The sequence below is a fragment of the Pseudomonas sp. Irchel s3b6 genome (assembly GCF_900187415.1).
GTDB lineage: Bacteria > Pseudomonadota > Gammaproteobacteria > Pseudomonadales > Pseudomonadaceae > Aquipseudomonas.
In genome coordinates, this window is the sequence record NZ_FYDM01000007.1 from 169,022 (window position 1) to 224,464 (window position 55,443).

Sequence of the window (55,443 nt, forward strand, 5' to 3'; positions counted from 1 at the left end):
GAGCGGCTCATGTGGTCGAAGACCGACACGGCCAGGTGATGCACCTGCGTTCGGTGGAGCATGCGCGGGAGGTGCTGCACGCCTTTCCCGACCTGCCGTTCAACCTGGTCCATACCTCGGTGCATGACGAGATGTGCGGCCTGGGTTCCAGTGGGGAAGAGAGCCTGAAGGTGCCGCTCTAGGCGTCGAGTCGGGTATGTAGGGGGTGGCCTGACAGGGCTTCCCCCTGATCACGGCCACGGCATCTGTGCTAGTCTGCTCGCCCTTTTGGTTCCGGGCGTCCCGGGATGCGCTGTGCTCGCACGGCGATGTCTCGGGCCGTCCGCACAGCGGAGCAGTGTCATGTCCGAAGTAAATCTGTCCACCGACGAAACCCGCGTCAGCTACGGCATTGGCCGTCAGTTGGGCGACCAACTGCGCGACAACCCGCCACCGGGTGTTAACCTGGACGCGATCCTGGCCGGTCTGACCGACGCATTCGCCGGTAAGGAAAGCCGTGTTGGCCAGGAAGCCATGTCGGCCAGCTTCAAGGTTATCCGTGAAATCATGCAAGCCGAAGCGGCTGCCAAGGCTGAAGCCGCAGCCGGTGCTGGCCTGGCATTCCTGGCTGAAAACGCCACGCGTGATGGCATCACCACTCTGGCTTCCGGTCTGCAATTCGAAGTGCTGACCGCAGGTGAGGGCGCCAAGCCATCCCGTGAAGACACCGTGCGTACTCACTACCATGGCACCCTGATCGACGGCACTGTGTTCGACAGCTCCTACGAGCGTGGCCAGCCTGCAGAGTTCCCGGTTGGCGGCGTGATCGCTGGCTGGACCGAAGCCCTGCAACTGATGAACGCCGGTAGCAAATGGCGCCTGTACGTGCCGAGCGAGCTGGCTTACGGCGCTCAAGGCGTTGGCAGCATTCCGCCGCACAGCGTTCTGGTATTCGACGTCGAGCTGCTGGACGTTCTGTAAGACCTGAGTGTGGAGCGGGCTCGATAATGTGGGAGCGGGCTTGCTCGCGAAGACGGAAGGTCAGACAACATCAATGTTGGATGTCAGATCGCTTTCGCGAGCAAGCCCGCTCCCACAGGGTTCGCTCCGACATTTTGCATACAACCTTCATATCTCGAGCTTGTTGTTCAGCTCATTGGTCGGGCGCAATGCTCGGGCATAGCAGAACAGAAACAGGTTGCGTACCAGTTCCTTGAGCACCACTGGCTCGCTGGAACTCAGGCCGTTGACGTCCAGATCACCCTGGTCCTGTAGCTCGTTCAAGGCTTCTTCTTCAAGTACCGCGCATACTTCCCCGGTCTCCCGATGCAGGATCCTGAGGTAAGGGTGCGGGCGGTCCAGCCAGGCATCGATCAAGTAAGTCATGATGCTCATCTCCTTTTTAATGGTTTGATGAGAATAATTCTTATTCAATTAATAGCAAGTGCCTATTGGCGGTTTGTGCTGTTTTTTGTGTGGGAATTGCTGAAGGTCAAAACGGATGGCGTTTTGCTACTGGGCGGGAAGGGGGGGCTAAACGGGGGATGCACCATCCCACGCCGGGCGCGGGATGGCATGCAACAGGCTCAGACCTTTCTGACGAACTCGGACTTGAGCTTCATCGGGCCAATGCCGTCGATCTTGCAGTCGATGTCGTGGTCGCCATCGCACAGGCGGATGTTCTTGACCTTGGTGCCAACCTTGACCACCAGCGAAGTGCCTTTGACCTTGAGGTCCTTGATCACGGTGATGGTGTCGCCATCTTGCAGGACATTGCCGACCGAATCCTTTTTTATGGTTTCATCGGACGCGGCTTCGGCTTCGCCATTGGCGGACCACTCGTGGGCGCACTCAGGGCAGATCAGCTGGGCGCCGTCTTCGTAGGTGTATTCGGAATTGCATTTTGGGCAGGGTGGCAACGTGCTCACTAAGGCTCCTTGGATTCAGGATCGCTAAAAGCGCACATTGTATAGGGTTTTACACGGGAGAGGGCACGACGGTGATGACCTGTGGGGGCGGGGTTGCTCGCGAAGAGGTCATAACATCCAACATCATCGTTGAATGGCACACCGCCTTCGTCGGAACGCCGCCCCCACAAGGGACCGCTTTTAGTGCGTACGGGCGACCGCAAACTCGCTCAATTCGACCAACGCATCGCGGTATTCACTGGCGGGCAGTGTTTCGAGGCAGGTGATCGCTCGGGCCACATAGTCGCGGGCCAGTTGCGCGGTGTAGTCCAGCGAGCCCGAAGCCTCCACGGCAGCACGGATGCTTTCCAGGTCTTCGATGCCGCCCTTCTGGATCGCCTGGCGCACCAGTGCCGCCTGTTCCGGCGTGCCTTCGCGCATGGTGTAGATCAGTGGCAGGGTCGGCTTGCCTTCGGCCAGGTCGTCGCCGACATTCTTGCCCAGAGTTTCTGCATCGCCACGGTAGTCGAGCAGGTCGTCGACCAGTTGGAAGGCTACGCCCAGGTGGTCGCCAAAGGTACGCAAGGCTTCGCTCTGTTCCACTGTCGCGCCCGCCAGGGCAGCGGCACTGTGGGTCGAGGCCTCGAAGAGCATCGCGGTTTTGCCGCGGATGACTTCCATGTAGGTTTCTTCGGTGGTGCTGGCATCGCGCACCTTGGACAGCTGCAACACTTCGCCTTCGGCGATGATTCGCGTGGCTTGCGAGAGGATCTTCATCACCGGCATCGAGCCCAGTTCGACCATCATCTCGAACGAGCGCGAATACAGGAAGTCACCAACCAGCACGCTTGGCGCATTGCCCCACATGGCGTTGGCGGTCGAGCGTCCACGGCGCATGCCGGACATATCGACCACGTCGTCATGCAACAGGGTGGCGGTGTGCAGGAACTCGATAGTGGCCGCCAGCAGGCGCATGTCGTCGCCTTCGCGACCCAGGGCCTTGCCGCACAGCAGCACTAATAAAGGACGCAGGCGTTTACCGCCAGCCGAGGTGATGTAGTCGCCGATTTTCGATACCAGCGGCACTCGGGAAGTCAGCTGCTTCTTGATGATGCCGTCGACGGCGTTAAAATCGTCCGCCACCGCGCGGTAGAAAGCTTGGGGTTGCATCAGCGACAGTTGCTCCAGAAGGGTTGCGCGGCATGCTAGGACCCACGCCAGCAGGTGTCAAGGCGCGATGGAAGGCCCCTTGCAAGGTGCTCGCGCCTTGCGTACAATCGCGCACCCTGAACTTCCTGGGCAGCACCTGCCTTACGCAATTGCAATCGGGCCTTCCAGCCCCATGCAGCCATGCCAGCCAATACCTCTTCTTATAAAGAGCTGGGTGAGCAGGATTATCGGAGAAATACCATGTCTTATGCAGTAATCGTTACTGGCGGCAAGCAGTACAAAGTCGCCCCAGGTGAATACCTGAAGATCGAAAAACTGGAAATCGCTACCGGCGAATCCGTTACTTTTGATCGCGTTCTGTTGGTTGCCAATGGCGACGACGTGAATATCGGCGCTCCAGTTGTTGCTGGCGCTACCGTTGTGGCTGAAGTGATCTCCCAAGGTCGTCACGATAAAGTCCGCATCATCAAGTTCCGTCGCCGTAAGCACCACATGAAGCGTATGGGCCACCGCCAGTGGTACACCGAGATCAAAATCACCGGTATTCAGGCTTAATTTCAGCCTAATTCCTCACTAGGAGAATTGAACTCATGGCACACAAAAAAGCTGGTGGTAGTACCCGTAACGGTCGCGACTCAGAAGCCAAACGCCTTGGCGTGAAGATGTATGGCGGCCAGGTTATCATCCCGGGCAACATCATCGTGCGTCAGCGCGGCACCCAATTCCACGCTGGCTACGGCGTTGGCATGGGTAAAGATCACACTCTGTTCGCGAAAATCGACGGCGTGATCAAGTTCGAAGTAAAAGGCGCTTTCAACCGCCGTTACGTGAGCATTGTCCCGAAGACTCCAGTCGTCGCGGCATAATTACGTAGTTGCTGGAAAAGCCCTGTCTTGCGACGGGGCTTTTTCGTTTGTGGGGTGAGTCTCTTGCAAAACTGTTTGTATGGGCTGCCGGCGCTGGATGACACGGTCGTTGATTGGGGTCGCTGCGCTCATTTTTGCAAGAGTCTTATGTCTTAGTGTTTTTCGGCTCGTCCGTATGGCGAGAGGCGTTTTGTTATGAAGTTCGTTGATGAAGTATCGATTCGAGTAAAAGCTGGTGACGGCGGCAACGGTTGCATGAGTTTCCGTCGCGAAAAATTCATCGAAAACGGTGGTCCTAACGGTGGTGATGGGGGTGACGGCGGTTCGGTCTACATGATCGCCGACGAAAACCTCAACACCCTGGTCGACTACCGTTACACCCGGCACTTTGATGCCGAGCGTGGCTCGAACGGCGGCAGTACCGACTGCACCGGCAAGAAGGGTGAAGAGTTGGTGTTGCGGGTTCCGGTCGGTACCACGGTGATCGACTCGGCGACCCAGGAAGTCATTGGCGACCTGACCAAGGCGGGTCAGCGTCTGTTGGTGGCGCATGGTGGCTGGCACGGTCTGGGTAACACCCGATTCAAGTCCAGTACCAACCGCGCGCCGCGCCAGACTACGCCAGGCAAGCCGGGCGAGCAGCGTGACCTCAAGCTGGAAATGAAGGTGTTGGCCGACGTCGGCCTGCTGGGCTTGCCGAATGCCGGTAAAAGTACCTTTATCCGTTCGGTCTCCGCCGCCAAGCCGAAAGTGGCCGATTACCCGTTCACCACCCTGGTGCCAAACCTGGGTGTGGTCAGTGTCGACCGCTGGAAGAGCTTTGTGGTCGCCGATATTCCGGGGCTGATCGAGGGCGCATCCGATGGCGCGGGCCTGGGGATTCGCTTCCTCAAGCACTTGTCGCGTACCCGTCTGCTGTTGCACCTCGTCGACATGGCGCCACTGGATGAAACCAGTGCTGCGGATGCTGCCGAAGTGATCGTCAGCGAGCTGACCAAGTTCAGCCCGTCCCTGGCTGAGCGTGATCGTTGGCTGGTGCTGAACAAGTGCGACCAGATCCTTGAGGAAGAGCATGAGGAGCGGGTCAAGGAGATCGTTGATCGCCTGGAGTGGGCCGGTCCGGTCTACGTCATCTCGGCCATCGCCAAAGACGGCACCGATCGCCTGACGCGTGACATCATGCGTTACCTGGAAGATCGTGCTGATCGTCTGGCTAACGACCCGGCTTACCGTGAAGAGCTGGCTGATCTCGATCAGCGCATCGAAGACGAGGCGCGTGCCCAGTTGCAGGCGCTGGATGACCAGCGTGCCCTGCGTCGCAGCGGCGTGAAGTCGGTCCATGACATCGGTGACGATGATTGGGATGAAGAAGATGTGGATGACGAAGATGGTCCGGAAATCATTTACGTCCGTGACTGATTCGTTGCAGTAAACTACAAGCGCCGCTCACTGAGCGGCGTTTTAGTATCTGTAAAAAACAACTACGAATAATCGCATGGGTGGCGCTGGGTCGCGCCGCTCGCCGGCATAGGTTGGAAGATGATGCGGAGCAAGGTGACAGGTGCGCAGCGTTGGGTCGTGAAGATCGGCAGCGCTTTGCTGACGGCTGACGGCAAGGGTCTGGATCGCGCGGCAATGGGCGTCTGGGTTGAGCAAATGGTTGCGCTGCATGAGGCGGGTGTCGAGCTGGTGCTGGTGTCCTCCGGGGCGGTGGCGGCGGGCATGAGTCGCCTTGGTTGGACCGCACGACCCAGTGCGATGCATGAGCTGCAGGCGGCTGCCGCCATCGGACAGATGGGGTTGGTGCAGGCCTGGGAGTCGAGCTTTGCCGAGCATGGCCGGCACACGGCGCAGATTCTCCTGACTCATGACGACTTGTCCGACCGCAAGCGTTACCTCAATGCGCGTAGTACCCTGCGCGCGCTGGTCGAGCTCAAGGTCATTCCGGTGATCAACGAGAACGATACGGTGGTCACTGACGAAATCCGTTTCGGTGACAACGACACGCTGGCGGCGCTGGTGGCCAACCTGGTCGAGGCTGATCTGTTGGTGATTCTCACCGATCGTGACGGCATGTTCGATGCTGATCCGCGCAACAATCCGGATGCCAAGCTGATTTACGAGGCGCGTGCCGATGATCCAGCGCTGGATGCGGTGGCTGGCGGTACGGGTGGCGCATTGGGGCGTGGCGGCATGCAGACCAAGTTGCGTGCGGCGCGTCTGGCGGCGCGTTCGGGGGCTCATACCATTATCGTGGGTGGGCGCCTGGAGCGGGTGCTCGATCGCCTGAAGGTGGGTGAGCGCATTGGCACCTTGCTGTCGCCTGAGCGCGGCATGCTGGCTGCGCGCAAGCAGTGGCTGGCCGGGCATCTGCAGACCCGCGGTACGCTGGTGCTGGACGAGGGGGCAGTGGCGGCATTGTCCCAGGGTAACAAGAGCCTGCTGCCGGTCGGCGTAAAGCTGGTCCAGGGCAGCTTCCGTCGGGGCGAGATGGTGGTCTGCGTGGCGCCGGATGGTCGTGAGATTGCCCGTGGCCTGGCCAACTACAGTGCGCTTGAAGCGCAAAAAATCATCGGTCAATCGTCCGAGTCGATTGTCGGTCTGTTGGGTTACATGGCGGAGCCTGAGCTGGTTCACCGCGATAACCTGATTCTGGTTTAAGGAAAGTGCGTATGCGCATGGTGAAAGGATTGTTGGGGTTGTTGCTGGCGATGCCACTGCTGGCATCGGCGGAGGAAATTGGTCAGGTGTCGACGGTGTTCAAGTTCGTTGGGCCAAACGATCGTATCGTCGTTGAGGCGTTCGATGACCCGAAGGTGGATGGTGTGACTTGCTACCTGTCTCGCGCCAAGACGGGCGGGGTGAAGGGTGGGTTGGGGTTGGCGGAAGACCGGGCCGAGGCGTCCATCGCCTGTCGTCAGGTTGGTCCGATCAGCTTCAAGGGTGAGCTCAAGGATGGTGATGAGGTGTTCAAGGAGCGTACCTCCCTGGTGTTCAAGACCATGCAGGTGGTGCGCTTCCTCGACAAGAAGCGCAATACCCTGGTGTATCTGGTCTACAGCGATCGCTTGATCGAGGGTAGTCCTCAGAATGCGGTGACGGCGATTCCGATTTTGCCTTGGGCGCACGCTCAATAAGTAAACGAAGATCCAAATGTGGGGGCGGGCTTGGTCCGCTCCCATTTTTTTGCGCTGCGATCACTGAATCACAGGCAATAAAAAACCGACCCTGAGGTCGGTTTTTTAATGAGCGTGTCGCTTAGGCAGCAGCGGCAACGTTCAGAGCCTTGACGTGGCCATTCAGGCGGCTCTTATGACGAGCAGCTTTGTTCTTGTGGATGATGCCTTTATCGGCCATACGGTCGATAACAGGCACGGCCAGAACGTAAGCGGCTTGCGCTTTAGCAGCGTCTTTTGCGTCGATGGCTTTAACTACATTCTTGATGTAGGTACGAACCATGGAACGCAGGCTGGCGTTGTGGCTGCGACGCTTCTCAGCCTGTTTTGCACGTTTTTTGGCGGAAGGTGTGTTGGCCACCGTCGAGCTCCTCGAAAGACTTTTTGGGAAATAGCAAACAAAATAGGCCGCGAATCATGCCGATGAGTTGAAGTCTTGTCAAGGGCGGTTGAGACGTTCCGCTAAGTGGTAGGTATAAATCACCGGGATATTTCATTCCGGCGTACGACCTGTAAACTCGCGAGCTTTGGCTCTGTGCTGTTGCGGCGCGGAGTATCGCATAAGTAGGCGCATTGTTCGCCTGCTGTTTATCGACAGGCACAAAACTCTTCAATGAACCTGCTCAAATCCTTGGCTGCCGTCAGCTCTATCACGATGATTTCCCGGGTTCTGGGGTTTGTCCGTGACACCCTCATCGCCCGCATTTTCGGCGCCGGCATGGCCACGGACGCCTTTTTCATTGCCTTCAAGCTGCCCAACCTGCTGCGGCGGATCTTTGCCGAGGGGGCTTTTTCCCAGGCGTTCGTGCCGATCCTGGCGGAATACAAAAGCCAGCAAGGCGAGGAGGCGACGCGGACTTTCGTTGCTTACGTTTCCGGTTTGCTGACGCTGGTGCTGGCGCTGGTCACTGTGCTCGGGGTGGTAGCGGCGCCTTGGGTGATCTGGGCTACAGCCCCCGGTTTTGTTGATACTCCGGAAAAATTCGAGCTGACCACCAGCCTGTTGCGAGTGACGTTTCCTTATATATTGCTGATCTCGCTGTCCTCGCTGGCCGGGGCCATCCTCAACACCTGGAACCGTTTTTCGGTACCGGCCTTCGTGCCGACGCTGCTCAACGTCGCCATGATCATCTTTTCGCTGTTCCTGACGCCGTACTTCGATCCGCCGGTCATGGCCCTCGGATGGGCGGTACTGGCTGGTGGCCTGGCGCAGTTGCTCTATCAGCTGCCGCACCTGAAAAAAATCGGCATGTTGGTGCTGCCGCGCCTGAATCTGCGCGACAGCGGCGTCTGGCGGGTCATGAAGCAAATGCTGCCGGCGATCCTCGGGGTTTCGGTCAGTCAGATTTCATTGATCATCAATACTATTTTTGCCTCGTTTCTGGTGGCGGGGTCGGTGTCCTGGATGTACTACGCCGATCGCTTGATGGAGTTGCCATCCGGTGTGCTGGGGGTGGCGCTGGGGACCATTCTGCTGCCGACCCTGGCCAAGACCTACGCCAACAAGGACCGTCACGAGTACTCGCGCATCCTCGACTGGGGCCTGCGCCTGTGTTGTGTGCTGGTATTGCCGTGCGCCCTGGCGCTGGGGATCCTGGCCGAGCCGCTGACCGTTTCGCTGTTCCAGTACGGTCAGTTCAGCGCCTTTGATGCCGCCATGACTCAGCGCGCACTGGTGGCCTATTCGGTGGGGTTGCTCGGGATTATCCTGATCAAGGTGCTGGCGCCGGGCTTTTATGCACAACAGAACATCCGCACCCCGGTAAAAATCGCGATTTTCACCCTGGTGGTCACCCAGTTGTTCAACCTGGCCCTGATCGGTTCTCTGAAACACGCAGGCCTGGCGCTGGCCATCAGTCTCGGCGCCTGCCTCAATGCGGGATTGTTGTTCTATCAGCTGCGCAAGCAGAAGATGTATCAACCGCAACCGGGCTGGGGGAAGTTCAGCCTCAAGCTGGTGCTGGCCGTGGGCGTGATGTCGGCGGTGCTGCTGGGGCTGATGCATTTCATGCCGGCCTGGGGCGAGGGCGGCATGCTGGAGCGTTTCCTGCGCCTGGGGGCGTTGGTGGTTGCCGGCGTGGTCGCGTATTTCGGCATGCTGGCGCTGTTGGGTTTCCGCCTGCGGGACTTCAACCGCAAGGCGTTGAGCTAAGGACATTGGCTCAATAATGGCGGCTCGGATGGCGGTTTTGTCGGTTCGATCACTTTGGGTTACGGTGTTGCCTGTCGTCGGCCGCCGGGTGTGGTTATAATCGACCACTTTATGAGCAAGAAGCGCGTTATGCAGCTGGTTCGAGGCCTCCACAATCTGCGCCCCCAGCATCGGGGCTGCGTCGCCACTATTGGCAACTTTGACGGTGTTCACCGTGGCCACCAGGCTATCCTGGGCCGGCTGCGCGAACGTGCGCTTGAGTTGGGCGTGCCCAGCTGCGTGGTGATTTTCGAGCCGCAGCCGCGTGAATTCTTTGCGCCCGACACCGCGCCTGCCCGCTTGGCACGCTTGCGCGACAAGTTGCAGCTGCTGGCTGACGAAGGTGTTGACCGGGTGCTATGCCTGGCCTTTAACCAGCGGTTGAGCAAGCTCAGCGCCGCCGAGTTCGTCGAGACCATCCTGGTCGACGGCCTGGGCGTACAGCATCTTGAGGTCGGTGACGACTTCCGTTTCGGCTGTGACCGGGCAGGGGATTTCGATTTCCTGCAGCAGGCCGGGAAGGTTCACGGGTTTACGGTTGAAGCCGCACAGACGGTTGAACTCGAGGGTTTGCGTGTCAGCAGTACCCAGGTGCGTAATGCCCTGGCGGCCGCTGATTTCGCCTTGGCCGAGCGCTTGCTCGGTCGTCCGTTCCGGATTGCCGGGCGGGTCTTGCATGGGCAGAAGCTGGCGCGCCAACTGGGTACGCCGACGGCCAATGTGCAACTCAAGCGTCGTCGTGTGCCACTGTCCGGGGTCTACCTGGTCAGCGTCGACATCGACGGCAAGACCTGGCCGGGTGTCGCCAATATCGGCGTTCGGCCAACGGTCGCAGGTGATGGCAAAGCCCACCTGGAAATTCATGTTCTAGATTTTGCCGGCGATCTGTATGACCGGCGTTTGACGGTGGTTTTCCACCAAAAGCTGCGTGAAGAGCAGCGTTTCGCCTCTCTGGAGGCGCTTAAGACGGCGATCAATGCGGATGTCGCCGCCGCCCGTGCCTATGCCGCACCTAGCGCCCATCGCTAATGAAGAGCCTTAAATGACCGACTATAAAGCCACGCTAAACCTTCCGGACACCGCCTTCCCAATGAAGGCCGGCCTGCCTCAGCGCGAACCGCAGATTCTGCAGCGCTGGGACAGCATTGGCCTGTACCAGAAGTTGCGTGAGATTGGTAAGGATCGTCCAAAGTTCGTTCTGCACGACGGTCCTCCGTACGCCAACGGCACCATTCATATCGGTCACGCGCTCAACAAGATTCTCAAGGACATGATCATCCGCTCGAAAACCCTGTCGGGTTTCGATGCGCCTTATGTTCCGGGCTGGGACTGCCACGGCCTGCCGATCGAGCACAAGGTCGAAGTGACCCACGGCAAGAACCTCACCGCGGATAAAACCCGTGAGCTGTGCCGTACCTACGCCACCGAGCAGATCGAAGGCCAGAAGTCCGAGTTCATCCGCCTGGGTGTGCTGGGCGACTTCGCCAACCCGTACAAGACCATGGATTTCAAGAACGAGGCCGGTGAAATCCGTGCCCTGGCTGAAATCGTCAAGGGTGGTTTTGTGTTCAAGGGCCTCAAGCCTGTGAACTGGTGCTTTGACTGCGGTTCGGCCCTGGCGGAAGCGGAAGTCGAGTACGAGAACAAGAAGTCCTCGACCATCGACGTCGCGTTCCCGATCGCCGATGAAGCCAAGCTGGCGGCCGCGTTCGGCCTGCCGTCCCTGGGCAAGCCGGCTTCGATCGTGATCTGGACCACCACCCCGTGGACCATCCCGGCCAACCAGGCGCTGAACGTTCACCCCGAGTTCAACTACGCCCTGGTCGACGTCGGCGACAAGCTGCTGGTGCTGGCTGAAGAGCTGGTCGAGTCCTGCCTGGCGCGCTACAGCCTGGAAGGTTCGGTCATCGCCACCGCCACCGGTGCGGCGCTGGAACTGATCAATTTCCGTCACCCGTTCTACGACCGCCTGTCGCCGGTTTACCTGGCCGAGTACGTTGAGCTGGGCGCCGGCACTGGCGTGGTTCACTCCGCGCCCGCCTATGGCGTCGACGACTTCGTGACCTGCAAGCACTATGGCATGGTCAACGATGACATCCTGAACCCGGTGCAAAGCAACGGCGTTTACGTGCCTACGCTTGCGTTCTTCGGTGGCCAGTTCATCTGGAAAGCCAACCCGGCCATCGTCGACAAGCTGTCGGAAGTCGGCGCGCTGCTGCACACCAGCGTCATCGAACACAGCTATATGCACTGCTGGCGCCACAAGAGCCCGCTGGTCTACCGCGCCACCGCGCAGTGGTTCATCGGCATGGACAAAGAGCCTGTCGCGGGCGACACCCTGCGCAAACGTGCGATCAAAGCCATCGAAGACACCCAGTTCGTGCCGGCTTGGGGCCAGGCGCGTCTGCACTCGATGATCGCCAACCGTCCGGACTGGTGCATCTCCCGTCAACGCAACTGGGGCGTGCCGATCCCGTTCTTCCTGAACAAGGAAAGCGGCGAGCTGCACCCGCGCACTGTCGAGCTGATGGAAGAAGTGGCCAAGCGTGTCGAAGCCGAAGGCATCGAAGCCTGGTTCAAGATGGACGCCGCCGAGCTGCTGGGCGATGAAGCGCCACAGTACGACAAGATCAGCGACACCCTGGACGTCTGGTTCGACTCGGGCACCACGCACTGGCACGTCCTGCGCGGTTCGCACCCGATGGGCCATGAGGCCGGCCCGCGTGCCGACCTGTACCTGGAAGGTTCGGACCAGCACCGTGGCTGGTTCCACTCGTCCTTGCTGACCGGTTGCGCCATCGATAACCACGCGCCGTACCGCGAGCTGCTGACCCACGGTTTCACCGTCGACGAAGCGGGCCGCAAGATGTCCAAGTCCCTGGGCAACGTCATCGCGCCGCAAAAGGTCAACGACACCCTGGGCGCCGACATCATGCGCCTGTGGGTTGCATCCACTGACTACTCGGGCGAAATAGCGGTTTCCGACCAGATCCTGCAACGCAGTGCGGACGCCTACCGGCGTATCCGTAACACCGCGCGCTTCCTGCTGTCCAACCTGACCGGTTTCAACCCGGCCACCGACATCCTGCCGGCAGAAGAAATGCTCGCGCTGGACCGTTGGGCCGTGGACCGTACCTTGCTGCTGCAACGCGAGCTGCAAGAGCATTACGGCGAATACCGCTTCTGGAACGTCTACTCCAAGGTGCACAACTTCTGCGTGCAGGAGCTGGGCGGTTTCTACCTGGACATCATCAAGGACCGCCAGTACACCACCGGCGCCAACAGCAAGGCCCGTCGTTCGGCGCAAACCGCGCTGTTCCACATCTCCGAGGCGCTGGTGCGCTGGATCGCCCCGATCCTGGCCTTCACCGCTGACGAGCTGTGGCAGTACCTGCCAGGCGAGCGCAACGAATCGGTGATGCTCAATACCTGGTACGAAGGTCTGACCGAACTGCCGGAAGGCTTCGAGTTGGGTCGCGCGTACTGGGACCGGATCATGGCGGTCAAGGTCGCGGTCAACAAGGAAATGGAAATCCAGCGTGCGGCCAAGGCCGTCGGTGGCAACCTGCAAGCCGAAGTGACGCTGTTTGCCGAAGACGCCCTGAGCGACGACCTGGCCAAGCTGAGCAACGAACTGCGCTTCGTCCTGATCACCTCCACCGCCAGCGTTGCACCGTTCGCGCAGGCGCCGGCCGACGCAGTGGTTACCGAAGTCAGCGGCCTGAAGCTCAAAGTGGTCAAGTCGAGCCATGCCAAGTGCGCCCGTTGCTGGCACTGCCGTGAAGACGTCGGCGTGAACCCTGAGCATCCGGAAATCTGCGGTCGTTGCGTCGACAACATCAGCGGTGCCGGCGAGGTTCGTCACTATGCCTAATGCGGCGGGTCGTTTCGGACGACTGAGCTGGCTTTGGTTGAGCCTGCTGGTCCTGGTCATCGACCAGGCCAGCAAGTTCTACTTCGAAAGCTCGCTGACCCTGTACCAGCAAATCGTGGTGATCCCCGATTACTTCAGCTGGACCCTGGCCTACAACACGGGCGCGGCCTTCAGCTTCCTGGCTGACAGCTCCGGCTGGCAGCGCTGGTTGTTCGCCCTGATCGCCATCGGGGTCAGTGCGGTGCTGGTGGTCTGGCTCAAGCGCCTGGGGCGCAATGAAACCTGGCTGGCCGTTGCCTTGGCACTGGTACTGGGTGGCGCGCTGGGTAATCTTTACGACCGCATTGCCTTGGGCCATGTGATCGACTTCATTCTGGTGCATTGGCAGAACCGCTGGTATTTCCCGGCGTTCAACTTTGCCGACAGCGCCATCAGTGTCGGGGCGGTGATGCTCGCGCTGGATATGTTCAAAAGCAAGAAAACCGGAGAAACCGTTCATGACTGAACAGGCATTGGCTGAGCAACGCATCGGTCAGAACACGGAAGTCACATTGCACTTTGCATTGCGCCTGGAGAACGGCGACACGGTCGACAGCACCTTCGACAAGGCCCCGGCGACCTTCAAGGTCGGTGATGGCAACCTCTTGCCAGGTTTCGAAGCGGCGCTGTTCGGCTTCAAGGCCGGCGACAAGCGTACACTGACCATCGCGCCGGAAAACGCCTTTGGCCAGCCCAACCCGCAGAACGTACAGATCATTCCGCGTTCGCAGTTCCAGGATATGGAACTGTCCCCGGGCTTGCTGGTGATCTTCAACGATGCGGCCAATACCGAGCTGCCAGGTGTGGTGAAGGAATTCGATGACGCGCAAGTGACCATCGACTTCAACCACCCGTTGTCCGGCAAGACCTTGACCTTTGACGTAGAGATCATCGACGTCAAAGCGCTCTAACCGACTAAGCCGGCCTTTTGTAGGAGCGAGCTTGCTCGCGATGATCGTTAACGATGACGCGTATATCCTGGATAAACGCGGTGTCTTTGAGTTTTTCGCGAGCAAGCTCGCTCCTACAGGGCAAGACACGAGGCACAGCATGCAAATCAAACTCGCCAACCCCCGTGGCTTCTGCGCCGGTGTGGACCGGGCGATCGAAATCGTCAACCGCGCCCTGGAAGTCTTTGGGCCGCCGATCTATGTGCGTCACGAAGTGGTCCACAACAAATTCGTCGTGGAAGACCTGCGCGCCCGTGGGGCGATTTTTGTCGAAGAACTGGATCAGGTGCCGGATGACGTCATCGTGATTTTCAGTGCTCACGGCGTCTCCCAGGCCGTTCGCAGCGAAGCCGCAGGCCGTGGCCTGAAGGTATTCGATGCAACGTGCCCATTGGTCACCAAGGTGCATATCGAAGTGGCGCGCTACAGCCGCGACGGCCGCGAATGCATCCTGATCGGCCATGCCGGACACCCGGAAGTGGAAGGCACCATGGGCCAGTACGACGCCAGCAATGGTGGCGCGATCTACCTGGTCGAAGACGAAGACGACGTGGCCGCCCTGCAGGTGCACAACCCGGACAAGCTCGCCTTTGTCACCCAGACGACCTTGTCGATGGACGACACCAGCCGTGTGATCGATGCCTTGCGCACGCGTTTTCCGGCCATCGGTGGTCCACGCAAAGACGACATCTGCTACGCCACGCAAAACCGTCAGGATGCGGTCAAGCAACTGGCCGACGAATGCGATGTGGTGCTAGTGGTGGGCAGTCCGAACAGTTCCAACTCCAACCGCCTGCGTGAGCTGGCCGAGCGCATGGCCACTCCGGCGTACCTGATCGATGGTGCCGAAGACATGCAGCGCAGCTGGTTTGATGGTGTCGAGCGTATTGGTATCACGGCCGGCGCTTCGGCACCGGAAGTCCTGGTGCGTGGTGTGATCGAACAGTTGCATGCCTGGGGCGCCACCGGTGCCGATGAGCTGGCCGGTCGCGAGGAGAACATCACGTTCTCCATGCCCAAGGAACTACGGGTTCGCTCCCTGCTCTGAGGCTGTACTCCTCGCACACAAGGCCTGCTCGGCTTTGTCGCTGCGCAAACTGACGCGACCGCTTCTGGACAGCACCACCTGATGGTGGCTGACCGGTTTGCCGGTCGCGCAGATGTGCAGCGTCCCGGCTTGAAACCCGCCATTGTGCAATAGCGGCTCGCCCAGGCTGCTGAAGCGCACAAAGTGCTTCACGGCTTGATTGCCGGCGATCGGCAGCGGTGTACCGGTCTGGCGCTGCAGCAACAGCGGGTTGCTGTTGTCCTGATGACCTTGGCCGCTGATGTCCAGAATCACCCGCCAACCTTGCCCCCAGTCATCGTTCAAGCCATGAACGACCACCGCCTGATTACGCACCAGCGCTTCGGTGCGGGCGTTGCGCAGGCCACTGGCAAGTAACTGCGCGGCACTCTCCCGGCGCATTGATTCCGTTAACTCACTGAATACCGGGCTGACGAGTTGCAGAACGATCGTGGCGATTGCCAGTCCCATAAGCAGTTCGATCAGGCCGAAGCCTTTCTGGCACATAAAATCTCCTTCCCTGGAGTTCGTGTGGATGGGCGCGAGCGCACCCGGACAAACGTTCGACGCGTTCGCTAGGTGTAGCCGTTGGCAGCGAAGGGGAGTGATGAATCGTCGTACAAAAGGTTTCACGTTGATCGAGTTGCTGGTGACCTTCGCCGTTCTATTGAGCGTGATCTCCCTGGCCATCCCAGCGTTTACTCGTGTGGTGCAGAACACCCGGGCCGATACCGAGATAGGCGCTTTGCAGCGCGCGCTCAACTACGCCCGGTTGGAGGCGATCAACCGTTCACGCCCTACACGGGTTCAGCCAACTGCGGGCGGGAACGATTGGACCGCGGAGCTGGCGGTGTACGACAGCACAGGCATACCGGCGAATGTATTGCGGGTTGTTCCTGCGATGAGCAGCGCAGCGACTCTGACACTAACCTCGGGAGTGGCCTGTATCGACTTCGACGAAATGGGCGGGCTGTCGGGGATGGATGAGGCAGTGGTTATCCATTACGTATTGGGACGCTCGAGCCGGACGCTGAGCGTGTGTTTGAACGGACGGATTGTCGTGGGTGGAAGCTGCGGATGAAGGGGCTACGTGCACAGGACGGCATGACACTGATCGAAGTGTTGGTAGCGCTGGTGATACTGGCCGTCGGGCTATTGGGGGCGGCAGCGATTCAGCTCAAGGCGCTCAAATACACCGACAGCTCGCTGATGACCAGCCAGGCCAGTTTCATTGCCTACGACATGATGGACCGGATCCGCGCCAACTCAGGGGCCGACTACAGCATCACGCCACCGACGGCGGGCAACCTGGCGCTCGCCCGGGATCAGGACCTGCATGACTTCACCCGCAACATCACCGCCTTTGGCGGTCCGACCGCCACGGGCAGCATCAGCCTGAACCAGCGGGTGTATACCATCACCATCTCCTGGGATGACTCCCGTGCCGCCGGCACTCCGGACGGCCGCCGCAGTTTTGTGTTGAGCAGTCGCGCGACCACTGACCCGGTGGGCGCGCCATGAAGGGCTCGTGTCGTGGATTCAGCCTGATCGAGTTGATGGTCGCTCTGGCGATCAGCCTGACGTTGGTGCTGGGGGTGGCACAGGTCTTCATTTCGGCAAAAAACACCTACCTCAGCCAGAGCGCGTCTGCCGGGATGCAGGAGGATGCGCGATATGTCCTGAGCAAGATGATTCAGGAGATCCGCATGGTTGGTATGTTCGGCTGCCTGGAGACCATCGTTGATGCCAGTACCGCCAGCGACTTCGCGGCCAGTCGCGCCACGCCCATCCGCTGGGATAACGCCATGCGCCAACTGACCCTGGTGACATCGGATGTCGGCGGCCAGGGCAGCGTGCCCACCTGGACCGTGGTGTCAGACTGCCGGACCGGTGCGACGGCCTACACTCAGCGCCACGCCCCAGCTGCCGGGCAATTGGCATTACCGATCCGACGCCTGGATTATCGCTTGCGCGATGGCGAGATTCTGCTGACCACCGGCACCAGAACGGCGGCGCTGGTGAGTAATGTCAGCGCCTTTGATGTCAGCTTTGGCATCGCCGACAGTGCCACTGACATTGCCGTTTCCCGCTACAGCCAAAACCCCGTCGAGCCGGCGCTGATCCGCAGTGTGCGGATCAGTATGACCCTGACGGACCCTCAGCATCGCGTGCGCGATCAAACGTTCAATGTGGTTGCCGCCTTGCGCAACCGGCTGATGTAGAGGGTATGTCGATGCCGTCAGCACCCCTTGCGACAAACGCCCAGCGTGGCATGGCGCTGCTCATGAGCCTGGTGTTTCTGTTGTTGCTGACCATGATCGGCCTGGCGTCGATGCAGAGCGCCACGCTCCAGGAAAAGATGGTCGCTGGCGTGACCTTGCGCAACCAGTCATTCCAGGGGGCGGAAGCGGCATTGCGCATCGGTGAAAGTGCGGTGCAGCGCAGCAACTACCACTTGGCGGAGTGCGCAAATCACACCCGGTGCGCACCGCCCGCCGAGTCCTCGACCGTCACCACCGCCGGGTTCAATTCGACCTCGGGCGTCACCTGGATCGCCGCTGGCAGTGGCTTTTACGGGGTGCAGAACCTCGGTGTCAGTTCGGGCGCGGTGAATGTCCCGCTCAATACCCCGGCCACCCTGTACCGGGTCACCGCCATCGGATTGGCCGGCCACTCGCGTAGCGTGGTAGAGAGTATCTATGCCAAATATTGAGCCCGGTTCTTTCTGGCGTCGCGGATGGCTGGGGCTTGGCCTGGTCGCTTTCGCATGCACTTCATCCGCGTCGGATTTACCTTCACTCTGGCAGTGCAAGGTAGTGCGGGGCATGCCCGCGGACTACCAGGATGCCCAGTTCCAGGTCTGGCGGGTGAAGGGCTGGGTCATGTTCAACCTGGCAGGTGTGGCCTCATCGACACCTTGTTGGCGTTATGACAGCGGCAAACCGGGCGAATCCGATGCGTTCAGCGGTAAGATGCTCGACACCAACGGCGATGGTCAGGTCGACAGCGTCGACACGCCCTCCGAAGGGGTAGTCTTCATTGGTGAAATCCCGGCACTCGACGGCGAGGACGGCGAGAGCGTGAACGATTCCAGCGACGGTACGACCTCCCAGGTTGAACAGGCAGGTGGCAGCCGTCGAATCATGTGGCGACAAATACAGTAAGTGAGAGTTGAGGCAATGCGTAGATTCAACCAAGGTTTTACCCTGATCGAAATCATGATTGTGATCGCGATCATCGGGCTTGTGCTGACCATATCCGCTCCGCTGCTGACCGAGTACGTGAAGAAAACCCACCGCACCGAGATTGCCGGATTGCTGTCCGAGCAGGCGCAGACGCTTGAGCGGTTCTATTCGAAAAACTCGGTGTACACCAACGCTCCGGGGCTGAGCGCGGGCAACGAGTTCTACAGTATTACCGCGACCTTGACTGACCAGGCCTTCCTGCTGACCGCCGTGCGTAAAGCCGACGCCAGCATGGCCACTGACAAATGTGGCGATTTCACGCTGACCAACACGGGCGTGATGGGCATGAGTAACGCGGCTGACGGGTTGACCAGCAAAGATTGCTGGGGGCGCTGAGTACCTTCTTCGGGCGCACGCTGCGCCCTCTGTCTTCTTAATGGTTGGATCAGATGATGGCCAAGCAACAGCAAGTGGTGGTTGTCGGCGGCGGGGTAATTGGCCTGCTGACGGCGTTTAATCTGGCGCCCCATGTAGAGCGCGTTGTCCTGCTGGATCGCTCGGACCTTGGCCGGGAATCGTCCTGGGCCGGCGGCGGTATTGTTTCGCCGCTGTACCCGTGGCGCTACAGCCCGGCCGTCACGGCGTTGGCCCACTGGTCCCAAGACTTTTATCCACAACTGGCCGAGCAACTGTTCGCCAGTACCGGCGTCGATCCTGAAGTTCACACCACGGGCCTGTACTGGCTGGACCTGGAAGACGAAGCCGAAGCGCTGGCCTGGGCAAAACGGGAAAATCGTCCACTGAGCCCTGTGGATATCTCGGCCACCCGCGATGCCGTACCGGTGCTGGGCACAGGTTTTTCCCGGGCGATTTACATGGCGGATGTGGCCAACGTCCGTAATCCGCGCTTGGTGAAGTCCCTCAAGGCGGCATTGCTGGCGTTGCCCAACGTGACCGTTCACGAGCAGTGCGAGGTCAGCGGGTTCATTCGTGAGGGCGCTAAAGTCGTAGGCGTCGAGAGTGCGCTGGGCCCAATCCATGGCGATCAGGTGGTGCTGACCGCGGGCGCCTGGAGCGGGGACCTGCTCAAGACCCTAGGCCTGGTGCTGCCGGTCGAGCCGGTCAAGGGGCAGATGATTCTCTACAAGTGCGCGTCGGACTTCCTGTCGAGCATGGTTCTGGCCAAGGGCCGTTACGCCATTCCCCGTCGCGACGGGCATATTCTGATCGGCAGCACCCTGGAGCACGAGGGGTACGACAAGACCCCGACGCAAGACGCACTGGAAAGTCTTAAGGCCTCGGCGATCGAGCTGATCCCGGCGTTGGCGCAGGCCGAGGTGGTCGGTCATTGGGCCGGGTTGCGGCCAGGCTCTCCAGAAGGGATACCCTATATCGGCGCAGTGCCGGGGTTTTACGGGCTGTGGCTCAACTGCGGGCATTATCGCAATGGTCTGGTGCTCGCGCCGGCGTCCTGCCAGTTGTTCGCCGATGTGCTGTTGGGACGCGAACCGGTTATCGACCCAGCGCCTTATGCGCCGGCCGGTCGCCTCTAGAGGCTGCGTGGCGAGGGTGCCTGCACTTGCGGGCACCTTTCGCGACCCAAGAATCAATCTGCGGTTCTTCCAGATATACCTCGGATGCCTGCTTTGCGGCGGCTGTGCAGCCGAGCGGGAGCACGCTCCCTCGCCACGATGTGCGTGGTTTCAATCCAGGCCCAGCTTTTTGAGCCGGTAACGCAGCGAACGAAACGACAAGCTCAGCCGTTGGGCTGCCGCTGTGCGGTTCCAGCGGGTTTCCTCCAGGGTGTGCAGAATCACCTGGCGCTCGATGCGCTCCAGGTAGTGGGGGAGGTTGTCTATGTTCGTCAGGTCTGGCAAGGCGCTTTCGCGCCTGCCGTTGCCTTCTGCCAGGCGCAGGTCATCCGCCCCGATCTGTCTGTTTTCGCAGAGCGTATGCGCGCGTTCCAGCATGTTTTCCAGTTCGCGGACATTGCCCGGAAAACGGTAGCGCTTGAGTGCCTCCAGTGCTTGCGGCTGCAAGTGAGCGACCGGCAGGCTGCTCTGCGACGCGAGGCGTTCGAGCACGTGAGTGGCCAATAGCTCGATATCATCACGGCGCTCCCGCAGCGGTGGAACGCGCAGCTCAATCACGTTCAATCGATAGTACAAGTCCTGACGGAAGCGCCCGGCGGCCACCTCCGCGTCCAGATCCTTGTGTGTGGCGCAGAGTACCCGCACATCAATCGGCATTTCCTGCTGCCCGCCGATGCTGCGCACGGCCTTTTCCTGAATGGCTCGCAGCAGCTTGACCTGCATGGCCAGAGGCAGGTCGGCGACCTCATCGAGAAACAGAGTGCCTGCGTTCGCCACCTGGAACAGTCCGGGCTTGTCCTCGAGGGCGCCGCTGAAACTGCCTTTGCGATGGCCGAAGAACTCGCTTTCCATCAGCTCCGCGGGAATGGCCCCGCAATTGATGGCTACAAACGGCTGGCCGGCGCGTGAGCCTTGATCGTGAATCAATCGGGCGACCAGCTCCTTGCCGCTGCCGGACTCACCGCTGATGTACACCGGGGCCTGACTGTGGGCCAGTTTGTCGATCTGTTTGCGCAAGCTGCGCATGGGCAGCGAGTCCCCGAGCAAGCGCCGCTCGAGGGGTTGAGCAATGCCGGCCGGCTGGCGCACTGCGCGGACCACAAGCTCTCGCAGCCGTACAAGGTCCACGGGCTTGGTCAGAAAGTCGAAAGCCCCGGCTTTCAGGGCGTTGATGGCGATTTCCAGGCTACCGTTGGCGCTGATCATCGCCACCGGCAGTTGTGGATGGCGCTGTTGGATGTGTTGCACCAGTTCCAGGCCCGTACCGTCGGGCAGCGGCATGTCGGTCAGGCACAGGTCGAATCGCTGGTGGCTGAGCAGGCTTCGGGCTTCACTGACATTGCGGGCGGTCGAGGTGTCGAGTTTCATTCGACCCAGGGCTATTTCGAGGAATTGGCGAATGTCCGGTTCGTCATCAACGATCAGGACTCTTGGCGCTGGGGGCATCTTCAACGTTGTGTCCATCCATGGGCTAACGTTTGCCGGCGACGGGAAGGCCGCGAGGGGTGTTCTATCGCCCGATTCATTCGATGACTGTGACCGTGAGTAATCTGTCTCAGACGCCGATCCGATTCCTTCAGTTCCTCAGCCTGTTCACTCTCTGTGCCGGGCGGTCGACGCCAGCAGGTCGATTGCGGTGTTCATTGGGGTGCCTGCCGTCGGTCGGGGCAGGCGGCAGGGGCGAGCAATCGTGCAGGTTCAGCGATCACCGGGGCCAGGGCCTTGCTCAAGATGAGCCTGGCTGCAATACCACTGCTGGTGCAGGCTCAGCGCGCGGTCGCGAGGCAGATGCACGCCACAATGGGCACAGCGGACCATGGGCGGTGCGTTTTGCTCGCTCGGCGGCTGGGTGGTATTGGTGGGGCGCTTGAGCTTGCGCCAGAGCCATACTGCAGCAGTAATCAATGCAATCCAGAACAGTAAACGAAGCATGGTGAACCGCTATTCGACGAATGTTTTGCCAGTTTAGCCAAGGACTCATCCAGCGCACAGCGCTATAAAACCCGGAAATAAAAAAGGGAGACTCGAAAGTCTCCCTCTGGTGCCTCGGGCGGGTATCAGTCGAATACGCCGAAGGTCATGTAGCTGAACCACGAGCGGTCGTCGTTGTTGCCTTCCGCTTCGTGCTGCTCTTCTTCGGCAGCATCGCCGTCTTGAGGTTTGAGCTCGGGCGGAATGGCGTCCTTGGCGTTCTGATACTGGCGCATGATGTCCTGGTTGGCGCGGGTTTCACCCGGCGGCAGCGGCGGACGGGACTCGATCAGGCCCAGGGTGACCTTGCTGGCCCACGAACGGTTGTCGGCTTCGGCAACCCGGGGTACGAACTGACCATCCACCAGGCTTGGGTGGTTCGGGTAGTTCAGCTTCAGGGTTTCGAGGCTGGTGCTGGCCAGTTCGTCCAGGTGCAGGCGCTGGTAGGACTCGACCATCACGGCCAGGCCGTCACCGACCGACGGGGTTTCCTGGAAGTTCTCCACCACATAGCGGCCACGGTTGGCGGCGGCGACATAGGCCTGGCGGGTCAGGTAGTAGTCGGCTACGTGGATTTCGTAGGCCGCCAGCAGGTTACGCAGATAAATCATGCGTTGCTTGGCGTCCGGCGCATAGCGGCTGTTCGGGTAACGGCTGGTGAGCTGGGCGAACTCGTTGTACGAGTCACGTGCGGCGCCCGGGTCACGCTTGGTCATGTCCAGCGGCAGGAAGCGCGCCAGCAGGCCGACATCCTGGTCAAACGAAGTCAGGCCCTTGAGGTAGTAGGCATAATCGACGTTCGGGTGCTGCGGGTGCAGACGGATGAAACGCTCGGCGGCAGACTTGGCAGCCTCGGGTTCGGCGTTCTTGTAGTTGGCATAAATCAGTTCAAGCTGGGCCTGATCCGCATAGCGACCGAACGGATAGCGCGACTCCAGAGCCTTGAGCTTGGCGGTGGCGCTGGTGTAGCTGTTGTTGTCCAGATCGGTCTGAGCCTGCTGGTACAGCTCGACTTCGCTGAGGTTTTCGTCTACGACTTCCTTCGACGAGCAAGCAGCGGTCAATGCGAGGATGGCGATCAGCAGCAGGTGTTTCACTTGCATGGCGGCTTGCGTCCCTATGACGGCCGCTGTCTTGGGCGGGGCCGTCCTGTTATGATGAGTGCCCCGTTGAATAGCCTCGGGGCAAAAGACGCCGTATTTAACCACAAGCGCGCAGCCGAAACCAAAGGCTGTGCCGACGCCTAGTCTGAGCATGTCCGATAAAATTGAACTCCGCGCAGAGGTGCCGTCCGAATTGGGCGGCCAACGCCTCGACCAAGTCGCTGCACAACTATTCGCTGAGCACTCGCGCTCGCGCCTTTCCGCCTGGATCAAAGACGGCCGCCTGACTGTGGATGGAGCGGTTATCCGCCCGCGAGACATCGTCCACGGCGGTGCCATCCTCGAGCTGACTGCCGAGCAGGAAGCTCAGGGCGAATGGGTCGCTCAAGACATCGCTCTGGACATCGTCTATGAAGATGACGACATCCTGGTGATCAACAAGCCTGCCGGGCTGGTGGTGCATCCTGCCGCCGGTCACGCCGATGGCACGTTGCTCAATGCCTTGCTGCACCACGTGCCGGACATCATCAATGTGCCGCGCGCCGGTATCGTGCACCGTCTGGACAAGGACACCACCGGCTTGATGGTGGTGGCCAAGACCATTCAGGCGCAGACGCAACTGGTTACACAGTTGCAGAGCCGCAGCGTCAGCCGGATCTACGAGTGCATCGTGATCGGCGTGGTCACCGCGGGCGGCAAGATCAACGCGCCCATCGGTCGTCACGGCCAGCAACGCCAGCGCATGGCGGTGATGGAAGGCGGCAAGCAGGCGGTGAGTCATTACCGCGTGCTCGAACGCTTCCGCTCCCACACTCATGTGCGGGTCAAGCTGGAAACCGGTCGTACGCACCAGATTCGCGTGCACATGGCCCACATCAACTTCCCGTTGGTCGGAGACCCTGCCTACGGCGGCCGTTTCCGTATTCCACCGGCAGCCAATCCAACCATGGTCGAGTCCCTGAAAAACTTCCCGCGTCAGGCGCTGCATGCGCGTTTCCTGGAACTGGATCACCCGACCACGGGCAAGCGCATGAGCTGGGAGTCGCCATTGCCGGAAGATTTCGTCTGGTTGCTGACGCTGCTCAAGCAGGACCGTGAGGCGTTCATCGGATGATGGACTGGCTGATTCCTGACTGGCCCGCGCCGGCCGGGGTCAAAGCCTGTGTCACCACCCGTGCGGGCGGCGTCAGCCTGGCGCCGTTCGATAGCCTCAACCTGGGCGATCACGTCGACGACAACCCCGTGGCGGTGGCCGAGAATCGCCGTCGCCTGACCGAGCACTTCGCTATTCAACCGGCCTGGTTGCAGCAGGTTCACGGGATTGTCGTGGCGCACGCCGACCCGGCGGTGGTCGCCACGGCGGACGCCAGCTGGACGGCCACGCCCGGGATCGCCTGTACGGCGATGACGGCGGATTGCCTGCCGGTGTTGTTCTGCGACCGTGCCGGTACTCGCGTCGCCGCGGCCCATGCCGGTTGGCGCGGGCTGGCGGCGGGTGTGCTGGAAGCCACGCTCGACAGCCTGGCGGTGGAGCCGGCGCAGGTCATGGTCTGGCTCGGCCCGGCCATTGGCCCGAAAGCCTTTGAGGTCGGCCCGGAAGTTCGCGACGTTTTCATTGCGCAGCTGCCGCAAGCGAGCGGGGCTTTTGTGCCCAGCCACAATGCGGGCAAATTCATGGCTGACATTTACCTGCTGGCGCGCCTGCGTCTGGCGGCGTGCGGTGTCACGGCCGTCTACGGTGGCGGTTTGTGTACCGTGACCGATCCTCGCTTCTTCTCTTACCGCCGCGCGCCTCGCACGGGTCGGTTTGCCTCCCTGATCTGGCTGGAACGCTAGACTCTTCTGATCTGTATCAACTGTACGACGCTTGAATCCCCCAGAATCGACCGCATCTAGTGAGGTATCTGGCAGGTTTCTCTATTTAGGTGTGTCCATCGCTCCGGCCTGCTCAAAGGAAGGTGACCAATGCGTATAGACCGTTTAACCAGCAAATTACAGTTAGCGTTATCCGATGCCCAATCCCTGGCCGTAGGCCTCGATCATCCAGGCATCGAACCTGCGCACCTGATGCAAGCGCTGCTTGAGCAGCAAGGCGGCTCAATCAAGCCGTTGCTGATGCAAGTGGGCTTCGACGTCAACAGCCTGCGCAAAGCGTTGAGCAAAGAGCTCGACCAGTTGCCAAAAATCCAGAACCCCACCGGCGACGTGAACATGTCGCAGGACCTGGCGCGCCTGCTCAACCAAGCCGATCGCCTGGCCCAGCAGAAGGGTGACCAGTTCATCTCCAGCGAACTGGTGTTGCTCGCGGCCATGGACGAGAACAGTAAGCTCGGCAAGTTGCTGCTCGGCCAGGGTGTCAGCAAGAAAGCCCTGGAGAATGCGATCAATAACCTGCGCGGCGGCGAGGCGGTGAATGACCCCAATGCCGAGGAGTCGCGCCAGGCACTGGACAAATACACGGTCGACCTGACCAAGCGCGCCGAAGACGGCAAGCTCGATCCGGTGATTGGCCGTGACGACGAGATTCGCCGGACTATTCAGGTCCTGCAGCGCCGTACCAAGAACAACCCGGTGCTGATCGGTGAGCCAGGCGTGGGTAAAACCGCGATTGCCGAAGGCCTGGCCCAGCGCATCATTAATGGTGAGGTGCCGGACGGCCTCAAAGGCAAGCGTCTGCTCTCGCTGGATATGGGCGCGCTGATTGCCGGTGCCAAGTACCGTGGCGAGTTCGAGGAGCGCCTCAAAGGCTTGCTCAATGAACTGTCGAAGCAGGAAGGGCAGATCATTCTGTTCATCGACGAGCTGCACACCATGGTCGGCGCTGGCAAGGGCGAAGGCTCGATGGACGCCGGCAACATGCTCAAGCCGGCCCTGGCCCGTGGTGAGTTGCATTGCGTGGGTGCGACCACGCTCAACGAGTACCGCCAATATATAGAGAAGGACGCGGCCCTCGAGCGGCGCTTCCAGAAAGTACTGGTGGATGAGCCGAGTGAAGAAGACACCATTGCGATCCTGCGTGGCCTGAAAGAGCGCTACGAGGTTCACCACAAGGTGGCGATCACCGACGGTGCGATCATCGCGGCGGCCAAGTTGAGCCATCGCTACATTACCGATCGCCAGTTGCCGGATAAGGCCATCGACCTGGTCGATGAGGCCGCCAGCCGCATTCGGATGGAGATCGACTCCAAGCCGGAAGTGCTGGATCGCCTGGAGCGTCGGCTGATTCAGCTCAAGGTCGAATCCCAGGCCTTGAAGAAAGAGGACGACGAAGCAGCGATCAAGCGCCTGGAGAAATTGCAGGAAGAGATTGTTCGACTGGAGCGTGAGTATTCCGACCTGGAAGAAATCTGGACCTCGGAAAAAGCCGAAGTGCAGGGCTCCGCGCAGATCCAGCAAAAAATCGAACAGTCCCGCCAGGAACTGGAAACAGCGCGTCGCAAGGGTGACCTGAACCGCATGGCCGAGTTGCAGTACGGGGTGATCCCGGATCTGGAGCGCAGCCTGCAAATGGTCGACCAGCATGGCAAGAGCGAAAACCAGTTGCTGCGTAGCAAGGTGACTGAAGAAGAGATCGCCGAGGTCGTGTCGAAATGGACCGGCATCCCGGTGTCGAAGATGCTCGAAGGCGAGCGCGACAAACTGCTGAAGATGGAAAGCCTGTTGCACCAGCGTGTGATTGGCCAGAACGAGGCGGTCGTGGCAGTGGCCAACGCCGTGCGGCGTTCCCGCGCCGGGTTGTCCGACCCGAATCGCCCAAGCGGCTCATTCATGTTCCTGGGCCCTACCGGGGTGGGCAAGACGGAGCTGTGCAAGGCCCTGGCCGAGTTCCTCTTCGATACCGAAGAGGCGATGGTACGAATCGACATGTCCGAGTTCATGGAGAAACACTCGGTGGCCCGCTTGATCGGCGCACCACCAGGCTATGTGGGCTATGAAGAGGGCGGTTACCTGACCGAGGCGGTGCGTCGCAAGCCTTACTCGGTGATCCTCCTGGACGAGGTCGAGAAGGCCCACCCGGACGTGTTCAACGTGTTGCTGCAAGTGCTGGAAGACGGCCGCCTGACGGACAGCCATGGGCGCACCGTGGACTTCCGCAATACGGTGATCGTCATGACCTCCAACCTGGGGTCGGTACAGATCCAGGAACTGGTGGGTGATCGTGAAGCGCAACGTGCGGCGGTGATGGATGCGGTATCGACGCACTTCCGTCCGGAGTTCATCAACCGTATCGATGAAGTAGTGATCTTCGAGCCTCTGGCCCGTGATCAGATTGCCGGCATCACCGAAATCCAGTTGGGCCGCCTGCGCAGCCGTCTGGCCGAGCGCGAACTGAGTCTGGCGCTGAGCAGTGAGGCGCTGGATAAGTTGATTGCGGTGGGTTACGACCCGGTTTATGGCGCACGGCCGCTCAAACGAGCGATCCAGCGCTGGATCGAGAACCCGTTGGCACAGCTGATCCTGTCCGGCAGTTTCCTGCCAGGCAGCAGCGTGACGGCCACTGTTGCGAACGACGAGATCGTTTTCAACTGACCGTTTGCCCAGCGTTAATGGAGGAGGCCCCGCATTGCGGGGCCTTTTTTATAGGAGCGAGCACGCTCGCGATGGACTCAAGAGCAACGCGTTGAGTCAGAAAGTACGCATTATCGTTAACGCCCATCGCGAGCGCTCGAGCGTCGACCGGCTGCTCCTATAAGGGTTGACCTTCGTTTAGCAGACCTTTTTTTTCTTAGGGTGTTGAACTGTAAGGAAAAGGCTTGTAAAGTGCGCCCCGCAGTAAGTCGCTCCAAGGGTTTCTTCTCCCCAAGAAGAAATCTGAAATAAGTTGCAAATCAGTGTCTTGAAAGCAATTTAGGGGGTTGACAGAGGTGTTTAAGGTTGTAGAATAGCGCGCCTCAGACACACGAACGCAGCGATGCGAACAGGTCGAAGAGAGTGCAGTAAAGCGTCAAATGTTGTAATTGAAATATGTAGTTCCGTGATAGCTCAGTCGGTAGAGCAAATGACTGTTAATCATTGGGTCCCAGGTTCGAGTCCTGGTCACGGAGCCAATTTCAAACCGGGGTATAGCGCAGTCCGGTAGCGCGCCTGCTTTGGGAGCAGGATGTCAGGAGTTCGAATCCCCTTACCCCGACCATTTTTGGGTCGTTAGCTCAGTTGGTAGAGCAGTTGGCTTTTAACCAATTGGTCGTAGGTTCGAATCCCACACGACCCACCATTTTTGAAACCAGTTAGCGCTGGAATCGAATCTTAAGATCAGAGGCCAAAAGCACTGATCGAGGAAGGCGCCTTTGAAAAGGTGCCTTTTTTTTACCGGGGTATAGCGCAGTCCGGTAGCGCGCCTGCTTTGGGAGCAGGATGTCAGGAGTTCGAATCCCCTTACCCCGACCATATTAAAAATCCTCGTATCGAAAGATACGGGGATTTTTTTTGTCTGCTGAAAAGCGATCCTCCCGGCGATGAAAATAAAATGTGGGAGCGAACAAGCTCGCTCCCACGCAGGATTGAGTCAGTGCAGCTTCAGCCGCGGCTCGGTCCCGCGTCCGATCTTGCTGCCCAGCATCAGCATTGCCGTGCGGAACGGTCCGTACAGCGCCATCTGGTGCATGCGGTACAGCGACACGTAGAACATCCGCGCCAACCAGCCCTCGAGCATCACGCTGCCGGTGAGGTTGCCCATCAAGTTACCCACAGCCGAAAAACGCGACAACGAGATCAGCGAACCGTAATCGGTGTATTTGTAGCTCGGCAGGGGCTTGCCCTCGATCCGCAGTTTCAGCGACTTTGCCAGCAGCGAGGCTTGCTGGTGGGCGGCCTGAGCCCGTGGCGGCACATTGCGGTCGGTGCCGGGTTGTGGGCAGGCGGCACAGTCACCGAAGGCGAAAATATTCTCGTCGCGGGTGGTTTGCAGGGTCGGCAACACGTGCAGTTGGTTGATGCGGTTGGTTTCCAGGCCGTCGATGTCCTTGAGAAAACCCGGTGCGCGAATGCCTGCCGCCCAGACTTTCAGGCTGGCATTGATGGTTTTGCCGTCGGCGGTAATCAGGCTGTCGGCCGTCACTTCGCTGACCGCCGCATTGGTCATGACGTTCACCCCGAGTTTCTCCAGGGTTTTATGCACAGGCCCGCCGATGCGTTCCGGCAGGGCAGGCAACACCCGTGGCCCGGCTTCGATCAGGGTGATGTGCATGTTTTCCGGTTTGATCCGGTCCAGGCCATAGGCTGCCAGCTCATGAGCCGCGTTGTGCAGTTCGGCGGCCAGTTCGACGCCGGTGGCACCCGCGCCGACGATGGCCACGCTGATTTGCTCGATCTGGTCGGTCTGCCCGGCGTGGGCGCGCAGGTAGTGGTTGAGCAGCTGTTGGTGGAAGCGTTCGGCCTGCTTGCGGGTGTCGAGGAACAGGCAGTGTTGCGCCGCGCCCAGGGTGCCGAAGTCGTTGGTGGTGCTGCCGACTGAAATCACCAGCGAGTCGTAGGCCACTTCACGGGCCGGAACCAGTTCCAGGCCGTGTTCGTCGTAGGTCGCGGCCAGCTGGATTTTTTTCTGTGCCCGATCGAGCCCGCTCATGCGCCCGAGCTGGAACTCGAAGTGGTTCCATTTGGCCTGGGCAACATAGTTGAGTTCATCTTCGGAGGAGTTCAGGGAACCGGCGGCCACTTCATGCAGCAGGGGTTTCCAGATGTGGGTCAGGTTCGCGTCGACCAGCATTACGCTGGCCGTGCCGCGTTTACCCAGAGTCTTACCCAGACGGGTAGCCAACTCCAGGCCGCCGGCGCCGCCGCCAACGATGACAATACGATGAGTCATGGGGATATCTCGCAAGGCTAAAAGAAATCGGTGCAATTACCCGAGCGAGCGCTACGCGGCTCATAGCGTCAGGTAACTGATAAGACGGCTCAACAGGCCCAGGCCAATGGTCACTGCCAGCACCACCACCAGGAGCATCCACGGCCGGAATGGCCGGCGCTCGACTCGGTGCTGGGACAGTTGCAGGTACTCTTCGACATGCTGTTGGTCGTCGGGGTTCAGGCGGCTGGTCATATAAGGCCTCGTCAGGTAGACGTTGCTAAATGTATGGAAGCTACAGCGCGCAGCCAGGTTATACGCTGGTCGGCATTGGACGGAGCATAGCCGCTCGCGGGCAGGGGGCCGATGCACAGGGTGTCACCCAGGCGAATGTTGCCACTTTGTAACATTGCAGCGCTGATTGCACCATGTCCGCCCCCTGAACGTGTCGACAATCTGTCGGCACTCAGTCCGGCATAGGGCTCACAGACTGATTCCGACGTCGAAGACAATGCTGCGGCCCAGGTTGCCGCGCAGAAAGTCCGGGGCGTCGGGGTGGGCAAACAACACGCGGGCGAAGGTCGGACCGACCAGTGACAACGAGCGCCAGCCCTGGCGCAGGTATTCGGTGGGGGGCGGGAAGTGGCTGTTGAGGTCCAGTACTTCGCGCTTGAGGCTGGCGAAGGCGATGATGTCCAGTTCGCCCAGGTCCATGCCGCGTTCTTTGTAGTTGTGCGCTTTTTTGCGCAAGGTTGGCGCCAATCGCAACAAGAACTCGTTGGCCGGAATGCGCCTGGGCTTGGCTTCGCGGCGCACCAGTTGGCTCAGGGAGAAGGCGCTGCGCCGACGTTGCAGTTCGTCGCGCCACTCGTCATTGAGCCGTCGGCCTTCGTCGAGCACGAAGAAGACTTCGAAATTGGCCTCGCGAAACAGCACGTCTGGCGGCTCGCCCGCCGGGCTGAACTCGTCGGCGCGGTAGGGGATGTTCAAGCCTTGCAGCAGGCGTTGGCAGACCCAACGCTCACGCTCCCATTTGCGGGCATTGGAAAGGAAGGCGTTGGCTTGCTCGGCCGCGATGGTCAGCAGGCGTAAGTAGTCTGAGTCATCCATAGGCCAAGCTTAGCGCCCAAATGCAATCGCAAAGAAGACATTTGTCGTATCCGCCCGGCCAGATGGGTCCGTCGGCGTGCCGCCGCTTGAGGCGCTACCAACTCATACGCAGTCCCAGAGTGCCGGAGACACCGTCCATATCGTTGCTGTCCAGATGGGTGTTGTAGTCGACGCTCGTGTAGACGCTGACGCTTGACGATAGTTTGGCCACCAGTCCCAGGCCAAGGTTGGCGGTGGATGATTCATGCTCGCTCTTGATCCGGTCTGCACCGTCGTAGGTCACCGTGTCGTAACCACCAAACGTTTTCCAGGCATTGGCTCTCAGGTAAGGCTCCAGCGGGATATTCTGCACCCGGTAGTGGCCCTTGAGACGAGCACCGAGACGGCCCGTCCAGTAGTCCTGGGAATCGAACGAGACTTTGGAAATACCGTCATTCTGGTTATCCAGATCAATCGGCTGGTGGATCACCTGGACCTGGGGTTCGACGGCCCAGTTTTCCGATACGGCCATCGGATAACCGGCCTCCAGTGACAGCGCCAGCGCATCGCCTTCTGTGTCCATTTTCACCCCGCGCTCGGAGCGGTTGTCGCCATCCAGGCGTGACCACATGGCGACGGCGTCGACATAGCCATTGCTTGAATCAATCAGGGTCCAGTAGGCGCCGACATGATCGCCGTCGAGTTTCACCCGGCCCGAACGTCGATCCTGGAAGCCTTCGGCAAAGCCGTCGACATTGCCCTGCAGGTGGCTGTGACCCACGAAGAAGCCGAAGCGCTGGAGTTGCCCGCCACCGTTCTGTGACGCATACAGGTCATGACCGATCTGGAAACCCTGGAGCGAGCCGTCGAAACGGGGAGACACGGTGCCGGACCAGCTCTTTTGCAAATCACTGCCATAAGCCCGGCCCCAGCCTGCGGGGACCGCGCCGGTTTCAGTCAACAAGCTTTGCTCGCCCTGGCGTTCATGGAACGTGCCGAGTGCCTGCAGGGTCATCAGTTGGGCGGCAGGGATCACCACGGAGTACACCGGTACTTCCAGGCGATACAACGGAATCGGATCCGCGCCGGCTACTGCTGTCGGTACGGGTGGGGTGGTGGCGGCAGGCACTGGCGAGCTTTCAGCGACAAGCTGGGTAGGGGCGGGCGTGGCTGGCTCTTCGGGTGCGACAGGTCGCGCGGTCGGTGGCTCGATTGGCGGCTCATCTGGATCAACAATCAGAACAGGCGGCGCCACGGGTGGCGGGGCGGGAGGCACTGCGGGGGGAGGGTTCACCACCGGCGGGACGGTGGGGGGCGGGACGGCCACCACTGATGAGCGCAGGTACCAGCTGTTTTCCGAGCCGGCTGTGACCCCGCCTTTGAACAGGTAGTACTGATACGCCCCGGCCGACAGTGAGCCCTTCAGGGCGAAGGCATCGTTGCTGCTGATGGCGCCATTTTGCGCCTGCACTACCTGGATGCCGTTCTGCCGGGTCAACCCGCCCAGACCGCCCAGATTGCTGATGCCCAGCTGGGTATTGCCGCTGAGGGTGCCTTGGGAGACCACGAGTTTGTCGCTGGCCGCGTTGTCGTCGCCGAGTACCGTTTGCAGCAGCAACTGTCCGTTCTGGCCGACGTAGTTGCCGTGCACCGTCAGCGAGTCGGTTGTGCTGTTGCTGCCGGTGGTCATGTCGATGCTGCCGGCGTTGTTCAGTGTCGCCAGCCCGCCTGCGGTATAGGGCCGGACACTGCCCCGGGTGACCGCCATGACGCTGCTGTCATCGATGGCGAAGGTACCGGTTGCGGTTGCACTGTCACCGATAAAAAAGTCCCCGGCCAGAGCAAAGTGCGAGTGGTTGTTCAGCGCGACGTTCTCCCAGCCAAGGTAGCGCGAGGCCCCCGCCGAGGTGGTGTTGTCGAAGGTCAGGCGGTCATTGCCCATCCCGCCATCCAGTGACGGGCTCAAGGCCAGCGTGCTTTCGCTCAGTTGGCTGAGCAAGGCTATGTCGTCGCCATCGCCCATCAGTATGTCCGAGGTGATCTGGCCGCCGGTCCAGGTGAGGCTGTCGTTGCCGACGCTGGAGCGTATTTGCCCGGAAATCACTCCACCCGTGATGGTAATGCTGTCGTCGCCACCGCTGACACTGACATTGCCACCGATGCTACCGCCAGAGACGATGATGGTGTCCTGGCCGAATGCGGTGACAAGATTACCCAGAATGCTGCCGCCAGACAGCTCGAAGATGTTGTTGTCCAGCTTCATGTCCACCCGGCCGATGGTACCGCCAGTCATCTTCGCCACATCGCCATCTTCGAAGGCCTTGACTATAGTGCCAGCGGTCATGAGAAATGTATCTCGGCTGTCGCCTTGAGCCAGGGACTGAACCTGCCCCCCATTCATCACGAAGTCATCAATGCCATTGCCCTGTAGCACTGCGCCGCCGATCTGGCCGGCGTTGATGTACAGGCTGTCCTGGCCATCGCCTTGATCGAGCGAGCCAGTGAGGACGCCGGAGCTCATCAACACCCGGTCGGCACCGGCCCCGAAGCGGACGTTGCCGTTGATGACGCCGCTGCCATTGGCCGGGAAGGTCAGGCTGTTGTTGCCTGAGAGGTCGCTCAGCGAACTGCCGGTGCCGCTGTCACAGACATAGCTGCTGTCACCGGTCCCGGGCGTCAGCGTACAGGCCGCATGAGCCGGGAAGCTGGTGAGTATCAGTAGTGAAGTGGGCAGAGCAAAGACAGATGGCAGGTTCCTGATATGTCTGAAGTGAGAACGCATGGCCTATCCCTGTTGGATTAATGACAGATCGTCCTGATCCTGAACAGGGCCCAAGCGGTGCCACTGAAACCACCCAAACCTGTGACCTGACAACGTGCAACGGCTGCTCCGTCAGCCACGTGAAGGTCTAGTCGGATTTTTCCCGTCCGCCAGTCTGTTCCGACAAATGGACTGTCAAAAGTGACAGTTGCGTAATGTGTTTTTTTCTGAGCGCCGGGGGCTGCCGTGCAGTGTTCCCCTGGCATCCATGCCTGCACAAAGCGGATAACGATCTGCGCTGAGCGGATATTGCAGCGCCCCTGACATCCCTACCCTCGGTTCTACGCACGTTTACCGCGTTACCGACGCTCTTAAAAAAACAACAACAAGAGACAGATGCCATGCGCAAGATCGACGTACATGAGGTTATCGACAACGCTCGTTTCAACCGCTTTCACTGGATGGTGCTGTTCTGGTGTGCCCTGATCATCATCTTCGACGGCTACGATCTGGTGATCTACGGCGTGGTGCTGCCGATGCTGATGAAAGAGTGGGGGCTCAGCCCTCTGCAGGCCGGCGCGCTGGGCAGTTATGCCCTGTTCGGGATGATGTTCGGGGCGCTGTTTTTCGGCCCGCTGTCGGACAAGATCGGGCGTAAGAAAGCCATCACCCTGTGCGTGATCCTGTTCAGCGGCTTTACCGTGCTCAACGGTTTTGCCCGCAACCCCACCGAGTTCGGTCTCTGCCGGTTCATTGCCGGGTTGGGTATTGGGGGTGTGATGCCCAATGTGGTGGCGCTGATGAACGAGTACGCGCCGAAAAAAATCCGCAGCACCCTGGTGGCGATCATGTTCAGCGGCTACTCGGTGGGCGGCATGCTCTCGGCCGGGCTGGGCATCGTGCTGATCCCCAGCTTTGGCTGGCAGTCGGTATTTTACGTGGCGCTGCTGCCATTGCTGTTGTTGCCGCTGATCATGTACTTCCTGCCCGAGTCAGTGGGTTTCATGCTGCGTCAGGGACGCCATGCAGAAGCACGCAAGGTGCTGGAGCGAATCGATCCGGGTTATGTCGCGCAGACCGACGATCAACTGCACATGAGCGAAGTGAAGGGCACCGGCACACCGGTGTTGCAGCTGTTTCGCGAAGGGCGGGCACTGCGCACGCTGATGCTGTGGTTGGCATTTTTCTGCTGCCTGCTGATGGTCTACGCCCTGAGCTCCTGGTTGCCGAAACTGATGGCCAACGCCGGTTACAGCCTTGGCTCGAGCCTGTCGTTCCTGCTGGTGCTGAACTTCGGTGCCATCTTCGGTGCGGTGGGTGGGGGGGTACTGGGTGACAGGCTCAACCTGCCACGGGTGCTGGCGGTGTTCTTCGCCATGGCGGCGGTGTCGATCACCTTGCTCGGTTTCAACAGCCCGATGCCGGTGTTGTACCTGCTGATCGCCATTGCCGGCGCCACCACCATCGGCTCGCAAATTCTGCTGTATGCCTGCGCCGCGCAGTTTTACTCCATGGCCATTCGTTCCACCGGCCTGGGCTGGGCCTCGGGCATTGGCCGTAACGGTGCCATCGTCGGTCCGCTGTTGGGCGGTGCCTTGCTGGGGATCAGCCTGCCGCTGCAACTGAATTTCATGGCGTTCGCGTTGCCCGGGGCCGTGGCGGCCATCGCCATGACGGTGTTCGCCATCAGCAGTCAGCGCAGCGCCAAAGGCGTTGCCCAGGCAATGACACCGACCAACGCCTGACCCGGGCTGTCCGTTGATGTTCTCCAAACAAGAGCGACCGGGCCAGCGCCACGGATCGCCTGATGAGTCTTGCGCCGAGGTGCCATGAAAGCGTTACTCCACGACTTTTCCCTGTCTGCCGCGGTCGCAGGATTTATCGCCACGGTGATTTCCTACGCCGGTCCCCTGGTGATTATTTTTCAGGCGGCCGAGGCGGCACACCTCTCGCGGGAAGTGCTGTCGTCCTGGATCTGGGCGATTTCCATTGGCAGCGCGCTGCTGGGCATCGGCTTGAGCCTGCGCTACCGCGTGCCGGTGATCATCGCGTGGTCGGCACCGGGCTCGGCGTTGCTGGTGGCGTTGCTGCCGGACATTGCCATGCCTGAAGCGGTGGGCGCCTACCTGGTCAGTAGCCTGATCATTTTTCTGGTCGGGGTGTCGGGTGCCTTTGACCGGATCATCGGCAAGCTGCCTGCCGCGATTGCGGCGGCGATGCTGGCGGGGATTCTGTTCAGCTTCGGCACCGGGTTGTTTGTGTCCCTGCAGGGCAAGCCGCTACTGGTGCTGGCGATGTTTGCCACGTACCTGGTGTGCAAGCGTGTCATGCCACGCTACGCGGTGTTGATGGTGCTGCTGGTCGGTTGCTCGATCGCCTTTGTTTCAGGGGAGCTGCAGCGTGATGCATTGGTGATCGGTCTGGCGACGCCGGTCTGGATCATCCCCGAATTCAGCCTCGGTGCAACGCTCAACATTGCCTTGCCGCTGGTGATGGTGGCCCTGACCGGGCAGTTCGTCCCGGGCATGGCGGTGCTGCGTGCCAGCGGATACACCACGCCGGCCAGCCCGATCATCGCCAGCAGCGCGCTGGGGACCGCGTTGTTGGCACCGTTTGGCTGCCATGGGCTGAATCTGGCGGCCATTACCGCCGCGATCTGCACCGGGCGCGAGGCCCACGAAAATCCGCGCAAGCGTTATGTGGCCGGGGTCGTGGGCGGGCTGTGCTACCTGATGCTGGGGATCTTCGGCGCCACCCTGGTCTCGCTGTTCTCGGCCTTTCCCAAGGAGCTGATCGCGGCCCTCGCCGGGCTCGCTCTGTTTGCCGCCATTGCCGGTGCCCTGGCCGGCGCGATGGCCGTGCCGAATGACCGCGAAGCGGCGCTGGTGACCTTTCTCGCCACCGCCTCGGGCATGTCGCTGTTCGGCTTGTCCGCTGCGTTCTGGGGGCTGATTTTCGGCATGGTCACGCACCTGTTGTTGAGTGTGCGGCGTCCCGCTTCTGCCGCCCAGGCGGCGGATTCCCGAGAGGTCGCGCGCTGACGCCCGTCAGCGTTCGCGCGATCGGCTTCAACCTGCTTCAGCGTCCCCCGCCGCAAGTGCGCAGGGGGTGGCGCCCTTCAACCTGTCGATCCAAAACAATAAGAGAACAACGATGAAACAGAGTCTCCCAACAACCGGTTCCGTGTTGTCCCTGGCGCTCGCCTCGGGTTTTTCCACTGGCGCACTGGCTGCCGAGAGTGGCTTCATCGAAGACACCAGCGCCACCTTGCAGGCCCGCAATTACTACTTCAGCCGGGACTTCTCCGACATCGTCGGGGCTAACCCGCAATCGAAGGCCGAGGAGTGGGCGCAGGGCTTCATCCTCAACGTCAAGTCCGGGTACACCCAGGGCACCGTCGGGTTCGGCATGGATGTCATCGGCCTGCTGGGCCTCAAGCTCGACAGCAGCCCGGACCGGGTCAATACCGGCTTGCTGCCGGTGCAGGGTGACGGGCGTGCCGCCGATGACTACAGCCGCCTGGCCGGTGCGTTGAAAGTGCGTTACTCCAGGACCGAGTTGAAGGTTGGAGAGTTGCAGCCGAACCTGCCGGTACTGGTCTTCAGCGATATTCGCTTGCTGCCGCCCAGCTACCAGGGCGCCAGTATCAGCTCCAGCGAGATCAATGGCCTGACTGTGCAGGGTGGCCACTTGCGGTCGACCAGCCTGCGTAACGAAGCCGGCGACGAGAAGATGCAGGCCATGCTCGGCCATGTACCGCAGCGCCAGGTCAGCAGCGACGGCTTCAACTTTGCCGGTGCCGATTACGCCTTCAATGACAAGCGCAGTTCGCTCAGTGCCTGGTACGGGCAACTGGAGGACATCTACAACCAGCGCTTCCTCGGCCTCAAACACAGTGAGCCAGCGGGCGACTGGGTCCTGGGCGCGAACCTGGGCTATTTCGATTCGCGGGAAGACGGCCAGCAGTTGTTGGGCAACATCGACAACCAGGCGTTCTTCTCCCTGCTGTCGGCCAAGCGCGGCGGTCACACCTTTTATGTCGGCTACCAGGGCATGTTCGGCGACAGCGCCTTCCCCCGAGTGTTTGCCAATATCTCACCGCTGGGCAACGAGGTGCCGACCTATGAGTTTGCCTACACCGATGAGCGCTCCTGGCAGGCCCGTTACGACTACGACTTTGCCGCCCTCGGCATGCCGGGGTTGACCAGTACCGTGCGGTACATCAGCGGCAATAACGTCGATACTGGCAAGGGGTATGAGGGCAAGGACCGCGAGCGGGACCTGGATATTGGCTATGTGCTGCAGAGTGGCAGCCTCAAAGGCTTGGGGATACGCGTACGCAATGCCATGGCGCGTTCCAACTACCGCAGCGACATCGATGAAAACCGTCTGATCTTCAGTTACACCTGGACACTGCGCTGAGCCGGTGACTACAGGCCACTGGTGCAGTTGCCCATGACCTGATACGTCACGCGGTGAGTCTGGCCTTGGTGATCGACATAGACCATGGTGGCCGGTTCAACGTCGCAGGCCGTAGCGGTGGGCGTGATCGACACCACCCTGGCAATGTCCAGCGGCTGCGCCGGAGGGTAGGGCGTGGCGGCGGACTCAGTGCCGGCGGCCATCGCAGAGGTGGCGACAATCGTCAGCAACAGGCTGATCAGGGTTTTCATGGTGGGGTACTCCGTGTTGATTCCGATACCTGAAGTCTAATCTTCGCCCGTCATCGAAAAAGGGCTGAACACCTGATGCAGCCTTACATGAAACGTAACAGTCACGGCCCCCTGGAGGCTTATGGATTTGCTCAATAACTTGCGGGTGTTTGTTCGTGTCGTGGATTGCGGCAGCTTTACCGCCGCCGCCGATGTGCTCGACCTTTCTACCGCGCAAGTGTCCCGCCTGGTCGCGGATCTGGAGCAGCATGTACAGGCGCGCTTGCTGCAACGCACCACCCGGCGGTTGAGCCTGACGGAGGCCGGTGAGCGTTTCTTGCTACGCAGCCGGCAAATACTTGAGGAAATGGAGGAGGCCACGGCAGAGGCCCGTGGCGCTCACCTGAAACCCAGTGGCCGGCTGCGGGTGCACAGCATGAATGGCCTGGGCGTGTTGATCACGCCGTTGATCGCTCGATACTGTGAGCTGTACCCGGACGTGGTGTTCGAACTGACCCTGTCACAACGCAATCCCGACCCCCTGGAGGAAGGCTTTGACGTGGTGATTTCGATTGCCCTTGAACTGGCCGATTCGCAGTCGGTCGCCCAGCCTCTCGGGCAGATCTACAGCGTGCCCTGTGCCGCCCCGGCGTACCTGCAACGCCAAGGGGTGCCGCAGCATCCGCTGGCGTTGAACGATCACTGTTGCCTGCGCATGCTCGACCCCCTGTACAGCGATCAATGGCTGTTTCATGACGCGTCCGGCGAGCATGCCGCCAGCCCGGCCAAGACGTTCCAGTGCAACGTGGCCGAGTCGATGGTCAAGGCCTCCGAGTCGGGCATGGGGATCAGCCTGATTCCGTTTTATGCGGCGACGCGGCCGTTGAGCGACGGCAGCTTGTTGCGCCTGCTCCCGACCTATCGTCCCCGTGAGCGCAAGGTGTACGCGCTGTACCCGTCGCGGCGCTTTCTCGATGCCAAGGTCCGCACCTGGGTCGACTTCCTCAAGGTCGAGTTACCAAAGGTGTTCGCCGAGCACGACGGGGTGATCAATGACCCAAGGCACTGGGCCTGAGGTCGAAGGCAGCGCGAAGGGCGGTGTAGACTGACGGCCTGTTCCCGTTCCAAGGAGTCTGACGTGAAGGTCTGCACAGTGGGGTTGCCAGGTGTTGGGTGCGAGAGTGTCCAGCCATGATCGGTGCCGAGTTGCTGTCACCCGAAAGCCTCACGGTGGGCTGGTTGATCTACGTGCCCGTGCTGGTCTGGGCCGCGTTGCGAGCGCCCTGGGTCGAACTGTTCAGTGACAGTCGCCGCCAGCATTTGCTGTTCGGCACGGTGTTTGCGCTGTTCATGCTGTGGCTGGTGCGACGGGACTTCGAGACGGGCGTGTCCTATCACTTTATCGGCATGACCGCCGTGACCCTGCTACTCGATTGGCCGCTGGCGATAGTCGGTGGCCTGGTCGCCCAGTTGGGGCTGGTGCTGCTGGGGCGCCAGGATCTCGCGGCGCTCGGGGTCAATGGTGCCTTGCTGATTCTATTGCCGGTGCTGGTCACCGAAGGCTGCGCGATCCTGGTGGAGCGTGCCCAGCCGCGTAACCCCTTTGTGTACATCTTCTGCTCGGGTTTTTTTGCCGCCGCGCTCTCGGCCTTGCTCTGCCTGCTGGCAGCCCTGGGGCTGTTGTGGTTCGACGGGCGCTTTGCGATGCCGGAGTGGCTGGAGGATTTTGTCGGCTACCTGTGGCTGATCATCTTCCCCGAGGCCTTCATCAACGGCATGGTCGTCAGCGCGCTGGTGGTGTTCTGCCCCGAATGGCTGGAGACGTTCAACCGTACGCGTTACTTGTCGGCGCCGTGGAAGGACGACGACAAGCCTTGATCCTTATCAAGGGACTGGCGCGCAGGCGAACTTATGCTCCGGGAAATTCTCAGGAGTATCGGTATGAGTGTTTACGAGTGGGCGAGGCAAGAGCTGCGCAACAGTCTGGTATCGGCGCAGGAAGCCGGCTTTGAACCGGGTTTGAGCCTGCGCGCCTTGCTCAGTGCGGTGGTGCAGCAGAGCAAGGCGGTACGCAATGCCGAGGATCTGGCCGATGAGCTGCAGTTTCTCGCCGAGAACCTCGATGACGGTGAGGACTACAGCTTCATGCGGCCCTGATCCGCGGGATCAGTGGCGGGGTTCGAAGTCTTCGCTGAACAGATCGTCCTCGGCATCCGGGCTCACCGGGATCTTGTGTTCCTCCGAGGCCCAGGCACCCAGGTCGATCAGTTTGCAGCGGTCCGAACAAAATGGCCGGAAGGTGCTGGACGGGCTCCATTCAACCGGGGCACCGCAGGTTGGACAAACAACGACAGGGGGTTGGCTCATGACTGGCCTCCACGCAAAGTAAGGTAAAAGTTGTGCAGGCGTTCGACTTCGCTGTGCAGCCAGGCGAGGTCGCGGTCGTTGACCACCACATCGTCGGCGCGGCTGAGACGATCCCGGCGGCTGGACTGGGCCTTGAGGATTGCCTGGACCTGTTGTTCGCTGGTCTGGTCGCGCTGCAGGGTGCGTTCGATCTGCAACTGCTCCGGGGCATCGATCACCAGCACGCGCTGGGTCATGGCCGATTGCCCGGACTCGATCAGCAAGGGCGAGACCAGAATCGCATAAGGCGATTGGGCGCGGGCCAGGTGAGCGGCGATTTCCTGGGCAATCAGCGGGTGCAGCAGTTTCTCGAGCCAGCGGCGCTCATCCGGGATTTCGAAGATCAATTGACGCAGGGCGGCGCGATCCAGCTGGCCGTCGGCTTGCAGCACGCCAGCACCGAAGTGCTCGGCAATCTGCGCCAGCGCCGGGCGACCGGGTTCTACCACCCAGCGGGCGGCATGGTCGGCATCGACCGTGTGTATGCCCAGATCGATGAAGTGCCGGGCCGCGGCGCTTTTGCCGCTGCCGATGCCACCGGTCAGGCCGAGAATCCAGGGTTTTTCCACAGGGGTATTCATTTCAAACCGACAGACTGCCAATAGAAGTTAGTTATTTGACCACCCCAGAGCAAGGCAATCCAGCCGGCAATGACCAGATAAGGACCGAAGGGGATCGGCGTCGAGGTCTCGACCTGTTTCAAGCGCAACCAGATCACCCCCGCGACCGCGCCCACCAGCGACGACAACAGGATCGTCAGGGGCAGGATCTGCCAGCCACCCCAGGCGCCGAGCAGCGCCAGCAGCTTGAAGTCACCGTAGCCGATGCCTTCCTTGCCGGTGATCAGCTTGAACAGCCAATACACCGACCACAACGCCAGATAGCCCGCGACCGCGCCCCACAGGGCATCGTGCAGCGGCACGAACAGTCCGAACGCGTTGACGATCAACCCTAGCCACAACAAGGGCAGTACCAGCACGTCCGGCAGCAACTGATGATCGGCGTCGATCAGGCACAGCGCCAGCAACCCCCAGCTCAAGACCAGCACCATGACCGCCTGCCAGCCGAAGTCGAAGTGCCAGGCGATAAATCCCGACAGCACGCCACAGGCCAGTTCGGTCAAGGGATAACGGGCACTGATCGGGGCCTTGCAGCTTGAGCAGCGGCCGCGCAGGAGCAGATAGCTGAGCAGCGGAATGTTTTCCCAGGCGCGCAGTGGATGCTGGCAATGCGGGCAGTGCGAGTGCGGCAGCATCAGGTTGTAGGCGGGGCCCGGTGTTTCGCTGGGCAACTCCAGCACTTGTCGAGCCTGTTCCCGCCATTCGCGCTCGAGCATTTGCGGCAGGCGCCAGACCAGCACATTGAGAAAACTGCCGATCACCAGCCCGAGCAAGCAGGCGGTGGCGGCAAAGGCTGTAGGGTAATCGGCGAATAAGTCACTCAAGGGCATGTTCAAATCGCTGAGCCAAGTTGGAAGATGGGCAGGTACATGGCAACCACCAGCCCGCCGACGATAACGCCGAGCACCACCATGATGAAGGGTTCCATCAGGCTGGTCAGATTATCGACCAGCGAGTCGACTTCCGCTTCATAGTAGCTCGCGACGTTGTCGAGCATCTCCTCCAATGCTCCCGACTCTTCGCCAACAGCCGTCATCTGCACCGCCATGCCGGGAAACACGCCGCTGGTACGCATCGAGAAGTTCAACTGCATGCCGCTGGCGACATCCTGCCTGATGCGCAGCACCGCCCGTTTGAACACGCTGTTGCCGGTCGCGCCGGCCACGGCGTTCAGCGCCTCCACCAGTGGCACACCGGCGGCGAAGGTGGTCGACAGGGTACGGGCATAACGGGCTACCGAGGACTTGCGCACGAGCGTACCGACCAGGGGCAGCTTCAGCCATAGGCCGTCCAGCCAGTCGCGAAAACCGGGTGAGCGTCGATGGGCATGGCGCAGCCCCAGTACGCCGGCAATCAACCCTGACAGCAGCAGCCACCACCAGCGCTGCAGGAGTTCGGACAGGCCGATCACCATCAGGGTGAACCCCGGCAGTTGCGCGCCGAAACCGGCAAACACCGACTGGAATTGCGGTACCACGTTGATCAGCAGGATGGCACTGACGATCACTGCGACCAGGACCACGGCCAGCGGATAGGTCATGGCGTTCCTGATCCTGGCCTTGAGGCTCTCGCTCTTTTCCTTGTAGGTCGCGACCCGTTCCAGCAGCGTGTCGAGGGCGCCGGCCTGTTCGCCGGCGTCGACCAGGTTGCAATAGAGTTCGTCGAAACAGGCCGGCTGTTTGCGCAGTGCATTGGCGAAGCTGCTGCCGGCCGCGACGTCCTTTTTAAGTTCGCCCACCAGGGTGCGCATACCCGGGTGGTCGAAACCTTCGCCAATGATGTCGAACGACTGCAACACCGGCACCCCGGCCTTGATCATGGTCGCCATCTGCCGGGTGAAGACGGCAAGATCCTGCGCCTTGGGCCGCTGTGTGACGCTGAACAGCGAGATGGACTTCTTGCGTACCTTCCCCGGGACAATTCCCTGTTTACGCAACCGGGCCTTGATCAGGGCCGGGCTATGGCCGCTCAACTCGCCGGTGATGGTATGGCCTTTGCTGTCACGGCCTTCCCAGGTGTACACGCTGATCTTTGCTGCTTTGACCGCCATTGCTCAATCCTTGGTGACCGGGTTGATTGCTTCAAGGCGGGTGCCGCCTCCGGCTGTGCAGGCCTTGGGTTCGTAGATCCTGAAACGACGGATGCGTTCCCGTGGCGGCCTTCCTTGAGTTGGTCATTGATTCGCAAGCCTAGCCAACGGACGGCGAGGCGTGGGTGCTCTGAGGTGACAAATAGTGTCAGTTAGTGCGGTTTTTCAGAGCCGTTGAGCGGCAGCGGACGAGCGGGACCCCATCAAACACAGGGCGTAGGGGTTGGCATGTGCTGTGCTTCGACCAGCCCGGATCATGAGATTTCAGCTCATGCAGGGGGGCTAGATGTATGAAGCAACAAAACGGTTTTACCCTTATCGAATTGCTCGTCGTGGTAGCGATCATTGGCATCCTGGCGACCGTCGCCTTGCCGATGTACTCCAAGTATCAGGCGCGTACCAAGGTCACTGCCGGGCTGGCCGAGATTTCGGCACTGAAGGTGCCCTTTGAGGACGTGATCAACCAGGGCGATGACCCGACACTGGAGCGGCTCGGTGGTCGGGCCAGCACCAGTAACTGCGCCATCACCGCTTCAGGTACCGCATCCACTGGCGCTGGCAGTATCGGCTGCACGATTGTCAGTGCGCCGGGGGCGGTGCTGAGTAAAACCATCACCCTGTCGCGTACGCAAGACGGTGGCTGGACCTGCGTGACCACGGTTGGGTCGGACTATTCACCTAAAGGCTGTACCGCCAGCGACACCTGAGTGCCTGAGCGTTTTTCGAGATGCCTTGCCTGAAATGACGAGGCATTTTTGAAGGGGCGATGGGAACATGAGACTTCGACGGGTTCATGGTCTTGGTCCTGCGATAAAACCGGCAACTTGCATGTCGAGAATACCCGGGTCATGCAAATTGCATGATTTCGGGGGTGTTGGATTTTTTGTAACTAATTGATTTATAAGGTTTTAACTGTTGATCAGGCGTTGGCACAACCTTCGCACTATCCTTGTTAACCCTGCTGGGAATGCACACAGCAGACTTTCTGGTTAACAGGAGTTACTCGTATGAAGAAGTTCGCTATCGCTGCTGCAACGGCTACCGCTCTGACCCTGACCATGGCCAACGCTGCTTTTGCGCAGACCACTCAAACCACCCAGTCACCCATGACGCTGGCGGCCGGAGAGATGGATAAAGCTGCCGAAGCTACTTCCGATACCTGGATCACGACCAAAGTCAAAAGCGATCTGATCACCGAGAAAGGCATTCCGGGCACCGACATCAAAGTCGAAACCAACAAGGGGGTCGTGTCATTGTCCTCGACTGTCGCACTCACCGCCGCCCAGAAAACCACCGCGGTGAACATCACCAAGAGCATCAAGGGCGTCATGGCCGTATCGGCTGACGGCCTGAAAACCCAGTAACAGGCAAGGCTTCTCGCCTGGACCGAGAGAAGACGCGACAAGCGGGCCGAGCCATACGCTTGTCGCAACTCTCAGCCCACAGGCTGTGCTCATTACAGGCCCCGGCATGCATGTCGGGGCCTGTTCTTTTGGGGAGGGGCACTGAGCCGGTGCCCTTACTCGGCGTCCAGATGCATCGGTGTGATGACCCGGCCATCGCTCTGGGCCTGACCCAGGTTGGCATCAATGAAGTACACCCGGTCATCGGCCAGTTGGCCTTTGTCCACCAGGTAGTCCTTGATGCTGCTGGCGCGGTCCTGGCCCAGTTGGCGCAAGAGCACGTCGCTGGAAGCCCAGAAGTTGATCACCCCTTCACGCATTTTCGCCGCACGCTCTTCCTTGCCCAGATCCTTCCATTCGGCCGGTGGCTGGGTTTTCAGACGGATGCGGTAAATGCCTTCCAGCAGTGGCGTTTTTTCACTCTCGGGGACTTCCAGCAATGAGGCCTGGGCGGGCACTTTGTCGCCGCGACGCTGGAGTATTTTGTAGTAAGTGTACTGGTACTCGCGCTCCAGTCGTTGCTCGGCAATCAATGGGCCGTCGCTGCTTTGTGCGGCGGTGCCTTCGATTTCCAAGCGCAGGGCCGGGCGTTCCTTGAGTGCGCTGGCCAGTTTGACCAGTGCGCCTTCGGCGTCTTTGCTCAGCTCGCTGGAACCTGGTGCGAACGAAACGGTGCCCAGGTCCTCGGAACCGCCACCGGCAACCAGCCCGCCGATGAGCTTGAAGGGGGCTGCGGCGGCCTTCACGATCAGGTTGCGCAGGGTTTGCCAGACAATCGGCATCACGCTGAATTGTGGGTTGTTCAGGTCGCCGGTGACTGGAAGTTCGATGGAGATCTTGCCGTCGACATCCTTGAGCAGGGCGACCGCCAGTTTCAGCGGCAGGCTCACGGCGTCCGGGCTGTCGACTTTCTCACCCAGTTCCAGCTGTTCGACCACCACTTTGTTCTCTGCCTTGAGCTGGCCCTTGGTGATCAGGTAATGCAGGTCGAGGTTGAGCCGGCCCTTGCGGATCCGGTAGCCGGCGAATTTGCCGGAGTAGGGCGTCAGGGTGGTCAGTTCGACCCGTTTGAAACTGGTGGCAATATCCAGTGCCGCCATCGGGTCGAACGGGTTGACGCTACCCTTGATGGTCACCGGGGCGTAGCGGTCCACCTTGCCTTTGACGTCAACGCTGGCAGGTTTGGCCTGGCGACTGTCGATGGTGCCGATCTGGCCGTTGAGTTGCTGGATGGCGGTGGCGAAGTTGGGCGTCAGGCTGAAGTCGGCGAAGTTGGCCGAGCCGTCGTTGATCGCAATGCCGCCGATGTGGATGCCCAGCGGCTTGTCCTTGCTCGCGGCGGGTTTCGCCGCGCCGGTCTTGGCGCCGCTGTCGGCCGGTTGCGGGATCAGCAGGTCATCGATGTTGGTGGTGCGGTCTTCGTTGATCATGAAGCGCGCATAGGGTTGCTGCAGGTTGATCCGGTCGATCGACAGGCTGTCGCCATGCTGGTAGTTCAGACCTTCGACCATGACTTTCTGCCATTTGAGAAAGTCGCGGGACTTCAAGGTGTCGAGGGTGTGCAACTGATCGACCTGGGCCTTGCCGGTGACGTTGAACGCCAGGGGCTCAGTGCTTTTCAGGTTGACGGCCAGGTCGCTGCCGAGCATCCCGGAACGCAGTTCCAGGAGAATGAACGGGTTGATGTAGGACTGGGCGACACGCAGGTCGATGTCCTGGGTCTTGACCTTGAGCTGAGCGCTGATGGGCGCCAGGTTGACCTCGCCCTCAGCCATCAGCTTGCCTTGCTTGCCCAGGCCGGTGTCGAGCTTGAGGGTAAAGGGCGAGCCATTGAGGCTATCGAAGTTCTTCAGGTCCAGGTTCAGCGGGCCCAGTTCCAGCGCGACCGCAGGTGTTGCCTGGCGATCGGCCAGATGCACCTGATAGTTGCGCAACTCAACATCCTTGAGCAGCACCTGCCAGGGTTTGCTCGGCGCGACAGGCTCCGGTGTTGCTGCGGGTGCCGGTGCGTCGACGGTCGCCGGAGCGCTGCTGGCCTGGGCTTTTACCGCAGGCTTGGCCGGTTGACTGGCAAAGAGTTTCTGCCAGTCGAGTTGGCCATCGGCTTCGCGGGCGGCCCAGGTTTCGAGTTTCTGGCTGCGGATCTTGCCAACGACCACTTGCTGTTTGGCCAGGTCGACGGTGGTTTCACTGACGTCCAGGCGCTCCAGGCGCACCAGCGGTCGACCATCCGGAGTCTTCATGGCAAAGGGGGCGACATTGACCGAGGCATTGCTCAGCAGCAACTCGGTTTCCTTGGCCAGGTTGAGCGTGTAGTCGGTGCTCAGGCTGAGGACGCCGTCTTCAAGGACCAGCGGCAGCGCATCTCGGACATAGGGCCAGAAGGACTTCATCTTGCCGTCGGTGATTTTCAGGTTGCCTTGCGAGGCGATGGGCACCAGGCTGATGTTGCCGGTCCACTCCACCTTGCCCCCCGCCGGGCCGATGGCAACCAGATTCATGTCGGCGTTGTCGTCGGGCAGGGTACTGAGGTGTTTGAGCTCGAAATCAAGTTTGTCGTAGATGAACTCGATCGGCTCGCTGGGGCGCAGATCCTGGAAGTGCACATAGCCGCGGTTCAGGTCGATGCGGTCGATGCGCAGCGGAAAAGGCTGGGCATCCGGGTCGGCGGGTGTCGGCTCACTGACCGGCAACTTGAACAGTTGGGTGAGGTTCAGGCCGCCGTCCTTGCTGAACAGGAGCGCGGTCTTCGGCTTGTCCAGTTGCACGTCAGCCAGGTGCACAGCGCGGGTCCAGAGGCTGTCGAGTTGCAGGTCGGCGTACAAACGCTCGAACCCGACTTGCTCGTTGCCGGGTTCCCCGATGTTCAAGCCCCACACGGTCAGCTCAAGGCTGAAGGGGTTGAGTTCGATCCGCTGGATGCTCGCGGGCACCGTTGCGTAGTGGGCCAATTGCTGATTGGCGACCCGCAGGGCGATGCCCGGCAAAATCAGAAAACCCAGCAAGCTGTAGAGGGCCAGAGCAGTCAACAAGGCGCCGATGGCGCGAATCAATCCTTTGGGCATGTGTGGCTTCATCTGTCTGAATCGGAAGTGCCTTGGAGTATGGCATGCGACTCTGGTTCCAAAGCAATGACCTTGATCAGCAATGTTCAGATTTTGCCGGGGATTTCACAGCTGCAAAATCAGGGTCTTGAGCGGTGGTTGCTGGTCCATTGATGGAAAGTCGCTACCCGGTGTCAGCACCTTCCAGTCGCGCACGGGGCGCCCGGCTTTTTCCGCGCAGCGCAGCACCTGCTCGCGCCAATCGTCCATGCTGACTTTTGCCAGGTTGTTGCAGCAGATCAGCACACCATCTTCGGCCGTGGCCAGCAAGGCCGGTTTGAGCAGGCTCTGATAGTCGCGCAGCAGGTCAACCGTGCCGAATGCGCTTTTGGCCCATGCCGGCGGGTCGAGCAGCACCAGGTCATATTGGCGTTGCTCCAGGCGCGGGTAGCTGGGCAGCTTTTGCCCGCGCCGCTGGCTGATGGGCAAGCCGGCGAGCTGGCGGATGGCTGGAAAGTAGTCGGACTGCACGAACTGCATGGTGGGCAGTTGCGGATTGAGCAGGCCGTTCTCACGGCCGACCGCCAGATTACCCTCGGCGAAATCCAGGTTGCACACTTCACGCGCACCGCCGGCCGCGGCGCTCAGGCCAACGCCGCAGGTGTAGGCAAACAGGTTCAGTACGCTTTTGCCGGCACTGTGTTCCTTGACCCAGCCACGGGCGTTGCGCAGGTCGAGAAACAACAGAGGGTCCTGCCCGGCATGGCGGCCGCGAACTCGGTAGTTCAGACCCCATTCGTGGCCGATCTGGTCGGCAAGGGCGGCTTCGTCGGCACGATAAACCGTGTCTTCACGGTCGATCCGCGAGTTGCCCCGGGAACGGTCGTTATAGACCAGCAGCAAGTCGAGGCCCAGGTGTTGATTGATGGCTTCGTGCAGTTGCAACAGCGTTTCGCGCTCCAGCGACTGGTGAAAACTTTGCACCAGCAGTTGCGGGCCGTAACGGTCGATGGTCAGGCCGCCAGCGCCTTCCTGGCTGCCATGGAACAGGCGGTAGCAGTCCGTGCCTTGCGCGTGCAGTTCGGCGAGCAAGTCTTGGCGATGATCGAGGGCGGCGCGCAGCGCCTGATTCAAGGAAGACATGCGAAGCGCCTTGCTGGGGAATTTGGCGCGAGAGTTTAACAGCTTGGACGCTGAAGCACTTGTCGCTGATCGTTCCCCTGTGGCGAGGGAGCTTGCTCCCGTTCGGGCGAGCAGCGCCCGTAAAATCTACGGCCGGGATCGATCTGAAAGTACCCCGGCTGATGGGTCAAGGGCTCAGCCTGACAGGCCCATTCTCCGCCTGGCCCGTTGTATCGAACCGTTGCGCACGGCCCAGCGCAGCATCGGCGCGCTGCGGTTGACGCTGGCGCGTATCAGCTTGCGCTGGATGGGGCTCTGACTGACACCCAGCATGGTACTGGCCCAATCAGGCAGCAGGTCGATCCCGGCCTGCATCATCAGCCCGCCAAAGGGCTTGGCCAGACGGCTGGGGGACGGGGCGTTCAACAGCAGGCGCAACACCTCGCGGCTGCGTTCATCGCACAATAACTGCGGGCGGATTCGTTCAAGGTAGTCGGCGACATCTCGGCGCGAGCGCGGTACATCGCGGGCGCCCAGACGCTCGGCGACCAAGGCGATTTCAGCGTAGTAGCGGTCCTGATCAGCGGGTGCAAGGTGTGGATTGCGATAACGCAAATGGGCGGCGAGGAAGTTGCTGACCTCGGCCACATGCACCCAGGTCAGCAGGTCGGGATCGCTGGCGGCGTAGGGTCGGCCATCGGGCGCGGTGCCGGTCACTTGCAGGTGAATGGTACGGACTTTCTCGATCAGCCAGTCGGCGTCCTGTCGCGAGCCGAAGGTGGTGCCGGAGATGAATTGCCCGGTGCGGCGCAGGCGTCCGAGCATGTCCTCGCGAAAGTTCGAGTGATCCCAGACGCCGGCCAGGGCCAATGGGTGCAGGGCCTGCTGCATCAAGGCACTGATGCCGCCGATGAGCATGCTGCTGAAGTCGCCGTGTACCTGCCAGCTGACCGAGTCGGGACCGAAGAGGCCGGGGTCGCCCTTGGGGTTCTCCAGGTCGAGTTTGCCCAGGGAAAGACCGCTCAGGCTCATGATCTGGGTTTCGATGCGGGTGCGAATGAATTCCATGGCGACTCAGTGATAGAAAGAAGGCGCGACCATTGCTGGCCGCGCGTGGATTACGGGTTCAGGCGCTTGTCGATCAATCCCTCGACCACGCTTGGATCGGCCAGGGTCGAGGTGTCGCCGAGGCTGTCGAGTTCATTGCAGGCGATCTTGCGCAGGATACGCCGCATGATCTTGCCCGAGCGGGTTTTCGGCAAGGCTGGCGCCCACTGGATCAGGTCCGGTTTGGCGAAACTGCCGATTTCCTTGCTGACGTAGGCCAGCAGTTCTTTTTTCAGGGCCTCGTCCGGTTCGGTGCCGTTCATCGGGGTGACGAAGGCATAGATGCCCTGGCCTTTGACATCGTGGGGGTAACCGACCACCGCGGCTTCGGCGATGCTGTCGTGCAGCACCAGCGCGCTTTCGACCTCGGCCGTGCCGATGCGGTGGCCGGAAACGTTGATCACGTCATCGATGCGTCCGGTGATCCAGTAATCGCCATCCTCGTCGCGGCGGGCACCGTCGCCGGTGAAATAGTAGCCGGGGTAAGGTTTGAAGTAGGTATCGACCATCCGTTGCGGGTCACCATAGACGCTGCGGATCTGAGCCGGCCAGCTGGATTTCAACGCCAGCACGCCGCTGCCGGGGCCGCTGATTTCCTTGCCTTGCTCGTCGAGCAGCACCGGTTGCACGCCGAACATCGGCTGGGTCGCGCAGCCGGGTTTGATCCGCTGTGTGCTGACCAAGGGGCTGAGCATGATGCCGCCGGTTTCGGTCTGCCACCAGGTATCGACGATCGGACAACGCTGCTCGCCCACCGCATTGAAGTACCACTCCCAGGCTTCCGGGTTGATCGGCTCACCGACGGTGCCGAGCAGTCTGAGGCTGGCGCGGGAAGTTTCTTTCAACGGCTCAGGGCCTTCACGCATCAATGCGCGCAGGGCGGTCGGGGCGGTGTAGAAGATGTTCACTTTGTGCTTGTCGATGACTTGCCAGAAGCGCGAGGTACTCGGGTAGCTCGGCACGCCTTCGAAGATCAACGTGGTGGCACCGTTGGCCAGCGGGCCGTAGACGATGTAGCTGTGCCCCGTGACCCAGCCAACGTCGGCGGTGCACCAGAACACTTCACCGTCGCGGTAGTCGAGCACGTACTTGAACGTCATCGCCGCTTGCAGCAGGTAACCACCGGTGGTGTGCAGCACTCCCTTGGGTTTGCCGGTGCTGCCGGAGGTGTAGAGGATGAACAGCGGGTCTTCGGCGTCCATCGGCTCGGGCGGGCAATGGCCGCTGACATCGCGCAGCGCCTGGTGATACCAGAGGTCGCGCCCCTCGACCCAATTGACCTCGCGCTGGGTGCGTTCAACCACGATGACGGTGCTGACCGCCGGGCAACTGAGCAGGGCGTTATCGACGTTCTGTTTGAGCGGTACATATTTACCGCCACGCACCCCTTCGTCAGCGGTAATCACGGTGCGGCAATCGGCATCAAGGATCCGGTCGCGCAGGGAGTCGGGAGAAAACCCGCCGAAGACGACTGAATGTACCGCGCCAATGCGCGCGCAGGCGAGCATGGCATAGGCGGCCTCCGGGATCATCGGCATGTAGATGCACACCCGGTCGCCTTTCTTCACGCCACGGCTTTTCAGCACGTTGGCCAGGCGGCAAACGCAGTGATGCAGTTTCTGGTAGGTGATATGCACCGATTCGGCCGGATCGTCGCCTTCCCAGATGATCGCGGTCTGTTCGCTGCGTTTGGCCAGGTGGCGGTCAATGCAGTTGTAGCTGACGTTAAGCTGGCCGCCGGCGAACCACTGGGCCTTGCCGGTCCTGATGTCTGATTGCTGAACGGTTTGCCAGGGGCTGGTCCAGTCGAGGAAGCGCCTGGCCTGTTCGGCCCAGAAGGTGTCGGGTTGCTCGATGGATTGGCGGTACAGGCGCTGATAGTCGTCCTGACTCAGCTGTGCAGCCCGGCGGACGGCATCGGCGATGGGGAAGGTGCTGATATCGAACATGACGGCTCCTTATTCTTGTTTTGCGACAAGGAATAAAGATGCGCCGAGTGACTATCGGGTTCAAGTTGTACATGGATCCAGTGTGGGAGCGAGCAGGCGGAACGCCGCCCGGCTCTCTCCCACAGGGTTCGGCGCTGGATCAGCCGCGGTGACGACCACGGAAGTAGTTGATCAGGCCTTGGGTGGACGCATCATCGGCAGGCGCTTCGTCGCTGCCCACCAGACGGTTGTAGACGCCTTTACCCAGTTCTTTGCCCAATTCCACGCCCCACTGGTCAAAGGCATTGATGCCCCAGACCACGCTTTGCACAAACACCTTGTGCTCATACAGGGCCACCAGCGCACCCAGGCGGCGCGGGCTGATGCGCTCAAGCACCAGGGTGTTGCTCGGACGGTTGCCCGGGATCACCTTGTGTGCGGCCAGTTTCTGCACGTCGGCGTCGCTCATGCCCTTGTCACGCAGTTCTGCTTCGGCCTCGCTGCGGGTTTTGCCCAGCATCAGGGCCTGGCTTTGCGACAGGCAGTTGGCATACAGCCACTGGTGGTGGTCGGACACCGGGTTGAAGCTGACGATAGGCACAATGAAGTCAGCCGGGATCAACTGGGTGCCCTGGTGCAGCAACTGGTGATAGGCGTGCTGGCCGTTGCAGCCCACGCCACCCCAGATCACCGGACCGGTATCGGTGGAGACCGGTGTGCCGTCCTGGCGCACGCTCTTGCCGTTGGATTCCATGTCCAGTTGCTGCAAGTGCTTGGTGATGTTGCGCAGGTAGTGGTCGTACGGCAGGATCGCGTGACTTTGCGCGCCCCAGAAATTGCCGTACCACACACCCAGCAAGGCCATCAGCACCGGCATGTTCTGTTCGAACGGAGCCGTCTGGAAGTGCTGGTCCATGGTGTAGGCGCCGGACAGCAGTTCCTTGAAGTTGGACATGCCAATGGCCAGGGCAATCGGCAGGCCGATGGCCGACCACAGCGAGTAACGCCCGCCGACCCAGTCCCACATCGGGAAGATGTTCTCTTCGCGGATACCGAAGGCCACGGCGGCGGCGTTGTTGCTCGATACGGCGATGAAGTGGCGATACAGCTCGGCTTCCGAGCCACCCTGAGCCAGGTACCAGGCACGTGCGGCCTGGGCGTTTTTCAGGGTTTCGAGGGTATTGAAAGACTTTGAGGAAACAATGAACAGCGTGGTCTCGGCCCGCAGCTTCAGGGTCAGCTCGTGGAATTCACTGCCGTCGATGTTCGCCAGGTAGTGGCAGCGCACGCCTTTCTGGGCGTAGGACAGCAGCGCTTCGGAGACCAGTTCGGGGCCGAGGAACGAGCCACCGATGCCGATGTTCACCACGTCGGTGATCGGCTTCTCGGTGTAGCCACGCCACAGACCGTCATGAATGCGGCCGACCAGATCGGTGATCTGGTTCAGTACCTTGTGCACGTCCGGCATCACGTTGACGCCGTTGACCGACAACTTGTCGCCCACCGGGCGACGCAGGGCGGTGTGCAGGGCCGGACGGCCTTCGGAGGCGTTGACGATCTCGCCGCTGAACAATGCCTTGATCGCGTCCTGCAGGCCTACTTCGTTCGCCAGGCCCACCAGCAGGTTGCGCGTTTCGGCGGTGATCAGGTTTTTCGAATAATCCAGAAACAATCCACAGCTGCTGAGGGTGAATTGCGTGAAGCGCTGCGGATCGGCATTGAACGCTTCGCGCATGCTGAAATCCTGCATGGCCTGGCGGTGATCATTCAGCGCCTGCCAGGCTGGCAGAGCGGTAACGTCTTGAGGAGTGCGGTAATACGCCATCGCTGCGGGTTTCCTTTTACTTGAACTGCCTTTAGGACACTGAAAAACCCGGAATGTGCTGTCCGAAGGCAGGCATTGTCCGGTCAAACTGCGAATAAACGATTAAATAGTGCAGGGCGCTAACAGTAAACCTTGGCGCAAGATCTGTCTTGGCGTTGTCCGACCCGCGACCGGTACCATTTTGTACCGGCGTATCGGAGTGTCGGACGGATTTTCTGTGTGCAGAGTACGGGGGAGGGTTCAGGCGACCTGGACCGGGATGGCGTTGCTGGTGTGGCTCAGTTCATTGCCTGGCGCCATGTAGAGCATGCGTGGCTTGAAATCCAGCAGCTCGGCTTCGCTGTAATGCGCGTAGGCGCAGATGATCACCCGGTCGCCGACCTTGGCCTTGTGCGCCGCGGCACCGTTGACCGAGATCATGCGCGAGCCTTCTTCGCCACGAATGGCGTAGGTGGTGAAGCGCTCGCCGTTGTCGACGTTGTAGATCTGGATCTGTTCGTATTCACGGATCCCGGACAAGTCCAGCCACTCGCCGTCGATGGCGCAAGAGCCTTCGTAGTCGAGCACAGCGTGGGTAACTTCGGCGCGATGGAGCTTGGCCTTGAGCATGATGGCGTGCATGAGTGATTCCTTGGGCTGATCCGAACGGCGGGCAGTTTGCCCGAAGCCTTTGCGGCCGGCAATACAGCGGGTGCGTTGTGCCAGGAGGGCGCGCGGCCCCCTTGGCACGGGTACATCCCACCGTTGTCTTGCCGTGTTCAGGCAGGTAAGTCGAGGTTCAGGTGCAGGTTGTCGATCAGTCGGGTGGTGCCCAGGAAGGCGGCCACCAGAATGACCAGGTCGCGATCCTGCGCCGTGGCCGGACGCAGGGTCAGCCCATGGCGGATTTCCAGGTAGTCAGGGCGCAAACCGGCGGCCTGCAACTGCTCGACTTTCCCGGCCAGCAGTGCCGGGTAATCCCGTTCACCGTGCTTGATGGCCTCGGCGATTTCACTCAGCGTGCGATACACCACGGGCGCGACGGTACGTTGCTCTTGGCTGAGGAAGCCATTGCGCGAAGACAGCGCCAAGCCATCGGCGGCCCGTACGGTCGGTTCGCCGATGATCTGGATCGGCATGTTCAGGTCATGAACCAGGGCACGAATCACCGCCAGCTGCTGGTAGTCTTTCTGACCGAAGACCGCCAGGTCCGGCTGGACCATGTTGAACAGTTTGCTGACCACGGTCGCCACGCCTTCGAAATGCCCGGGACGGCTGGCGCCGCACAGGCCTTCAGCCAGCTGTGGAACGCTGACGCGGGTCTGGCCGGCCATGCCGTCTGGGTACATTTCTTCGACGCTTGGCGCGAACAGCAGGTGGCAGCCAGCCTGGAGCAGTTGCTCCTGGTCGGCGGCGAGGGTTCGCGGGTACTTGTCGAGGTCTTCGCCAGCGCCGAACTGCAGCGGGTTGACGAAAATGCTCGCCACCACGAAATCCACCCGCTGGGCGGCCTTGGTCACCAGTGCAACGTGGCCGCTGTGCAGGTTGCCCATGGTTGGCACGAA

General features: G+C 60.8%; 55 protein-coding genes and 4 tRNA genes (2 of these 59 only partly in view). 35 read left to right on the plus strand and 24 right to left on the minus strand.

Going from position 1 to position 55,443, the window contains the following annotated elements:
- Together CKW07_RS14245 and CKW07_RS14250 are read left to right on the plus strand one after the other, a co-directional pair.
- Positions 1-182, plus strand: partial view of a DUF6482 family protein gene (locus CKW07_RS14245; protein ID WP_095080730.1) — the 3' portion only. The gene continues 106 nt to the left of window position 1, outside the view; only the last 182 of its 288 coding nucleotides appear in the window; the start codon falls outside the window, past its left edge; it ends in the stop codon at positions 180-182.
- 160 nt (positions 183-342) lie between these two features.
- Complete coding sequence (locus tag CKW07_RS14250; RefSeq protein ID WP_095145469.1) at positions 343-960, plus strand: FKBP-type peptidyl-prolyl cis-trans isomerase; 618 nt, start codon at positions 343-345, stop codon at positions 958-960.
- A 147-nt stretch (positions 961-1,107) separates the two neighbouring features.
- Here the strand turns inward: CKW07_RS14250 and CKW07_RS14255 are convergent, their stop codons facing one another.
- The 3 genes from CKW07_RS14255 to CKW07_RS14265 all read right to left on the minus strand — a co-directional run bounded on the left by CKW07_RS14255 (position 1,108) and on the right by CKW07_RS14265 (position 3,056).
- Complete coding sequence (locus tag CKW07_RS14255) at positions 1,108-1,365, minus strand: hypothetical protein (protein WP_095080883.1); 258 nt, start codon at positions 1,363-1,365, stop codon at positions 1,108-1,110.
- Between the two features lie 200 nt (positions 1,366-1,565).
- Entirely contained in the window at positions 1,566-1,907 is a 342-nt protein-coding gene (locus CKW07_RS14260; protein ID WP_095145470.1) for a zinc ribbon domain-containing protein YjdM, read from the minus strand.
- Between the two features lie 180 nt (positions 1,908-2,087).
- Positions 2,088-3,056, minus strand: coding sequence for a polyprenyl synthetase family protein (locus tag CKW07_RS14265; RefSeq protein ID WP_095080734.1), 969 nt, complete (start codon positions 3,054-3,056; stop codon positions 2,088-2,090).
- 240 nt (positions 3,057-3,296) lie between these two features.
- Between CKW07_RS14265 and rplU the strand changes: the two genes are divergently transcribed.
- The 5 genes from rplU (at position 3,297) to CKW07_RS14290 (ending at position 7,059) form a co-directional block, all read left to right on the plus strand.
- Positions 3,297-3,611 carry a 50S ribosomal protein L21 gene (rplU, locus tag CKW07_RS14270; RefSeq protein WP_003176051.1) on the plus strand — a complete coding sequence of 105 codons (315 nt, stop codon included), beginning with the start codon at positions 3,297-3,299 and terminating at the stop codon, positions 3,609-3,611.
- Positions 3,612-3,646: 35 nt separating this feature from the next.
- Positions 3,647-3,922, plus strand: coding sequence for a 50S ribosomal protein L27 (gene rpmA / locus CKW07_RS14275; protein WP_093419745.1), 276 nt, complete (start codon positions 3,647-3,649; stop codon positions 3,920-3,922).
- Positions 3,923-4,117: 195 nt separating this feature from the next.
- Positions 4,118-5,341 carry an Obg family GTPase CgtA gene (gene cgtA, locus CKW07_RS14280; RefSeq protein ID WP_095145471.1) on the plus strand — a complete coding sequence of 408 codons (1,224 nt, stop codon included), beginning with the start codon at positions 4,118-4,120 and terminating at the stop codon, positions 5,339-5,341.
- A gap of 123 nt (positions 5,342-5,464) precedes the next feature.
- The gene (gene proB / locus CKW07_RS14285) at positions 5,465-6,583 is read left to right on the plus strand and encodes a glutamate 5-kinase (protein ID WP_095145472.1); all 1,119 of its coding nucleotides are present in this window, start codon (positions 5,465-5,467) and stop codon (positions 6,581-6,583) included.
- A gap of 11 nt (positions 6,584-6,594) precedes the next feature.
- Positions 6,595-7,059, plus strand: a complete 465-nt coding sequence (locus tag CKW07_RS14290) for a CreA family protein (RefSeq protein WP_095145473.1) — start codon at positions 6,595-6,597, stop codon at positions 7,057-7,059.
- Between the two features lie 121 nt (positions 7,060-7,180).
- Here the strand turns inward: CKW07_RS14290 and rpsT are convergent, their stop codons facing one another.
- Positions 7,181-7,459 (minus strand): 30S ribosomal protein S20, encoded by a 279-nt coding sequence (gene rpsT / locus CKW07_RS14295; RefSeq protein ID WP_007901883.1) that lies wholly within the window; start codon positions 7,457-7,459, stop codon positions 7,181-7,183.
- A gap of 252 nt (positions 7,460-7,711) precedes the next feature.
- Here rpsT and murJ point away from each other — a divergent pair, with 252 nt between their 5' ends.
- From murJ to ispH, 6 genes are all read left to right on the plus strand, one after another.
- Complete coding sequence (gene murJ / locus CKW07_RS14300; protein ID WP_095145474.1) at positions 7,712-9,250, plus strand: murein biosynthesis integral membrane protein MurJ; 1,539 nt, start codon at positions 7,712-7,714, stop codon at positions 9,248-9,250.
- Positions 9,251-9,379: 129 nt separating this feature from the next.
- A complete protein-coding gene (ribF, locus tag CKW07_RS14305; protein ID WP_176465320.1) occupies positions 9,380-10,318 on the plus strand; it encodes a bifunctional riboflavin kinase/FAD synthetase in 939 nt (312 codons plus the stop codon).
- A gap of 13 nt (positions 10,319-10,331) precedes the next feature.
- Positions 10,332-13,163 carry an isoleucine--tRNA ligase gene (gene ileS / locus CKW07_RS14310; RefSeq protein ID WP_095145476.1) on the plus strand — a complete coding sequence of 944 codons (2,832 nt, stop codon included), beginning with the start codon at positions 10,332-10,334 and terminating at the stop codon, positions 13,161-13,163.
- Entirely contained in the window at positions 13,156-13,668 is a 513-nt protein-coding gene (gene lspA, locus CKW07_RS14315) for a signal peptidase II (RefSeq protein ID WP_095145477.1), read from the plus strand. Before ileS ends, lspA begins: the two co-directional genes overlap by 8 nt.
- 7 nt (positions 13,669-13,675) lie before the next feature.
- Positions 13,676-14,113 carry an FKBP-type peptidyl-prolyl cis-trans isomerase gene (fkpB, locus tag CKW07_RS14320; protein WP_176465325.1) on the plus strand — a complete coding sequence of 146 codons (438 nt, stop codon included), beginning with the start codon at positions 13,676-13,678 and terminating at the stop codon, positions 14,111-14,113.
- A 139-nt stretch (positions 14,114-14,252) separates the two neighbouring features.
- Positions 14,253-15,200 carry a 4-hydroxy-3-methylbut-2-enyl diphosphate reductase gene (ispH, locus tag CKW07_RS14325; protein ID WP_095145479.1) on the plus strand — a complete coding sequence of 316 codons (948 nt, stop codon included), beginning with the start codon at positions 14,253-14,255 and terminating at the stop codon, positions 15,198-15,200.
- Here ispH and CKW07_RS14330 read toward each other — a convergent pair.
- Complete coding sequence (locus CKW07_RS14330) at positions 15,177-15,725, minus strand: GspH/FimT family pseudopilin (protein ID WP_095145480.1); 549 nt, start codon at positions 15,723-15,725, stop codon at positions 15,177-15,179. The genes ispH and CKW07_RS14330 overlap by 24 nt on opposite strands.
- A gap of 100 nt (positions 15,726-15,825) precedes the next feature.
- Between CKW07_RS14330 and CKW07_RS14335 the strand changes: the two genes are divergently transcribed.
- The 7 genes from CKW07_RS14335 (at position 15,826) to thiO (ending at position 19,956) form a co-directional block, all read left to right on the plus strand.
- Entirely contained in the window at positions 15,826-16,299 is a 474-nt protein-coding gene (locus CKW07_RS14335) for a GspH/FimT family pseudopilin (RefSeq protein WP_095145533.1), read from the plus strand.
- A complete protein-coding gene (gene pilV, locus CKW07_RS14340) occupies positions 16,296-16,739 on the plus strand; it encodes a type IV pilus modification protein PilV (RefSeq protein ID WP_095145481.1) in 444 nt (147 codons plus the stop codon). Before CKW07_RS14335 ends, pilV begins: the two co-directional genes overlap by 4 nt.
- On the plus strand, positions 16,736-17,440 hold the full coding sequence (locus CKW07_RS14345) for a PilW family protein (RefSeq protein ID WP_095145482.1): 705 nt from the start codon (positions 16,736-16,738) through the stop codon (positions 17,438-17,440). Before pilV ends, CKW07_RS14345 begins: the two co-directional genes overlap by 4 nt.
- 11 nt (positions 17,441-17,451) lie before the next feature.
- A complete protein-coding gene (locus CKW07_RS14350; protein WP_095145483.1) occupies positions 17,452-17,931 on the plus strand; it encodes a PilX N-terminal domain-containing pilus assembly protein in 480 nt (159 codons plus the stop codon).
- Between the two features lie 112 nt (positions 17,932-18,043).
- Positions 18,044-18,382: a hypothetical protein gene (locus CKW07_RS14355; RefSeq protein WP_095145484.1), complete on the plus strand. Its 339-nt coding sequence runs from the start codon at positions 18,044-18,046 to the stop codon at positions 18,380-18,382.
- Positions 18,383-18,397: 15 nt separating this feature from the next.
- The gene (locus CKW07_RS14360; RefSeq protein ID WP_095145485.1) at positions 18,398-18,799 is read left to right on the plus strand and encodes a type IV pilin protein; all 402 of its coding nucleotides are present in this window, start codon (positions 18,398-18,400) and stop codon (positions 18,797-18,799) included.
- 56 nt (positions 18,800-18,855) lie between these two features.
- The gene (thiO, locus tag CKW07_RS14365; protein WP_095145486.1) at positions 18,856-19,956 is read left to right on the plus strand and encodes a glycine oxidase ThiO; all 1,101 of its coding nucleotides are present in this window, start codon (positions 18,856-18,858) and stop codon (positions 19,954-19,956) included.
- A 150-nt stretch (positions 19,957-20,106) separates the two neighbouring features.
- Here thiO and CKW07_RS14370 read toward each other — a convergent pair whose 3' ends face one another.
- From CKW07_RS14370 to CKW07_RS14380, 3 genes are all read right to left on the minus strand, one after another.
- Complete coding sequence (locus tag CKW07_RS14370; RefSeq protein ID WP_095145534.1) at positions 20,107-21,441, minus strand: sigma-54 dependent transcriptional regulator; 1,335 nt, start codon at positions 21,439-21,441, stop codon at positions 20,107-20,109.
- A gap of 252 nt (positions 21,442-21,693) precedes the next feature.
- Positions 21,694-21,927 (minus strand): PP0621 family protein, encoded by a 234-nt coding sequence (locus CKW07_RS14375; protein ID WP_095145487.1) that lies wholly within the window; start codon positions 21,925-21,927, stop codon positions 21,694-21,696.
- Between the two features lie 125 nt (positions 21,928-22,052).
- Entirely contained in the window at positions 22,053-23,069 is a 1,017-nt protein-coding gene (locus CKW07_RS14380; RefSeq protein ID WP_095145488.1) for an outer membrane protein assembly factor BamD, read from the minus strand.
- A 151-nt stretch (positions 23,070-23,220) separates the two neighbouring features.
- Here CKW07_RS14380 and rluD point away from each other — a divergent pair, with 151 nt between their 5' ends.
- The 7 genes from rluD to CKW07_RS14415 all read left to right on the plus strand — a co-directional run bounded on the left by rluD (position 23,221) and on the right by CKW07_RS14415 (position 28,457).
- Positions 23,221-24,183 carry a 23S rRNA pseudouridine(1911/1915/1917) synthase RluD gene (rluD, locus tag CKW07_RS14385; protein WP_093230124.1) on the plus strand — a complete coding sequence of 321 codons (963 nt, stop codon included), beginning with the start codon at positions 23,221-23,223 and terminating at the stop codon, positions 24,181-24,183.
- Complete coding sequence (pgeF, locus tag CKW07_RS14390) at positions 24,180-24,905, plus strand: peptidoglycan editing factor PgeF (RefSeq protein ID WP_095145489.1); 726 nt, start codon at positions 24,180-24,182, stop codon at positions 24,903-24,905. The genes rluD and pgeF overlap by 4 nt, the downstream gene beginning before the upstream one ends.
- Positions 24,906-25,034: 129 nt before the next feature.
- Positions 25,035-27,599 (plus strand): ATP-dependent chaperone ClpB, encoded by a 2,565-nt coding sequence (gene clpB / locus CKW07_RS14395; protein WP_095145490.1) that lies wholly within the window; start codon positions 25,035-25,037, stop codon positions 27,597-27,599.
- A gap of 442 nt (positions 27,600-28,041) precedes the next feature.
- Positions 28,042-28,117, plus strand: a tRNA-Asn gene (locus tag CKW07_RS14400).
- 9 nt (positions 28,118-28,126) lie between these two features.
- Positions 28,127-28,203: transfer RNA gene (locus tag CKW07_RS14405), tRNA-Pro, on the plus strand.
- A gap of 5 nt (positions 28,204-28,208) precedes the next feature.
- Positions 28,209-28,284: transfer RNA gene (locus CKW07_RS14410), tRNA-Lys, on the plus strand.
- A 96-nt stretch (positions 28,285-28,380) separates the two neighbouring features.
- Positions 28,381-28,457 (plus strand) — tRNA-Pro (locus CKW07_RS14415).
- Between the two features lie 118 nt (positions 28,458-28,575).
- On the opposite strand, the gene CKW07_RS14420 is transcribed toward CKW07_RS14415, so the two are convergent.
- The 4 genes from CKW07_RS14420 to CKW07_RS14435 form a co-directional block, all read right to left on the minus strand.
- Positions 28,576-29,874, minus strand: coding sequence for an NAD(P)/FAD-dependent oxidoreductase (locus tag CKW07_RS14420; protein WP_095145491.1), 1,299 nt, complete (start codon positions 29,872-29,874; stop codon positions 28,576-28,578).
- A gap of 60 nt (positions 29,875-29,934) precedes the next feature.
- Positions 29,935-30,108, minus strand: a complete 174-nt coding sequence (locus tag CKW07_RS14425) for a DUF3094 domain-containing protein (protein WP_095145492.1) — start codon at positions 30,106-30,108, stop codon at positions 29,935-29,937.
- Positions 30,109-30,336: 228 nt separating this feature from the next.
- Positions 30,337-30,963: a DUF1780 domain-containing protein gene (locus tag CKW07_RS14430; RefSeq protein ID WP_095080799.1), complete on the minus strand. Its 627-nt coding sequence runs from the start codon at positions 30,961-30,963 to the stop codon at positions 30,337-30,339.
- Positions 30,964-31,057: 94 nt separating this feature from the next.
- Positions 31,058-33,724 carry an autotransporter outer membrane beta-barrel domain-containing protein gene (locus CKW07_RS14435; RefSeq protein WP_095145493.1) on the minus strand — a complete coding sequence of 889 codons (2,667 nt, stop codon included), beginning with the start codon at positions 33,722-33,724 and terminating at the stop codon, positions 31,058-31,060.
- A gap of 380 nt (positions 33,725-34,104) precedes the next feature.
- Here CKW07_RS14435 and CKW07_RS14440 point away from each other — a divergent pair, with 380 nt between their 5' ends.
- The 3 genes from CKW07_RS14440 (at position 34,105) to CKW07_RS14450 (ending at position 38,125) form a co-directional block, all read left to right on the plus strand.
- Positions 34,105-35,448, plus strand: coding sequence for an aromatic acid/H+ symport family MFS transporter (locus CKW07_RS14440; RefSeq protein ID WP_095145494.1), 1,344 nt, complete (start codon positions 34,105-34,107; stop codon positions 35,446-35,448).
- Between the two features lie 84 nt (positions 35,449-35,532).
- A complete protein-coding gene (locus CKW07_RS14445; RefSeq protein WP_095145495.1) occupies positions 35,533-36,744 on the plus strand; it encodes a benzoate/H(+) symporter BenE family transporter in 1,212 nt (403 codons plus the stop codon).
- A 112-nt stretch (positions 36,745-36,856) separates the two neighbouring features.
- Complete coding sequence (locus tag CKW07_RS14450; protein WP_095145496.1) at positions 36,857-38,125, plus strand: OprD family porin; 1,269 nt, start codon at positions 36,857-36,859, stop codon at positions 38,123-38,125.
- Positions 38,126-38,133: 8 nt separating this feature from the next.
- On the opposite strand, the gene CKW07_RS14455 is transcribed toward CKW07_RS14450, so the two are convergent.
- Entirely contained in the window at positions 38,134-38,376 is a 243-nt protein-coding gene (locus CKW07_RS14455; protein ID WP_095145497.1) for a DUF2790 domain-containing protein, read from the minus strand.
- A gap of 121 nt (positions 38,377-38,497) precedes the next feature.
- On the opposite strand from CKW07_RS14455, the gene CKW07_RS14460 reads away from it, so the two are divergent.
- From CKW07_RS14460 to CKW07_RS14470, 3 genes are all read left to right on the plus strand, one after another.
- On the plus strand, positions 38,498-39,430 hold the full coding sequence (locus CKW07_RS14460; RefSeq protein WP_095145498.1) for a LysR family transcriptional regulator: 933 nt from the start codon (positions 38,498-38,500) through the stop codon (positions 39,428-39,430).
- Between the two features lie 116 nt (positions 39,431-39,546).
- A complete protein-coding gene (locus CKW07_RS14465; protein ID WP_095145499.1) occupies positions 39,547-40,233 on the plus strand; it encodes an energy-coupling factor ABC transporter permease in 687 nt (228 codons plus the stop codon).
- A 63-nt stretch (positions 40,234-40,296) separates the two neighbouring features.
- Positions 40,297-40,512 (plus strand): hypothetical protein, encoded by a 216-nt coding sequence (locus CKW07_RS14470; protein WP_095145500.1) that lies wholly within the window; start codon positions 40,297-40,299, stop codon positions 40,510-40,512.
- A gap of 9 nt (positions 40,513-40,521) precedes the next feature.
- Here CKW07_RS14470 and yacG read toward each other — a convergent pair whose 3' ends face one another.
- The 4 genes from yacG to CKW07_RS14490 are packed head-to-tail and all read right to left on the minus strand — an operon-like array spanning position 40,522 to position 43,431.
- Positions 40,522-40,722 carry a DNA gyrase inhibitor YacG gene (gene yacG / locus CKW07_RS14475; protein WP_095080809.1) on the minus strand — a complete coding sequence of 67 codons (201 nt, stop codon included), beginning with the start codon at positions 40,720-40,722 and terminating at the stop codon, positions 40,522-40,524.
- On the minus strand, positions 40,719-41,342 hold the full coding sequence (gene coaE / locus CKW07_RS14480; RefSeq protein ID WP_095145501.1) for a dephospho-CoA kinase: 624 nt from the start codon (positions 41,340-41,342) through the stop codon (positions 40,719-40,721). Before coaE ends, yacG begins: the two co-directional genes overlap by 4 nt.
- Positions 41,339-42,211, minus strand: coding sequence for an A24 family peptidase (locus CKW07_RS14485; protein WP_095145502.1), 873 nt, complete (start codon positions 42,209-42,211; stop codon positions 41,339-41,341). The genes coaE and CKW07_RS14485 overlap by 4 nt, the downstream gene beginning before the upstream one ends.
- Before the next feature lie 2 nt (positions 42,212-42,213).
- Positions 42,214-43,431, minus strand: coding sequence for a type II secretion system F family protein (locus tag CKW07_RS14490; RefSeq protein ID WP_095145503.1), 1,218 nt, complete (start codon positions 43,429-43,431; stop codon positions 42,214-42,216).
- A gap of 329 nt (positions 43,432-43,760) precedes the next feature.
- On the opposite strand from CKW07_RS14490, the gene CKW07_RS14495 reads away from it, so the two are divergent.
- Together CKW07_RS14495 and CKW07_RS14500 are read left to right on the plus strand one after the other, a co-directional pair.
- Positions 43,761-44,177 (plus strand): pilin, encoded by a 417-nt coding sequence (locus CKW07_RS14495; protein WP_095145504.1) that lies wholly within the window; start codon positions 43,761-43,763, stop codon positions 44,175-44,177.
- 300 nt (positions 44,178-44,477) lie between these two features.
- Positions 44,478-44,834 (plus strand): BON domain-containing protein, encoded by a 357-nt coding sequence (locus tag CKW07_RS14500; protein WP_095080816.1) that lies wholly within the window; start codon positions 44,478-44,480, stop codon positions 44,832-44,834.
- Positions 44,835-44,989: 155 nt separating this feature from the next.
- Here the strand turns inward: CKW07_RS14500 and CKW07_RS14505 are convergent, their stop codons facing one another.
- The 7 genes from CKW07_RS14505 to panC all read right to left on the minus strand — a co-directional run.
- Complete coding sequence (locus CKW07_RS14505; protein WP_095145505.1) at positions 44,990-47,950, minus strand: DUF748 domain-containing protein; 2,961 nt, start codon at positions 47,948-47,950, stop codon at positions 44,990-44,992.
- Positions 47,951-48,043: 93 nt separating this feature from the next.
- Entirely contained in the window at positions 48,044-49,060 is a 1,017-nt protein-coding gene (locus CKW07_RS14510) for a class I SAM-dependent rRNA methyltransferase (protein ID WP_095145506.1), read from the minus strand.
- Positions 49,061-49,234: 174 nt separating this feature from the next.
- The gene (locus CKW07_RS14515) at positions 49,235-50,107 is read right to left on the minus strand and encodes an oxygenase MpaB family protein (RefSeq protein WP_095145507.1); all 873 of its coding nucleotides are present in this window, start codon (positions 50,105-50,107) and stop codon (positions 49,235-49,237) included.
- A gap of 50 nt (positions 50,108-50,157) precedes the next feature.
- Positions 50,158-52,095 carry an acetate--CoA ligase gene (acs, locus tag CKW07_RS14520; protein ID WP_095145508.1) on the minus strand — a complete coding sequence of 646 codons (1,938 nt, stop codon included), beginning with the start codon at positions 52,093-52,095 and terminating at the stop codon, positions 50,158-50,160.
- A 139-nt stretch (positions 52,096-52,234) separates the two neighbouring features.
- The gene (gene pgi, locus CKW07_RS14525) at positions 52,235-53,899 is read right to left on the minus strand and encodes a glucose-6-phosphate isomerase (protein WP_095145509.1); all 1,665 of its coding nucleotides are present in this window, start codon (positions 53,897-53,899) and stop codon (positions 52,235-52,237) included.
- Between the two features lie 240 nt (positions 53,900-54,139).
- The gene (panD, locus tag CKW07_RS14530) at positions 54,140-54,520 is read right to left on the minus strand and encodes an aspartate 1-decarboxylase (RefSeq protein WP_095145510.1); all 381 of its coding nucleotides are present in this window, start codon (positions 54,518-54,520) and stop codon (positions 54,140-54,142) included.
- Between the two features lie 137 nt (positions 54,521-54,657).
- Positions 54,658-55,443 carry the 3' portion of a pantoate--beta-alanine ligase gene (gene panC / locus CKW07_RS14535; RefSeq protein WP_095145511.1) on the minus strand. Its footprint extends 75 nt past the window's final position, so 786 of the gene's 861 nt are visible here — the last part of the coding sequence; the start codon falls outside the window, past its right edge; it ends in the stop codon at positions 54,658-54,660.

Bases quoted from the DNA above. Each gene is read 5' to 3' on its own strand.
- CKW07_RS14250 (WP_095145469.1), top strand. From the start codon at position 343: ATGTCCGAAGTAAATCTGTCCACCGACGAAACCCGCGTCAGCTACGGC.
- CKW07_RS14255 (WP_095080883.1), bottom strand. From the start codon at position 1,365: ATGACTTACTTGATCGATGCCTGGCTGGACCGCCCGCACCCTTACCTC.
- CKW07_RS14265 (WP_095080734.1), bottom strand. From the start codon at position 3,056: ATGCAACCCCAAGCTTTCTACCGCGCGGTGGCGGACGATTTTAACGCC.
- rplU (WP_003176051.1), top strand. From the start codon at position 3,297: ATGTCTTATGCAGTAATCGTTACTGGCGGCAAGCAGTACAAAGTCGCC.
- rpmA (WP_093419745.1), top strand. From the start codon at position 3,647: ATGGCACACAAAAAAGCTGGTGGTAGTACCCGTAACGGTCGCGACTCA.
- cgtA (WP_095145471.1), top strand. From the start codon at position 4,118: ATGAAGTTCGTTGATGAAGTATCGATTCGAGTAAAAGCTGGTGACGGC.
- proB (WP_095145472.1), top strand. From the start codon at position 5,465: ATGCGGAGCAAGGTGACAGGTGCGCAGCGTTGGGTCGTGAAGATCGGC.
- CKW07_RS14290 (WP_095145473.1), top strand. From the start codon at position 6,595: ATGCGCATGGTGAAAGGATTGTTGGGGTTGTTGCTGGCGATGCCACTG.
- murJ (WP_095145474.1), top strand. From the start codon at position 7,712: ATGAACCTGCTCAAATCCTTGGCTGCCGTCAGCTCTATCACGATGATT.
- ribF (WP_176465320.1), top strand. From the start codon at position 9,380: ATGCAGCTGGTTCGAGGCCTCCACAATCTGCGCCCCCAGCATCGGGGC.
- ileS (WP_095145476.1), top strand. From the start codon at position 10,332: ATGACCGACTATAAAGCCACGCTAAACCTTCCGGACACCGCCTTCCCA.
- lspA (WP_095145477.1), top strand. From the start codon at position 13,156: ATGCCTAATGCGGCGGGTCGTTTCGGACGACTGAGCTGGCTTTGGTTG.
- ispH (WP_095145479.1), top strand. From the start codon at position 14,253: ATGCAAATCAAACTCGCCAACCCCCGTGGCTTCTGCGCCGGTGTGGAC.
- CKW07_RS14330 (WP_095145480.1), bottom strand. From the start codon at position 15,725: ATGTGCCAGAAAGGCTTCGGCCTGATCGAACTGCTTATGGGACTGGCA.
- CKW07_RS14335 (WP_095145533.1), top strand. From the start codon at position 15,826: ATGAATCGTCGTACAAAAGGTTTCACGTTGATCGAGTTGCTGGTGACC.
- pilV (WP_095145481.1), top strand. From the start codon at position 16,296: ATGAAGGGGCTACGTGCACAGGACGGCATGACACTGATCGAAGTGTTG.
- CKW07_RS14345 (WP_095145482.1), top strand. From the start codon at position 16,736: ATGAAGGGCTCGTGTCGTGGATTCAGCCTGATCGAGTTGATGGTCGCT.
- CKW07_RS14350 (WP_095145483.1), top strand. From the start codon at position 17,452: ATGCCGTCAGCACCCCTTGCGACAAACGCCCAGCGTGGCATGGCGCTG.
- CKW07_RS14355 (WP_095145484.1), top strand. From the start codon at position 18,044: ATGCCCGCGGACTACCAGGATGCCCAGTTCCAGGTCTGGCGGGTGAAG.
- CKW07_RS14360 (WP_095145485.1), top strand. From the start codon at position 18,398: ATGCGTAGATTCAACCAAGGTTTTACCCTGATCGAAATCATGATTGTG.
- thiO (WP_095145486.1), top strand. From the start codon at position 18,856: ATGGCCAAGCAACAGCAAGTGGTGGTTGTCGGCGGCGGGGTAATTGGC.
- CKW07_RS14370 (WP_095145534.1), bottom strand. From the start codon at position 21,441: ATGCCCCCAGCGCCAAGAGTCCTGATCGTTGATGACGAACCGGACATT.
- CKW07_RS14375 (WP_095145487.1), bottom strand. From the start codon at position 21,927: ATGCTTCGTTTACTGTTCTGGATTGCATTGATTACTGCTGCAGTATGG.
- CKW07_RS14380 (WP_095145488.1), bottom strand. From the start codon at position 23,069: ATGCAAGTGAAACACCTGCTGCTGATCGCCATCCTCGCATTGACCGCT.
- rluD (WP_093230124.1), top strand. From the start codon at position 23,221: ATGTCCGATAAAATTGAACTCCGCGCAGAGGTGCCGTCCGAATTGGGC.
- pgeF (WP_095145489.1), top strand. From the start codon at position 24,180: ATGATGGACTGGCTGATTCCTGACTGGCCCGCGCCGGCCGGGGTCAAA.
- clpB (WP_095145490.1), top strand. From the start codon at position 25,035: ATGCGTATAGACCGTTTAACCAGCAAATTACAGTTAGCGTTATCCGAT.
- CKW07_RS14420 (WP_095145491.1), bottom strand. From the start codon at position 29,874: ATGACTCATCGTATTGTCATCGTTGGCGGCGGCGCCGGCGGCCTGGAG.
- CKW07_RS14425 (WP_095145492.1), bottom strand. From the start codon at position 30,108: ATGACCAGCCGCCTGAACCCCGACGACCAACAGCATGTCGAAGAGTAC.
- CKW07_RS14430 (WP_095080799.1), bottom strand. From the start codon at position 30,963: ATGGATGACTCAGACTACTTACGCCTGCTGACCATCGCGGCCGAGCAA.
- CKW07_RS14435 (WP_095145493.1), bottom strand. From the start codon at position 33,724: ATGCGTTCTCACTTCAGACATATCAGGAACCTGCCATCTGTCTTTGCT.
- CKW07_RS14440 (WP_095145494.1), top strand. From the start codon at position 34,105: ATGCGCAAGATCGACGTACATGAGGTTATCGACAACGCTCGTTTCAAC.
- CKW07_RS14445 (WP_095145495.1), top strand. From the start codon at position 35,533: ATGAAAGCGTTACTCCACGACTTTTCCCTGTCTGCCGCGGTCGCAGGA.
- CKW07_RS14450 (WP_095145496.1), top strand. From the start codon at position 36,857: ATGAAACAGAGTCTCCCAACAACCGGTTCCGTGTTGTCCCTGGCGCTC.
- CKW07_RS14455 (WP_095145497.1), bottom strand. From the start codon at position 38,376: ATGAAAACCCTGATCAGCCTGTTGCTGACGATTGTCGCCACCTCTGCG.
- CKW07_RS14460 (WP_095145498.1), top strand. From the start codon at position 38,498: ATGGATTTGCTCAATAACTTGCGGGTGTTTGTTCGTGTCGTGGATTGC.
- CKW07_RS14465 (WP_095145499.1), top strand. From the start codon at position 39,547: ATGATCGGTGCCGAGTTGCTGTCACCCGAAAGCCTCACGGTGGGCTGG.
- CKW07_RS14470 (WP_095145500.1), top strand. From the start codon at position 40,297: ATGAGTGTTTACGAGTGGGCGAGGCAAGAGCTGCGCAACAGTCTGGTA.
- yacG (WP_095080809.1), bottom strand. From the start codon at position 40,722: ATGAGCCAACCCCCTGTCGTTGTTTGTCCAACCTGCGGTGCCCCGGTT.
- coaE (WP_095145501.1), bottom strand. From the start codon at position 41,342: ATGAATACCCCTGTGGAAAAACCCTGGATTCTCGGCCTGACCGGTGGC.
- CKW07_RS14485 (WP_095145502.1), bottom strand. From the start codon at position 42,211: ATGCCCTTGAGTGACTTATTCGCCGATTACCCTACAGCCTTTGCCGCC.
- CKW07_RS14490 (WP_095145503.1), bottom strand. From the start codon at position 43,431: ATGGCGGTCAAAGCAGCAAAGATCAGCGTGTACACCTGGGAAGGCCGT.
- CKW07_RS14495 (WP_095145504.1), top strand. From the start codon at position 43,761: ATGAAGCAACAAAACGGTTTTACCCTTATCGAATTGCTCGTCGTGGTA.
- CKW07_RS14500 (WP_095080816.1), top strand. From the start codon at position 44,478: ATGAAGAAGTTCGCTATCGCTGCTGCAACGGCTACCGCTCTGACCCTG.
- CKW07_RS14505 (WP_095145505.1), bottom strand. From the start codon at position 47,950: ATGAAGCCACACATGCCCAAAGGATTGATTCGCGCCATCGGCGCCTTG.
- CKW07_RS14510 (WP_095145506.1), bottom strand. From the start codon at position 49,060: ATGTCTTCCTTGAATCAGGCGCTGCGCGCCGCCCTCGATCATCGCCAA.
- CKW07_RS14515 (WP_095145507.1), bottom strand. From the start codon at position 50,107: ATGGAATTCATTCGCACCCGCATCGAAACCCAGATCATGAGCCTGAGC.
- acs (WP_095145508.1), bottom strand. From the start codon at position 52,095: ATGTTCGATATCAGCACCTTCCCCATCGCCGATGCCGTCCGCCGGGCT.
- pgi (WP_095145509.1), bottom strand. From the start codon at position 53,899: ATGGCGTATTACCGCACTCCTCAAGACGTTACCGCTCTGCCAGCCTGG.
- panD (WP_095145510.1), bottom strand. From the start codon at position 54,520: ATGCACGCCATCATGCTCAAGGCCAAGCTCCATCGCGCCGAAGTTACC.